This is a genomic window from Trinickia sp. Y13 (assembly GCF_029522115.1).
Classification (GTDB): domain Bacteria; phylum Pseudomonadota; class Gammaproteobacteria; order Burkholderiales; family Burkholderiaceae; genus Trinickia.
On sequence record NZ_JAKWFK010000004.1, the window covers coordinates 229910 to 287580 of the forward strand.

The following is a 57671-nucleotide window of genomic DNA, read 5'->3' on the forward strand; positions in this document are numbered from 1 at the left end:
CTGGAGGAAAGGCAAGCTTGATGTTGGCCGCGAGCCCCTTCCCGGTCACCCGGCCCAGGTTCGCGCACATCATTTGGACCGCCGCCATCAACGGCAACGCAAGCGGCATCGTCCACAGCATCGTGAGACCGAACTGCGCCCCGGCCTGAGAGTATGTTGCGATGCCGCTCGGGTCGTCGTCGGCGACGCCCGTGATCAACCCAGGGCCGACCCGCGCGAGCGGATGCTCTTTCAACCGAGCGAACAGCGCGCGAAAGACACTCGGGCGCGGGGTGTTGTCGATGTGCATCGATTCGCCTCGGTAGTCAGCATCGAATCATTCGGGGACGTTGACCAAGAAGAGACGAGGTGCGCGCGCGGCCGCCCGATCACGGGCGCACTCCGACGGCCATTACGGGCCGGCAGCGCAAGCATGAACTACGGCGTCGTTTTGCGCTTGACGCAAGTCAAGGCTCGAACTTGCAGGCGCTCCGGCGTTCAGGCGTCAAAGATAGCTACAGACGTAATCCAACGTTTCGGTCACCTCGATATCGAAGCGGCTTTTGCCGGGCACGGAGAACGATTCGCCCGCACCGTACGTGGACCACGCATCGCTGCCTTCGAGCCGAATCCGGCATTGCCCCGCCTGCACTTCCATCAGTTCCGGCGCGTCGGTGCCGAAGTTCAGCGTACCGGGCAAAATCACGCCTAGCGTCTTGCGCGAGCCGTCGGCAAACAAAACGGTGTGCGAAACGCACTTGCCATCGAAGTAAACGTTGGCGCGCTTGATCACGGAAACTTGGTCGAATTGCGTTGCAGCCGTCATGGCGGGGGTTCCTCCGGGTTGTCGTAAACGAATGTAGCATCGATGCATCGCCGCGGATGCAGCTCGCCGTGCAGGCAAGCCTCGCCGCGGCGCACGGCCGTCATGATACCGGCTGTCGCGGCCATCTCCGCCATTCGGATACACGGTGGGACTTGGGATCGACCGAGATCGTCCAACGGCACGAAATCCTCGAAGCGTGCGATACGCGCCGTGACGAACTCGAACCCATGCGCGATATCGACGCGTCAGCGCTGTTTCAGCGATTCGGCCTTTCCGGCAAAAGCCCGTGGCTCGCTAGCACCCCTTGCAAGCGCGGCTGTATACCGTGCAACGACAGCCCGTCCGCCAATTCGACCAAAGGCGCGATCCGGCGCTTCAGCTTCTCGACGTGATTCTGTGCGATGTCCGCGATCCGATGATCGAGATAAGGATTGCTGAAGCGCTCCCTCACGCTGGCCAAATAATGCTCGGCTCGATCGCCCAAGCCCATGGCGACGAAAACCGGCAGCACCTCTTCATGCCACACCGTCTCGAGACCCTCGCGCAAGTGGCAATCGTTCATCGCATCGAGCACCGTTTCGGACGACGGCCGCGCATTGTTGCGCCACTGCTCGGCAAGCCAGGTATGGCCCAGATTGAGAAAGAAAAGTTTTAGCCGCTCGTAGCTGCGCAGATCGTCCGTCAGCGCGATGCACTCATGCGCACACGGCAGTTGCATTCCCGCACGCCGCTCGATCGCCCAGAGCGCGTAGGGCTCCGCGACTGCGCCTACCGGAGCGATCGGCTCCGACACGATTCGATCGACCAGCGAATTGACCCACACGCATCGCTGCCTCACATAGTCGACGAACGTTTCGGGCAACGACCATTGCCGCGCGAGCGCGACGACGATATCGCGCAACGTGTCGCCGTTGTTCTCCACCAACTCGCAGGGGAAGATCGACACGCCATCGCTTGCGCGCTCGCGCCAGCGAGCATGCAGCAACGCGAGAAGCTTTGCCGGGTAGCTGCGCGGGACGCCGCCGTTCGTAAGAAGATCGGGCGTGTCGCGTTCATCGAGTCGATAACCCATGTCGCCCGTGTTCGACACGATCACGCGGACGTCTTCGATCGTCGCGTGGCGTACGGCATCCCAGTCTCGGTCGGCAATCCATGCGGCGCGAATGGCATGGCCCGTCACGACGCGATCCACCGCCACGCCATGTTCGCTCCCACGAATTCGCACCGGATATCCGCCCGGTTTCGACAGCGCGTCAATACGGGCTCGACTCACCGGGCTATCGGTCGTCTGCACGACGCTGATGCCGCCAATCGCATCGCCGCGCTCGAGCGCCTGCGAGACGAACAACGCGACATGCGCCAGCAGAAATCGGCTCGTGCCGAATTGAAGTATCGGTTCGCTCATGCTGCGCACCCCGGCCGCTGCTTCACTGCTTCTAGCATGGGCTCAGCACTCCACCAACGCTTTCACCACCGTCGGCCCCGGCTCCAGTAATCGCGGCAGGCCGTCCGGCACATCGGCAAGATGCATGCGGTGCGTATTGAGCGCTCGATCGGGAATGCGACCCGCGCGCATCGCTTCGAGCACGGTCTCGAAATCCGCGGTGGTGGCGTTGCGGCTGGCAAGCAACGTCGTCTCGCGCTTATGGAATTCGGGATCGGAGAAGCTCACCTGCCCCGGCACGATCGAGATCAGCGTATAGGTGCCGCCATGGGCGACGAATCCGAAGCCGCGATTCATCGCATCGATATTGCCCGTCGCATCGAAGACGACATCGAAAAATTCCCCGTTCGTGAGCGACGCCAGTTGCTCCGTATCGGTAGCGCCCACGGCCACGGCTGCATCGACGTTCAGTTCGGAACGGCAAAATGCCAAGCGATCCGCACGCGTGTCGAGGCAAGTCACGTTGGCCCCGCGCAACTTCGCGAAGATCATGGCGGCCATGCCGATCGGACCGGCCCCTACCACCAAGACGCGTTGCCCGGACGATACGTTCGCGCGTCGCACGGCGTGCGCCCCGATGGCGAGAAACTCGAGCATCGCTGCTTGATCGAGCGACACGCCTTCGGCCTTATGCACGAACTGCGCCGGCACGCTGACGTACTCGGTGAGCGCGCCGTCGCGATGCACGCCCAACACCTTGATATCGACGCAACAGTTGGTCTTGCCTTGACGGCATGCCACGCAGTGCCCGCATGACAAATAGGGCATGACGTAGACGCAATCGCCAGCGGCGAAGCCGGAGCCGGGTTCCGCCTCGGTCACCACCGCGGAGAACTCATGGCCCATGACACGCGGATACTGCAGATACGGCTGATTGCCAGTGAAGATGTGCAAGTCGGTGCCGCAAATTCCGACGCGCGCCACGCGCAGCATCACCTCGCCCGCCGCCCGCACGGGCGGCTCGGTTTGCCGTGCGCGCAACACCCCCGGTGATTCGCAAATCACGCTAAGCATAGAAATATCCTCTTCGAACGAATCAAGCGTGGCGGACGATTCCGCCTACGCGATAGAACTTGCATGCATTGCCGCCGAAAACGGCGGGTAGCGCTTCCGAGCCCAACAACCGTGCGCAATCGTCTTCGCATGCAGCCAACCACTCGCCATAGCCGCCAGGGCCGGAAGCCAGGCGCAACACGGGCCAGTCGCTGCCCCACATCAATCGTTGCGCTCCGAACAGATCGGCGAGCACGCGAACATATGGGCGCACGCGCGCTCCGATCGTTTCGTCACCGGTCGCTTCACCCGCCTCGGTCCACAGCCCGGAAAGTTTGCAATGCACGTTCGATAACCGCGCAAGCGAACTCATCAGCGATAGCCATGGCTCGACCTCTCCGCGCGCAATCGGCGGTTTCGCGCCGTGATCGATGACGATTCGCAAGTCCGGGTAGCGCCGTGCAAAAGCGTGTAGGGCTCCGAGATGGCGAGGCAGGACGAGCGCATCGAAGCGCAGATCGTGCTCGATCATGGCCGTGACGGCGCGCTCCAAGGCGCGATCGTCGATCCATGCGTCATCGGCCAGATCCTGCAGCATCGGCCGCAGCCCACGGGCCTTAGGGTGTGCGACGAATGCAGCTACCTTCTGCGCCGCGTCCGCCGCCTTCAAATCAAGCCAACCAACGACGGCGCATACCGTCGGCGTCTGCTCGGCGATCCCGAGCAGATAGTGCGTGTCGGCCTCCGTCGGCAGCGACTGAACCAACACCGTGCCGTCGATGCGCGCAGCGACCAATTGAGGTTCCAGGTCTTGCGGGCCAAAATCGCGATGAATCGCCTCCAACTCGCGGGGCGGCCAGCAACCGGAACGCGCGTCGATTTGCCAATAGTGCTGGTGTGCATCGATACGCATCGGGCGAACGTCGGAGGCATTCATCGTAGAGAGATCGAATCGTGAGCGTATGAATCGGTGAATCTCGTTTCGTCGAAAGCGGCCCGCGTCGATCGGTTTGAGCGTCGACGCGGACCTCCGTCATCAATAAAGCACGTTCTTCGCTTCAGGCGAATCGAGGTTTTGCTTGTCGACCATCACGACGCCGGTATCGATGTTTTTCGCAACCTTCTTATGTTCGATCACGTTCACGACGGTTTGAATGCCCTTGTATCCCATCTGATAAGAGCCTTGAACGGCGATCCCTTGGATCGTCCCGTCACGCACGAAATTTTGCAGATCCTGATTGCCGTCGAAGCCGATCGCCACCACCTTGCCCGCCTTCCCGGACTGCTTGAGCGCGCGCCCCACCCCAATCGCAGTTGGCTCGTTCGCACCGAAGACCCCCTTCAGATCGGGGTTCGCCGACAGCACGTCGGTGGTCTGATTCAATGCCGTCGCCATCTGGGACTGCGAGTAGTACGGACCGACGATCTTCAGCTTGGAATGTGCCGCAAGGTATTTCTTGAAGCCGCCGACACGCCCGATTTCCGACCCGGCGCCCGGCACGTAGGACATGAGCGCGATCTTTCCCGTCTGACCGACGTGGGCGATCAGCGCCTTCGCACAAAGCTCACCGGCCTTCTCGTTGTCAGTGGACAAAAACGACTGGTAGTACTGCTTGCCCGCATCGGAGAGCGCCGAGTCGATCAGGACGACAGGGATGTGCGCTTCCCACGCCTTCTTGATGGCCGGCACCAGCGCGTCGGGATCGGATGGCGCGAGCACGATGCCTGCGACGTGTCGATTGACGGCGTTCTCGACCATATTGACTTCGTCCGTGATGTCCGATTCCGCGGCCGGGCCTTGGAACGTCATCGTGTAGCCCTTGGCTTCGCCGAGTGCGGCTTTCGCCCCCTTCTGCACGTTCTGCCAGTAGTTCGAATTGACCGTCTTGACGATCACCGCAATCTCGCCGCCCGCCGCGTACGCGCCCGAGCTGAACGCCGTGCCCAGCAGCGCCGCTATCGCCAGCATGGAAAACTTTTGCATGTCTCGCTCCTCATTCTCGTGGTTGGAACTTCGTTTGATTACCGCTTCCTGCTTCGCAATTGATCGATCCACACCGTGCCCAAAATCACGACGCCGATGATGATCTGTTGGATGAAGCTCGATACGCCATTCATGTTCAAACCATTGCGCAGCACGCCGATGACGAACGCGCCGATGGCCGTGCCCGAGATCGTGCCCACGCCGCCCATGAGCGAAGTCCCGCCGATCACCGCGCTTGCGATCGCATCGAGTTCGTACATCACGCCCTCGTTCGGCTGTCCGGTCACGAGACGCGACATCAACACGCAACCGGTTACACCGGCCAACGCCCCGGACAGGACATACGTAAACATGGTCACGCCCCGGACGTCGACGCCCGAGAGCCGTGCCGCCTCGGCATTGGAGCCCACGGCATAGATGTGACGGCCGAGCGAGGTCTTCGACAACAGGACGGCGCCGGCAATGAACAGCACGATCATGATCACGACGGGGTACGGAATGCCTGGAAACGTCGTGTCGGGAAAGCCGTCCGCGCCGATGCGGGAGATGCGGAACAACGCGCCGTTGCCCAGCACGCCGAACGCATCGCTCAGCTCGGAGACCGGCCGCGCGCCGGTGATTTGCAGCGCAAGCCCGCGGGCGACCAACATCATGCCGAGCGTCGCGATGAAGGGCGGCAACCCCATGCGCGTCACGCAGACGCCGTTGACGAACCCGCACAGCGCGCCAACACAGACGCCGCACAACATCGCGGCAGGCACCGGCACGCCCGCCTTCGTGAGCAATGCGGCCGATACGCCCGCGAGCGCGAGAACCGAGCCGACCGACAAGTCGATGCCGCCCGTGATGATCACGCAGGTTGCCGCAACGCCGAGGTAAGCGATCGACGTGACCTGCAGGGACACGGTCATCATGTTGCCGACCGAAAAGAACGCGGAACTCGTTACCGAAAACGCGATCACGAGGGCGACCAAGCTGCCCAATGCGGCGAACTTCTGAATGAGATCGCGGCGGCGCTGACGCGCGGCGCGATCGGCCACCTGGCTTCGATCCGATGTCATTTCAAGCATGCGTGAACCCCGAAGCAAAGTGCATGATCTCCTCCTGATTGGTCTGTTTCGTATCGAGAACGGCCGTGATGCGGCCTTCGTGAAATACCGCGATTCGATCGGTCATGCCGAGCAGCTCGGGCAACTCCGAGCTGATCAGCACGACACCGACACCGTCCGCCGCTAATCGATCCATCAATCCATAGATCGCGAACTTCGCGCCCACGTCGATCCCTCGCGTAGGCTCGTCGAAGAACAAGATCTTCGAGCCGCGATACAGCCATTTTCCGATCACGACCTTCTGCTGGTTGCCGCCCGACAAATTGCGCACGATCTGGTCGACGGACGGCGTGCGAATCGCCAAGTCATTCACATAGCGGCGCGCGACCTCCGCCTCTTCATCGAAACGAAGGAAGCCCGCACGCGAGGAAACGGCGCCGACGTTTGCGAGCGTGAGGTTCGCCGCGACGGACATGCCGAGCGCCAAGCCATCTTGCTTGCGGTCTTCCGATAGATAGGCGATGCCATGGCGGATCGCTTCGCGCGGCGAGCGCACCGTCACGGGACGGCCATCGAGTTCGATCGATCCGTGGTCCAACCGGTCCGCACCGAAGACGGCGCGCGCCACCTCTGTCCGGCCCGCGCCCATGAGCCCCGCGAAGCCGAGGATTTCTCCCCTGCGCAGATCGAACGACACCGGCCCGAACACGCCCTCCCGACGAACGTTGCGCACTCGCAGCAAGACGTCGCTGGTGGGCACGGAGTGCCTTGGCGGGTAGGCGTCGTCGAGCGAGCGACCGACCATGCGCGCGACGATATCGTTCACGCTCACCGCGGAAAATTCGTCGGTGGAGATGTAGCGGCCGTCGCGCAATACCGTGACGCGATCGACGATCTGCGCCATTTCATCGAGACGATGCGAGATGTACAGAATCGCGACGCCGTCCGCGCGCAATTCCTCGATGATGCGGAAAAGCTGCACCGTTTCCGACTCGGTCAGCGACGACGTCGGTTCGTCCATGATGAGGACGCGCGCCTCGAACGACAGCGCCTTCGCAATTTCGACCAGTTGTTGCTGCGCGATCGACAAAGTGCGCACGAGCGTGGTGGGCGCGACTTCCAAGCCGATCCGAGCGAGGCACCGCACGGCATCCGCATTGAGCTTGCGCGTGTCGACAAACGGGCCGCGTTTGGGCTCGCGCGCGAGGAAAAGGTTTTCCGCCACGCTCAAGTGCGGCACGAGATTCAGTTCCTGGTGGATGATCGCGATGCCGGCCGCCTGCGCCTGCGAAGTCGAGGCGAATCGCACCTGCTCCCCGCGGTAGCGGATGACGCCCTCGTCCGGTTGATACTGGCCGCTGATGATCTTCATCAACGTCGATTTGCCCGCCCCGTTCTCGCCGCACACCGCGTGAACTTCACCCGCCCGAAGGTCCAAACGAATGCCGTCGAGGGCAACGACCCCGGGGAAACGCTTCACGATTCCTTCGAGACGCAACAGCTCTTCGCCTGCGGCGCGCCTCTCGGCGAGGGCAAGACTCGATGGGCCGCCCGGCATGGTCATGACGTCATGTCTCCTATGAGGACCACCAACGCGCCTAGCGTGGTCAGTCCAATTTTGCTCGAACGAGTCGAAAGCCGCGTTTTGGTCATGCCAATCTTGCTTTATTAACATCGACCTTACCAACGGTGAAAACCCCTAGAAGCGGATCAACCCCACGCCGGGCGGTGTGTCCGAGCGCCATGCTAGACTTTGACGCAACCTGCGGGGGTGCCCCGCAGCATCGCAATCACCACATCATGAAATCGACGGAACCCAAGCGGCTTTACCAATCGGTGGCCGCGCAGATCCTGGCGCTCATCCGCAACGGTGAGTTCCCGCCGGGCGAGCGCCTCCCTCCGGAGCGCGAACTGGCGCTCAAGCTCGGCGTATCGCGCCCATCGTTGCGGGAAGCGTTGATCGCGCTCGAAATAGGCGGTCAGGTGGAGATTCGAATGGGCTCCGGCGTCTATGCCTGCGAAACCGGCGCCGACGATGCCGGGGCCGTCAGCGCGCTCGGCGATAGCCCGTCCGAGTTGATGCAGGCGCGCGCGGCTATCGAGGGCAGCGTCGTCGTGCTGGCCACGGCGCGGATGAATGCGGCGATGCTCGATCGCTTGCGTCGCACGGTCGAGCGAATGCGCCGGCTTGCTGCGGCGGGCAAGTCGCCGGTCGAGGCCGATCGGCAGTTTCATATGCTGATTGCGGAAGCCGCCGGCAATTCGGTGCTGAGCCGCTACATGGGCGAACTGTTCGATAGCCGCCACGATCCGATTGCAGCGGCCATGCGCGGCCACGCGGAGAGCGCGCAAACCTGGACGGCCGCCGTGCAGGAACATGAGGCGGTGCTCAAAGCGTTGCAGGCCGGCGATCCGATCGCCGCGCAAACGGCCATGCGCGCGCATCTATTGGCGTCGGAAGAGCGGTGGGTCAGTGGAGCATTGAAGCGCGGGGAGGATTAGCGATGCGCTTGCTAGCGAAATAAACGGAAATGCGCGAAACGCGATCTTATTGAAAGCGCGAAGGAGGATGCGCAGGTTGAAACTGTCGATCGGACCGGCAGTGACGCAACCGCGTTCGATATCGGTCACGCAGATACACAAAGGGCCGGTCAAACCGGCCCTTGTTTCACGCTTGCTCTACTTCAGAGCGTTTAAAGCGGCGTGATGTTTGCAGCTTGCAAGCCCTTCGGGCCGCGCTTCGTCTCGTAGCTCACCTTTTGATTTTCCGCGAGCGTCTTGAAGCCCTCGCCGCGCACTTCGGAGAAGTGAGCGAAAAGATCGTCGCCGCCCGCATCGGGAGTGATGAAGCCAAAGCCCTTGCTATCGTTGAACCACTTAACGGTACCGGTATCCATGCGAATTCCTGACAAAAAAATAATAGCTCCATTCCGGAGCGACAAAAAACTTCAAGGAAGAAGAGAGGATAACGAGTACCGCGCAGAAGAGGCGGAAAATGGTGATCAGCAATCGAGCTTCTTGAATATTTCGAGGCTCACAGTAACCTAGCGGGCCTGGAGTGTCAACGTATATCGTTAGCGCGGTCGTTTGACGCCTTATCGCGGCCGATCCATCGTCTGCTGCAGCGTGTCGATGAACGCGCGCACTTTGGCGCTCAACAACCGGCGCGAGCTGTATAGCGCCCAGATCTCCACCGCGGAGCCCGCATCGACGCCAAGCTGAACGAGCCTTCCCGCAGCCACGTCCGGCGCGGCCAGCAGCCCGGGCAGCAAGGCCACGCCAGCGCCATCCAGCACGGCCTCCCGCACCATCAGTAACGACGACATGTGCAAGACCGGCGTAGGCGTAATCGTGCGCAGCCGGCCGTTCTTCATCTCGATCTGCCAACGCACGTCGGCAAGCGTGTTACTGGTCAACACGGCCGGCAATGCGAGCGGCGCCGCGGGGTCTTTCGGCGCGCGCGGAATCGAGAGCGAGCGCGGTGCAACGAGCACACGGCGATCGGTCGCAATGCAGCGACCCACGAGCAGCGCGTCCTGAGGTGGATTGATACGCAATACGAGGTCGAAGCCGTCCTGCACGGGATCGGAAATGCGATCTTCCGCGACGATCTCCAACTCCACTTGCGGGTAGGCCAGCGCGTATCGCGACGCGATGCGGCTCAATACGACGTGGCCGAACACCAGCGGCGCGCTGACGCGTAACCGCCCGCGCGGTACCGGCGCCCGGGCGGCAACGGCTTCGCCCGCTTCCGCGATTTCCGCCAACAAGCCGCGTGTGCGTTCATGAAGGGTGAGCCCTTCCTCGGTCAAGCGAAGCGTGCGCGCGCCACGTTCGAGCAAGCGCACGCCAAGATCCATTTCGAGTTCGGCAACGTGGCGCGAGAGCGTCGCCTTGGGGCGGCCGGTCACGCGACTGGCGGGGCCGAAGCCCTTGTGTTCGGCGACGGCGTTGAAGTCAGCCAGTGCAGCGAGATCCATGTTCGTTCCATTTTCGAGACAGACGGTCTCGATTATCGGTCTTTCACTACATCCATGGAACGAATATCGTTCATTCCGCCGGGCCGACAAACGACGGCCCTTCAATCACCGAATCAAGGAGAAACATCATGGCTATTCTCGTGACGGGCGCTACCGGCGTCGTGGGTTCGCAAGTTATCGCGCATTTGCAGAACGAGGGCGCGCACGTGCGTGCGCTGACGCGCTCGCCGGAAAAAGCGAAGTTCGAAGGCAACGTTACGCCGGTGAAAGGCGAGATCGCCGATATCGCCGCCATGCGCGCGGCGATGCGGGGCATCGACACGTTGTTTCTGCTCGTTCCAAACGCGGCCGACGAACTGACGCAAGCGTTGCAAGCAATGAGTATCGCGCGCGAAGCGGGCGTGAAAGGGATCGTGTATCTGTCGGTATTCAAAGGCGCCGAGTACGTCGACGTACCGCATTTCACGAGCAAACATACGGTTGAACGGATGGTCGAGGAGATGGATCTTCCTGCGACGGTGCTGCGTCCCGCGTATTTCATGCAGAACGATGTCCGGCAGAAAGAGGCGCTGCTCGGGCATGGCATTTATGGCATGCCGATCGGAAACAAGGGCATTTCGATGGTGGACGTGCGCGACATCGGCGACGCAGCCGCTCGCGAGTTGCTGCGTCGTGCGCGATCCGCCGCGCCGTTGCCGCGCGTGACGTTCGATCTGGTCGGGCCGGACGCGCTCACGTCGGATGCGATTCGCGCAATTTGGGCCGATGCGTTGCAGCGCCCGGTTCGTTATGCCGGCGACGATCTGGACGCGCTCGAAGCGCAACTCAAACCGTTCACCCCCGACTGGCTCGTGTACGACATCCGCTTGATGATGCAGCGCTACCAGCAGGACGGCGCCGTGGCTACCTCTCGCGAAATCGATTCGTTCAGCGCTTTATTGGGGCGCGCTCCGCGCTCGTATCGGGACTTCGCGCAAGCCACCGCAGCAACATGGTCGTCTAGTTGAAGCACCGGCGATGAAGGTCACGCGTCGACGCATCGAACGCGCGACCCTCGGCAGGGCAAAGCGGCGGCGAGGCGTCACGACCTCGTAGCCGCTGCGCGTTCCTCGGCGTGCTCGCGCATTTCCGCACCGGACTGACGAAGGATATGCACTGCGGACGTCGACGCGAGGATCGAGATCACTGCGGCAACGGCCAGATCCGGCCATGCCGATCCAGTCCCGAACACGCCGAGCGCGGCCAGCAACACCGCGATGTTGCCGAGGACGTCGTTGCGGGTGCACAGCCAAACGCTGCGCATGTTGCTATCGCCTTCCCGATAGCGAAACAGCAGCGCAGCCACCATGCCGTTCGCCAGAAGCGCGCAGGCGCCGACCACTCCCATGGTAGGCACGCTCGGCACGCGCCCTGTGAAGAAGTGCCAAGCCGCCAGCGCCAATACCCAGACGCCGAACGCGAGCATCGTTGCCGCTTTGAGCCGCGAGGCGCGCGCACGCACGCCCAGATTCATGCCCAGCACCGCCAAGCTGATGCCGTAGTTAGCGGCGTCGCCAAGAAAGTCGAGCGAATCGGCCAATAGCGACACCGACCCGCCACGAAGGCCCGACAACACTTCGACGACGAACATCGTGCAATTGATCACGAGCGCAATCCAAAGCAGCCGGCGATAGCCTTCGCGCCGCGGGTTCAGTTGGTCGTCGCAATGGTGACAGCAATCACCGGGCATAGCCCCTCTCCATAGATCCCGAAACGCGTATCCTGAACCCTGTAGTCACTACAGGGTCAAGCCATGACGGCAACGTATTCCATTGGCACATTGAGCGAATTGTCTGGCGTCAACGTCGAGACCATCCGCTACTACGAGAAGGTTGGTGTATTGCCCGCCGTCAGTCGGGCCAGCAATGGGTACCGCCAGTACGACGACACCTCCGTCGATCGCCTGGCGTTCATTCGACGCGGCCGCGAACTGGGCTTCACCATCGATGAGATTCGCGATCTGATCTCACTCGCGCATCATCCCGACCAGCTGTGCGCAGACGCCGATCGCATGACGCGTGCCCATCTCGCAGACATAGAAGGCAAAATCCGTGACCTCCAGCGGATGCGGCGCGCACTGCTGCGAGCGGCCGACTGCCACAGCCAGACGGCGGAGCACTGCGAACTACTGCAGGCACTCGGCGCTGCCGCTGCGAGGAGGCGAAAGACATCATTGGCGCCTGGTGGTCGAAAGGTACCCGGGTCGTCACCGAATTCGACGAAGCCACGTTGAACTTCGCTTCCGGATTGCCTACCCCTTGCCCACTTGCTTGCCCCGATTGCGCGCCGTACCGCCGCCAGTCGCAGGCGCACCCAAGGTAGCGAGAATCCGATCGCGGCAAACCGTCAGAATCTCATCTGCCAGCAGCGAATCGTCCGGGCAAGCGCGCGACATGACGAGGGCGCCTACCGCCTGCGCGAAGATGCCGATGAACTTGGCCCGCGCCTTGGCTGCGTCCTCGCCATCGAGCGACGAACCGTGGCCATTCAATGCGACCAGCAAGTCCTCGATGCCCTCGGCAAACGTCGCGCGGACCGCTTCCGACTGGCGCGCGGCATCGCCTCCCAACGCCGCCATCGTGCAGCCGGTCGCACGCGTGTCGCGGTGCTCGCGCGAGAGGTAAAGCCGCACGAACTCAGATGGGTCCAAGCCGGCGCTCAGCGCCGCAGTCTGCGCGATGCCGCAGGCAGCCGATTCCGCCATCAAGTCGGCCTTTGAGCCGAAGTGTTTATAAAAACCGCCGTGAGTGAAGCCGGCGGCCGCCATCAGATCGGCTACGCCAACCCCATCGTAGCCGCGCTCGCGAAACAGCGCGGACGCCGTCTCGACGACGTGCGCCCGATTGGCCTGCGCCTGTGCCTTGGTGACCTTCATTTCTAGACCGCCGTGAGCAGATGTCTGCGGAAAAACCTCACTATACATTGATGTCGACCATCATCAAAGTCTTGACTATTTTGATTATGATCATCATCATTGTGTCGTTGTCGTCGATCACCCTGCTGCGGCGGCCGCGTTTTTGCCGCCGCTTTCGCCCCTTCCGAACAATGCTTGAAAAGGAAATTTCTCATGACCACGCTTTCGACCGTCCTCGTCACCGGCGCCTCCAGCGGCATCGGCGCCACTTACGCCGAGCGCTTCGCCCGCCGCGGCCATGACCTCGTGCTCGTCGCCCGCGACAAGAGCCGCCTCGACGCGTTGGCGGCGCGCCTGCGTGAAGCTCACGGAGTCGGCGTCGACGTGCTGCAAGCCGATCTCACTAGCCCGGCCGATGTGTCCGCTGTCGAAACGCGCCTGCGCGACGACGCTCGCATCGGCATTCTCGTGAACAATGCCGGCATCGCTCAAACCGGCGGCTTCCAGCAGCAAAGCGCGCAGGACATCGAGCGCCTGATCGCGCTCAACGTCACCGCACTGACGCGGCTCGCGGGTGCGGTTGCGTCGCGCTTCGCGCAGTCGGGTGCCGGCGCGATCGTCAACATCGGCTCCGTCGTCGCTTTGGCGCCCGAGTTCGGCATGTCGATTTACGGCGCCTCGAAGGCCTTCGTGCTCTTTCTGTCGCAAGGCCTGCACTTGGAGCTCTCGCCCAAGGGCGTCTACGTGCAGGCGGTGTTGCCGGCAACGACGCGCACCGAAATTTGGGAGCGCGCCGGCATCGACGTCAACGCGCTTCCCGAGGTGATGGAAGTCGGTGAACTGGTCGATGCGGCGCTGGTGGGGTTCGATCGCCGTGAACTCGTGACCATCCCGCCGTTGCACGTCGCCGAACGCTGGGATGCGCTCGATGGCGCCCGCCAAGGATTGCTGGGGGACATTCGGCAATCGCAAGCGGCCGAACGCTATCGAACCGAAGCCTGACCAGCGCGGGGCTGTCGCGAATTAAGTCGTGTCATGCGTTGCTCGCGGCTGCAAGCCGGACTTGCCTGAACCTTCTCGCCACCTACAACGAGAACCTCGTCACACCGGAGTCGAAGCAACATGAAAGCGCTCACATTCAAACGCTATGGCAAGACACCCGAGATCGGCTTGACCGAAATCGCAAGACCACGCCCCGCACCACACGAGCTTCTGGTGGAAGTCCATGCGGCGGGATTGAACCCCATCGACACGATGATCCCGAAGGGGACGTTCAAACCGATCTTGAAGTTCGAGTTCCCCGCCACGCTGGGCAGCGATCTCGCGGGCGTCGTGATCGAAGTTGGTAGCGGCGTGACACGCTTCAAACCCGGCGATGCCGTCTTCGCCAGCGTGTTCGATCTCGGCACGGGGGCCATCGCCGAATTCGCCGTCGTGCCGGAAAGCGCGGCGGCGCCCAAGCCTATTAATCTGGACTTCGTACAAGCGGCTGCTGTCCCCATGGTCGGGCTCACTTCATGGCAAGCGCTGAAGGAACGGGCCGGCCTGCTGCCCGGCCAAAAGGTTTTCATTCCAGCTGGTTCGGGCGGTATCGGCACATTTGCGATCCAACTCGCAAAATACTTTGGCGCGCATGTGGGAACGAACACGAGCACGGCCAATGTCGAACTGGTGCGCAGCCTGGGCGCGGACGAAGTGATCGACTACAAGAAGCACGCATTCGAGCAAGCGTTGAGCGGCTATGACATCGTGCTCGGCACCCTTCGAGGCGACGCGATCGAAAAATCGCTTGGCATCCTCGCGAAGCGAGGCAAGATTGTTTCGCTCGTCGGTCCGCTCGACGCAGCATTCGCGCGCACCCGCCGGCTCGGCTTCGTCTTCCGGCTCATATTCGCACTCATGAGTCGCAAGATCATGCGCCTTGCGAGCAAGCGCGGCGTCAGCTATTCGTTTCTATTCTTGCGCCCCGATGGCGCTCAACTCGCGAAGATAGGCCAGTTGCTCGAAGCAGAACGGATTCGGCCGGTAATCGACCGGGTCTTCCCGTTCGAGCAAGCGAAGCAAGCGCTAGACTATCTAGCGCGGGGACGCGCCAAGGGGAAAGTCGTCGTCAGCCTAAAGTGAGGAGCAACGGCGCGGCACGGGAGCCGAAGCGGCTTGCGTGCTCATCTACGTCAACGCATGAGGACTGATCTAGGCGGCACCGGCAATGGCAACGTCGGTGTTCATCTGCTCGACATGCTACAAAGTGCGGCAAAAGGGGCGGGACGTCAGCCTCGGACCGCACCTGTCTTCGGCGGGTTCGTCAGCCCATCATCGAATACTCGATTCGCGCTGCTTCACGTGATCGATGAAGGCCCGCAGCTTCGGCATCATCTGCCGGCGGCTCGGGTAGTAGAGAAACACGCCCGGCGTCATCGGCGCGAACGGCTCGAGGACATGCACCAGCTTGTCCGCTGCCAGCGCTTCAGCGGCTATCGGCTCGGGCACTTGAGCCAGCCCGACGCCTTCGAGGGCCGCGCCCAGCATCGTGGAAAAATCGCTGGCGATGAGCGGTCCGGCTACCGCGATCTCGATCGGCTGTTCGTTGTCATTGAACGACCACAGCGCCAGAGCGCCGCTCGATCGCCGCCAGCGCACGCAGGCGTGCCCGCGTAAATCGTCGATCCGTTCGGGCCGCGGGCGCTCCGCGAAGTAGGCAGGGCTTCCCACGACGATGAGACGAAGCGGCGGCGTCAGCGGTATGGCCACCATGTCAGGTTCGACGAATTGCCCCAGCCGAATACCGGCATCGAATCCTTCCGCGGCAAGATCGGTCAACTCCTTGCTGACGGCGATCTCCACTTCGATCTCTGGATACGCCTGGCAGAAGGTCGCGATAAGCGGTTCGAGCAGAATCGGCACCGCCGCCCGCGGCACTGAAAGCCGCAACAATCCGCTAGGCCGCTGACCCAGCCCGCGCGCAAGCTCGCTGGCGGCGAGCAGTTCCTCGAAGGCGGGCTTCGCTTGCGAAAGGAACCGCTCACCCGCTTCGGTCAAGCCGACGCTGCGCGTGGTGCGGATGAAAAGCGCGGCGCCAATGCGCGCCTCCAGTACGCGCACCGCCTGGCTGACGGCCGAAGGCGTCATGCCCAGTTCCGCCGCCGCCCGGCGAAAACTGCGATGCCGAGCGACGCTGAGGAACACCTCCACGCCATCGAGCGCGCCCTGCCTGACTGTGAAATTGCGCTTCATAGCCCGTGCACATTGTGAGCAATAGTCGCTCGCGAGGGGCCATGTTACACCTATGCCTGCAAGCGAGGCGGCGCCCGAACGTAGGCTCGAGCGCCTCGATACACGGCTGAAGCCATGGAGGAATCCCGCAATGATCGATGCACTGAATGGCGTGCGCGAGCACTATCGCACGACCGGCTTGGCCGAGCGGCTCAAGGTTGCGCTGGCGGCCCTTGGGCCGGAGGAACAGCTGCTCATGCCACAACAACTGGGCGCCCTGGATCAGTTTCATACGCGAGGCCTTGCCGCCACCGCGGAACTTGCCAAATTGGCCGGTATCACCGCCGAGATGTCGGTGCTCGACGTGGGTTCGGGCGTCGGTGGCCCGGCCCGCTTCCTGGCCGCAACTTATGGCTGCCGGGTGACGGGCATCGACCTCAGCGAACCGTTCGTGGATGCCGCACGTTACCTGACGCAGCGCACCGGCCAGAGCGAACGCGTGTCGTTCCGCGCCGCCAGCGCGTTGGCCCTTCCGTTCGACGACGGCGAATTCGATGTCGTATTGCTGCAGCATGTGGCGATGAACATCGCCGATCGGGTCGAGCTTTACCGCGAGATCGAACGCGTGCTGAAGCCGTCCGGCAGGTTCGCAACGTTCGACGTAGTGGCGAAGGACGGCGAGCCGCACTACCCCGTTCCCTGGGCGCGTACGCCGGCCACGAGCTTTCTCTTGACGGCCGATGCAACGCGCGCGGCGATCGAGCAGGCGGGTTTTCGGACATTGGTAGCGCAAGACGACACCGAAGCGGCCAAAGCCTGGATCGCTCAGTTGCGCGAGTCGGGGCCGCCGCCCGCGCCGAATCTCGGCGTTGTGATGGGGCCGGATTTCGCGCAGCTTGCCAGCAATCTGGGGCGAAATCTCATGGAAGGCCGTGTGGGTGTATTCACTGCAGTTTTCGAGGCCGCATCGTCGAAGAATTTCGCAGAAGGGGGGCAGCGCTGAGGCCTCCTACGGCGCTAAGCGGCAGTGTTCCGCTGTGCGCCGCACAGCGCACTGGAGCGCAGAGAATCGTTCGTCGAAGATGCACCGCGCCTGCGCGTCGACCGGCACGCCTCATCCGAATCACGCCACAGTTGTCACTCTCCCCTGCCGCGGACGGGGTGGCACTCTATCCACGGTCACCAACCGATGCGCCAGAACCTACCGGCGCAAACATGACGCGACACGTGGAGAAACGAAATGCAAAACATCGCCGTATGGGGTTTCAAGTGGATACCGCCTTTCGCCCAGGGGCTCGTGCGCGACTTGCGCGTTCGCTGGGCGCTCGAAGAGGCTGGGCTAGCCTATGAAAGCCGATGGATCGGCATCGACGAGTTGAAGACCGATGCCTATCGGCACAAGCATCCTTTCGGCATGGTGCCGGTGCTCGAGTCCGACGACGGCCTCTCGATCGAATCGGGCGCGATCGTCCACGCCATTGCGCAGCAGAGCGAGACCCTCCTGCCCGCCGATCTGCGCAATGTCACGCTCGCCTGGATGTTCACCGCGCTCAATACCGTGGAGCCGGTGGTCTGGAATCTCTTCACCATGGACGTGCTGCACCGTGACGAAGCGTGGGTGCCGTTGCGGCGTCCCGGCGCCGTAGACGAGGTCAAGACGCGATTGGCCGCGCTTTCCGACTGCCTTGCCGGTCGCGACTATCTGCTAGAGCGCTTCACGGCGGCCGACATTCTGATGACGACCGTCCTGCGCTTCATCAGGCATACGGATCTCGTGGCCGAATTTGCGCCGCTCGATGCCTACGTCAAACGATGCGAAGCGCGGCCAGCCTTTCAGGCTGCCTTGCGTAATCAGATGGAAGGCTACGCGCGCAACGAGCCGGCAGCGGCCTGAGCATGCAACAGCGCGGCCAAACGCCCGAAGGCGTTAGGCCGCTCATGACGGAAACCGAGTCGGCGAACCGCCGCAAGATTTCGCGGCAGCTTTGCGGTCGTTAGCTAACCCACGCGCCGTGAAATCCCGCGGGGATCCGCCTCGGCAGCCGCACCGTCGCAACCGGCGCACGTTCTATATCGTTGCCGTCGAGGATAACCAGATCGCTCGTATCCGTTGCACGACGATAGACGCAGACGAGCACCCAACCATCGTCCTCCGCGGACGATGCGGAACGCGCGACGAATACGGGTTCACTGTTTTGGTCGCCTTCGGGAACGCCGTATCGCTGTATCGAACCGGAACCGAGATCGTAACGAAGGACGCCTCGGAACTCCGTGTTCGTGGGTTGCTCCACGGCATATAGGAACCGATAAGCGCGGCCGGTTCGTCGTTCGTCGATGCGGGGCAGTTCGATATGCACATCCGCCATCTGCTTTTCCGTCACGACGCCGCTATTTAGGTCAATGACATAGCGCCATAGAACGCCGAGCGGGGACGGCTCGAACGTCGAATCGTCGTCGGCGAGACGAAAGTAGCGGGGATATCGAACCGCGTCCAATACGATCGTCGCCGCATCGGCATCGTAAGCATTCACCACGTGTTGAATAAAGCACGGCGCTATTTCAAACCACTGCACTTCACCGCCATGTCGCCGGACGACGCCGAGCCTCGCCTGGTGATCATCGCGCCAACGCAACGGCATTCGGTGCCCCCGGGATAGCATCGAAAAGTCGTATCCGACATTGAGATCCATCAGGATGCTGTGCGTCGCGGTGATCGCCATGTCGTGCATCATCGACGGCGATGGCATGTCGATGTCGACGTCCACGGTGGGTGCCCCTTTTGCATCTGCCACCGTGTAGCGCAAAAACGGCTTCTTCCAATCGGCGCGAAAGCTCATCAGCTCGCCCGTGTGCGGGTCGACTTTCGGATGGGCCGTCGTGCCATTCGCCAGGCCCGGATGACGACAGGTTGCCCCGAGCGTCTCGAGGGCGGCGGTGATCGCAAGCGGCGCACCGCCTTCAGCCAGTGCCAATATTTCACCCCCGTGGGAAAGCACGTTCACGTTCGGGTTCGTATCCAGGAGATCGGGCGCCGCATGAGGTTCGCGTGCGCTGGCCCAGCGCTTCGTGCGGGCCCAGCGATTCCGATAGTTCGTTGCACGCCCGCCGCTCAGCGAGATGCCATGCAACATGGCGTCTTCGGGCCACCAGTCCAACACGTCGTTTCCGTTGAAATGCCCGCGCAAAGGGTTGGGCCCATTACGCACCAATACCCCATCGAGCTGCGGCGGTATTTCGCCGATAACGGGAAGCTCCGTAATGTCGACTTCGTCGAGGACGGCCGCCGTGGCGCCGGAATTCAAGTCGAGTGTGGCCATGGTTGTCTTGGCCCCATCAGCGCGTGGGCGCGTGCTCATATGGGTCGTCGCCATCGACGACAGAGAGCGCGATCACGTGCTCGCGCACGTCCGTCGGCCATGCTGCGATCTGTTCACGCAATCGCGACTGATCGTTCGCAAATAACGCACGCGTGGCCTCTTCGAAACCAGGCATGTCTCCGGCCATCGCGGACATGAAATGGTAGGCGCGCTCCTGGGCTTTGCGACGCCGGTCTTGCTCGCCGTTCGTGCGCCGCGCTTCGTCGACCAGCTTGCGTAGCGCCACCGAAGCGCCGCCGGGTTGTGCGCTGAGCCAGCTCCAATGCCGCGGCAAAAGAGTGACCTCGCGTGCAACCACGCCCAACTTGGGGCGCCCGCGCCCGCGCGGCGCATTCTCCGCGCTGTCGGCTTCGCTCGAATCGCCTGCCGCTAGCGACGCGTCTTGTGGGGTGGCTCCGCCATGATCTTTGGCGCTAGCCGGGTGCGCGGCGAGTCGAGCCAATACTTGGTCATCCGTGCCGCGGGTGTCGATGTCGAGCGAGCGTCCGGTGCCGTCATCGAACATCAGAACAGGGCCCGATGCGCCGTTTTCGACGGCATGCTTTACCGCCAAGGCGACAGCTTCCAATGCGCCTGATGCGATGCGCCGATGGCCGTCGAAGGCGGTATAGGTAACGAGAGAAGGAGAGGACATCGTTCGAATCTCGAGTTGGAATGGTCCGCAATTTATACCCGGATGAAATAGATGTCAATATTATCCGGGTATAAATATCGAGATTCGAGGTTCGCTTCAACGACGACACAGCGCTCTGTGTGGCGTGGCCCGAGCGCCTGCATTGATGCAGGCTCACCTTTGCGATCGGTTGCGCCGCGTTGTCACAAGGCAGCATCGCCCCCTAACGTGGTCACTTCCACGGTGAGTTCAGGATGATGCTGCAGACGTTGACCCGCTCGAAGGCGGCATCTTTATGTGCCAGAAAATCATCGTTGAAGGTGCCGAACGTACTGCTTGGACGATGCTTCATGCCGTCATAAAAGGCATCGATTATCTTGTTTGCGAAGTCGGCCTCACGCGGATAGCTACCGACCACCGCGGCGCGCTGTTCCTCCGTGAGCGCGCCGAAGCCGCGTCCCGCCACGTCCATCCCGGCCCCCGCTTGCAGTAAGGCGATTTCCCCGTGCATGTGCTCTGGGATGCCCGGCGTCGTATGGAGTGCGACAGCGGTCCATACCCTATCGATGTCTTGCTCCAAAATACGATGGCTTCGCAAAAAATCGCGCGCGGCGTTCGCGCCGTCGACCTCGAAGCGCAACTGGCTTTCGCTATAGGCTGACGTGAGCCCTAGATCGTGAAACATGGCCGCAACGTAGAGCAATTCGGGATCGAAGGCGATACCCTTGCTCTTTCCGAGCAACGCGCCCCATAGGTAGACGCGGGCGGAATGATTGAACAGCAACTCGCTTTCGGTGTCGAGAATGAGCTGCGTGACTTCACGCATCAGGTTACTGTCGGGGATCACGACGCCGAGCATGTCGGCGCTCGACACAGCTTTGCCTTGAATCATCTGATTACTCGATCTATTAGGACGACGGACCCGCGGGCCAGCACCGATTGGCCCCGATACACGCACGAAGCTACGCTTTGATCGAGCCATAAAACAGCACCAAGATCGAGAACTTCCAATGCATCATGGCGAATACATCTCCCTCCCGATCGGCGTCGATCGCAACGGCCCCGCCTCGTTGTCCGCGCAGATCTACGCTTCGATCCGAAACGCGATCGAGACGGGGCAGCTCGCCGCCGGCGCGCGGTTGCCTTCGTGGTCGGATCTGGCGGCGCAACTCGGCGTGTCGCGGGGGACCGTGCGCACGGCGTACGAGCGCCTAATCGACGAGCAATTCGTAATCGGTCTAGGGGCAGCAGGTACGCGCGTAGCAGAACGCCCGTCTCTGCCGGCGATACCCAATTGGTCGCCGGACGCGCCGCCCCTTCCCGATCTCTTCAGCGATTTCGGTACCACGCCTTTGGTATTTCAAATGGGCGTGCCGGCCCAAGACGCCTTTCCGTTCAAGCTGTGGTCGCGTATCCAAGCGCATGCGGCGCGGCGCGCGGCGGCCGCTCCCGTCGGATACCCCGATCCTCGCGGCGATCCGGATTTGCGAAGGGAAATTGCCGCCTATCTCGGCGTGGCGCGCGGCCTGCGATGCAATCCCTCTCAGGTGTTCGTCACGACCGGGTTCTCGGGAGCGCTGAACCTGGCGATTCGCGGGCTTCAGGTCGAAAGGCGGGACGCCTGGATGGAGGACCCTGGCTTTCCGCTCACGCGCACCGCCCTCGGCTTGGCGGGAATGACCGTGACGGCAGTGCCGGTGGATGCCCACGGCCTCGACGTCGATGCCGGCATCCGGCAGACGCCTCAGGCCGCACTCGCCATCGTGACGCCGGGCCAGCAGGCGCCGCTCGGGATGACGATGTCGCTGCCCCGACGGCTTTCGCTGCTCGCTTGGGCCAAGCGAAACGACGCCTGGATCGTTGAAGATGATTATCTGGGCGAGCTTCAACTGAAAGGACGGGCGGCGCCCGCGCTCGCTTCGCTCGACCAAGCGGGACGCGTCCTGCACATCGGCAGTTTCAGCAAAACCATCACCCCAGCGCTGCGTCTGGGCTTTTTGGTGGTGCCATTGGCAATGGCACATCGATTCGGCGATATCTCCGCGTGCCTCGCACCCGCCCCGGCCGCATCGGTGCAGCACGCGGTGACGGAATTCATGCGCGACGGGCACTATCTGCGCCATCTGCGCCGCATGAAGCGCCTCTACGCCGCGCGGCAAGAAGCCCTCGTCGGTTGTCTCGCGCAAATGGGCTCCGACTCGCTGAAAGTGCTGGCCACGGCCGGCACGGCAATCGTGACCGCGCTGCCCGAATCGGTATCGGATATCGACATTGCATCGAAAGCTCGCCGCTCAGGCTTGGCCCCCGTGCCGCTCTCTTCCTGGTACATGCATGACCCGAGGCAACAGGGGCTGTTGCTGAGCGTGACCAATCTGAACGAGCGCACACTGGCTGCCGATTGCCGCCGGCTGCTCGAACGAATCGACGCGCGCAATTGAGCGTGCAGCAAGCGGGCCGCTGCATCGCGTCATGGTGCATGAAATATGTTCATTCTTGGTTCTTTCTCGTGCGCTATTTCGAAATCACAATAGGCGCATCTCAAGGAGCCACACGGTGATGAACATTCGATCTTTCGTTTCGGCTGCCTGCATAGGCATGGTCTTCAGCATTGCAATGCCCGCGGGGGCGCATGGCACGGGTGATACCGTCACGCCGAACTTCCAGCACGCCATTCCCAACATTCCGGGCAAGTCGTTGACTGCCGTCGTAGTGGACTATGCCCCCGGCAGCGTTTCACCCGCGCACGAGCACGCGAAGTCCGCGTTCATCTACGCGTACGTCGTGTCCGGCGCCATCGAATCTCAAGTCGACGACGGCCCGAAGCACATCTACCACGCCGGCGAAAGCTTCTTCGAAGCGCCCGGCGCCATCCACCGCGTCAGCCGCAATGCGAGCGACACCCAGCCTGCGAAGCTCTTGGCGGTGTTCGTTGTGGATAGCGACGACAAGATCCTGACCACCCCGGTCAAATAAATCGAGTGCATAAGGTAAAGGAGTGACTCATGAGCAAGCGTCTCGACTATAGCCAGATCGCGCCGGCCGGCGTAAAAGCCCTTGGCGGCGTCTACAGCTACGTCATGCAAAGCGACCTCTCGCCCGTTCTCGTCGATCTAGCCTACCTGCGCGTGTCGCAGATCAACAACTGCGCCTACTGTCTCGACATGCACACGCGCGACCTGCTGAGCAAAGACGTGAAAATCGAAAAACTCGCGCTGGTGCAGGCATGGAGGGAAGCGGGAAATCTATTCGACGAGCGCGAGCGCGCCGCGCTTGCGTGGGCCGAATCGGTGACGCTTGTCGCGCAGACGGGCGTCACCGACGAGGCGTACGAAGCCGCCCGCGCCGTGTTCGACGAACGCGAGCTCGTCGATCTGACGATCGCCATCAGCTTGATGAACACCTATAACCGCATGGCGATCAGCTTCCGCAATACCCCACAAGCCGTGTTGAAGCAGTGATAGAGTGGTGCCGGTCTTAGCGCGGTGTGAATCGAACGGCGTTTGCAGCGGACGGCGCGGCTCGACGTCGACGTTCGCCACCGCAGCGCTCGCACCGCCCAACTCAGAACCGGACATGAAACGATCGATCCTCGCTGCGCTCGCCTCCTCCTCTTTTGCCACCTTGTATTTCGCCACCGCCGTCCACGCCCAAAGCGACGCGCCTGGCCCATTTGCCACGCCTTCCGGCCAAGTGCAGTTCGTGCGCACCGGCCACGCATTCGTCGGCATGCTCGATAAGGACGTTTTCGACCGGTTCGGCGCAACTACGCTCGTGCATTTCGACGAAGTCGGTAGCGCAAACGATAGCGTCACGCGCTCGCTCGTCCAGACCGATTCGGGTCCCGTGCTATACGACTTCCGGCAACGTCCCCCCCTCGTGCAGCGCACGCATGCACGCATGGCGGTCAAGCGCGTGTTCTGGCAAGGAGACGACGTGGTGATGCAAGGCTCGCAAGGCTGGTTCAGCTTGAAGGGCGGTGTCTTGACGAAGCTGCGCGCTTCCAAGAAAACCTACCATTGATCGTAGGCTTCATCGCATCGCCTGCTCGCCGGTTGCCGACAATGGGTGCAGTACGTGTAATCCGCGAATAGACATACCAATCCATATCGCAGACAATCTTCGCGTCCGTTCACACCTATCGCAGGAGCCGCGATGTTCGACATTTCCGCGCTAAGCACGTTCGTTGCCGTCGTTCTGGGCCTTTTTCTGATTCCAGGCCCGGCCGTGCTACTCGTACTCAGTCGTACCGTCCAAGGCGGCCGCAAGACTGGCGTCATGACCGGGCTGGGAATAGCGGCCGGAGATTTCGTGCATACCGTGTTTGCGGCGGCTGGCTTATCGGCCGTGCTGATGACTTCCGCGCTCGCATTCAATGCGGTCAAGCTGATCGGCGCGGCCTACCTCATCTATCTGGGCATTCGTGCGATCCTCGAAAAGCAGAGCGATCCCTCGCTGCCGAAAATGCCGGCCGTCTCCCCTGCGAAAGCCTTTTTGCAGGCCGTTCCGGCTGAAGTGCTGAACCCCAAGACGGCGCTGTTCTTCCTCGCTTTCATGCCGCAGTTCGTGCATCCCGAACACGGTTCGGTCTTTTTTCAGTTTGCCATTCTCGGGCTCATCTTCGTCGTATTGAGTTCGGTCTATACCACCCTGCTCGTCCTTTCGATCCGCCCGCTTGGGCGTATCGTGAAGCATCTGACGTGGATCGGCCGGTGGCAAGGGAAAATCGTGGGCTCCATCTTCATCGCGCTGGGCTTGAAGGTCGCGACGCAACATCGCTGAGCGAGAGCCCCTCGTCCACCGTTGCCGCGAGCCGTAGCGCCGGGTAGGCGCTATCGACCGCTTCGAGATCCGCGCGCATCTCGGCAATCAACCAATCGCGCACCTGCGCGACGATCGGGCGGAGCGGCCGTCCCGGCGCCCACGACAGGCAGCACATTCGATCGGTGACGAGCAACTCCTCTTCGGCAGGTACGAGCGCGCCCTGGGCGAGCCAGTGCATCACCACGTTCACCCAGCCAAGCGCGATCCCTTGGCCGAGCAGCGCGGCCTGCACGACGATCGCGTAATCGTTGAAATTCAACACCCCCGCCGCCCGCCGCCTCTCCTCCTTGAATGCCGTGAAACGCGCGTGCCAGCCGCGCTCCTCGTCGTCCATCACGATGACCGTGTCGCCGTGCGCGCGCCAATCGTCGGTGCGCGCGAGCTCCTGGTAGCGGGGATTGCAAACGGGTAACAGCACCTCGGGCATGACCGGCACGCAGTTCTCGTGCATTTCGCCGTTCTGCGCGAAACGCATCCCGAGATCGACATCGCCGAGCGGCCCGCCGATGCGACCCGATATCAATTGAAAACGCAGATCGACCGACGGAAACGCTTGATTGAGCCGGCTCATGCGCGGCATGAGCCAGTGCGTCGTGAACGCCGTGGAAACGGACAGCGTAACGGGCTCCACGCCCGTTGCGCGCGCTTCGATCTCGCGAATGGCGTCTTCGATTCCGGTCAGCCCCTCGGAAATCTTGCGATAGAGAATCCTTCCGCTCTCGGTCAGCTCGATACCGCCATGCACGCGCACGAACAGACGCACGCCGATATGGTCTTCCATGCGCGCCAGCATTCGGCTCACGGCAGGCTGGCTCACATAGAGCTCCTGCGCTGCGCGCGTGAAGTTGCCGCAACGCGCGGCCGCTTCGAAGACGAACAGCGCATTCGCACTGGGGAGTTTTCTGCGTAGGCTAGGCATGACTTCATGTTATGCCCAATCCAACAATTAGGGAATTGCCGTCAAAAAACCCGCAGCCTATATTTTTGACATCAACAGGCCGACACGGGCGGGAGCCAACGATGGATGCACGAGCGAAGGCGGGCGTTTCGATTCGATCCGCAGCAAAGCGTTATGGCGCGATGGTAGCGCTCGACGACGTATCGCTCGATGTCGCGCAGGGAGAATTCGTCTCCCTGCTCGGCCCTTCGGGCTCGGGCAAGACGACGCTGCTCGGCATCCTGGGCGGGTTCGTTCAGCCCAGCGCCGGCAGCGTTTGGGTGGGCGAGCGCGACATTACATTCGCGCCGCCGCATAAACGCAATATCGGCATGGTGTTTCAGAGCTACGCGCTCTTTCCTCATATGACAGTGGGCGAGAACGTGGCGTTTCCGCTGCGCGCCCGCGGCGAACCGAAGGCGGGCCGGGCAGGCAAAGTGACCGAAGCGCTCGGGATGGTCGAGCTGCGCGGCTACGAACATCGGCGCATCAGCGAGCTCTCGGGCGGCCAGCGCCAGCGTGTCGCGCTGGCGCGCGCCATCGTATTCGAACCGCAATTGATTCTCATGGACGAGCCGCTGTCGGCGCTCGACAAGCAATTGCGCGAAACGATGCAGATCGAGTTGCGCCGGCTGCATCGTCGGCTGGGCGCGACCATCGTCTACGTCACGCACGATCAGCGCGAAGCATTGACGATGAGCGATCGCGTCGCCGTGTTGAAAGACGGCAAGCTCGTGCAGGTCGATACCCCCGAACGGCTTTACGACCGGCCCTGCAACGCCTTCGTCGCCAGCTTCATCGGCGAGGCCACCCTGCTGCCGGTCGAGCGCGCCGGCGACGATGCGGTGCGACTCGGCGATGCCGTGCTGCGCACAGCCTACCCGCTCCCGCGCGCGGACAAGCTGCTGCTGGCCGTGCAAACCGAAAAACTCGTCATCGACGCGGACGACGCACCGCCCGATGCGAACCGCTTGAGCGCGCGCGTGACCGAGGTGCTGTATCAGGGCGAGAGCCTGCGCGTGTTCGCGGCGCTCGGCGACGGCACGATCCTCAGCTTGCGCCAGCCGGGCAATCACGCCTCCCGGCAACGCGTCCCGCCGCCGGGGACCCCGCTGCGCGTCGCGCTATCCCCGCGCGACACCATCGTCGTACCGGCGTAAGCGCGTCGCACCGCCGCTTATCCATCCGTCTTTCTGGTTTCCGTCAACTGCAACGCAATCAAGGATGAACTCATGAAGCTCACCGATTTCAAGGTGCTGACGTTCGACGTCGTCGGCACGCTCATCGACTTCGAACGGGGCGTGCTCGCTTCGGTGCGCCGCCTCGGCGGTCCGGCCGCGAACGACCTGACGGACGACCAAATCTTCGAGCCTTACATGCGCGGACGCGCGGCGTTTCCCGGGCGCTCGAGCCACGCGATGGCGCATGTCTATCTGTCGCTCGCCAAGGAACTGGGTCTACCCGACGATCCTCAGTCGGCCGCCGCGTTCCAGCGCGACGTGCTCGAATGGCCGGCGTTCCCCGATTCGGTCGAAGCGCTCAAGCGGCTGCGCAAGCATTTTCGCTTGGTGGCGATGACGAACGCGGACCGTGTCGCCCTATCCGCGTATGCACATACGCTGGGCGATCCATTCGACGACACGGTGTGTTGCGACGAAACCGGCGTCGCCAAGCCCGACCCGCAGTTCTTTGCCTACAACCGCGGCCGTCAAGCGGCGTTCGGCTACAAGTTCGGCGAAATCCTGCATACCGCACAAAGCCAGTATCACGACATCGGCATCGCGACGGCGCTCGGCTATGCCACGTGCTGGATCGAACGCCGCCGCGGTCAGAACGGTTTCGGTGCGACCCCGGTACCGACGAAAGTGACGATGCCGACCTTCTGCTTCCCGACGCTCGCGGCCTTGGCCGATGCCGTCGAGGCAGAGCTCGCCCCGGCCTAGCCATGCTCGCGCCACTCGTGTCCACTTCGCCGCAGCCCGATTCGCTGTGGCGCCACCTCGCCGCACGCGCTGGCACGCTCGATTTGCCGGTAGGCGCGGGGCCGCTCACGCGCGACGTGCAGACCGACGTAGCCATCGTCGGCGCTGGCTATTCTGGGCTTGCGGCCGCGTATGCGCTCAGCAAGCGCGGCGTGCCGTGCGTGGTGCTGGACGCCAACCCGGTCGGATGGGGAGCGAGCGGGCGCAACGGCGGCGTCGTGTCGTCGAAGTTCCGCGTCTCGTTCCCGGCCATCGCGGCGCGCTACGGCTTGGATGTCGCCAAGCGCATGCACCGGCTCGCACACGATGGCGTGCGCGTCGTGCAATCGCTCGTCGATGAATTCGCCATCTCAGGCGCCGAGTTTCAGCGTACGGGGAGCCTGCGCTGCGCACACTCCGAGCGCGCGCTCGCTACGTGCGTCGCGGAAGCGGACTGGGTGCGCGCATCATTGGGCGACCGGTCGATGAAGGCGCTTTCGCGCGCGCAGACGCAGCACGAGACGGGATCGACGGGCTTCGTCGGAGGCGTGCTCAGCGAAGACGCGGGCACGATCCTGCCGCTGGAATATGTGCTGGGAATCGCGCGCGGCCTTGCGGCACGCGGCGTGCCGATCCACGAATCGACGCGCGTCGAGGCCATCGAGCCGGCGCGCGGCGGGCCAGGTGTCGTGCTCCGCACAGCGGCGGCAACGGTGCGCGCACGACAGTTGATCGTCGCGACCAACGCATATTCAGGCCTCAATCCGGCGACAGCTGCGTATCAACGCGAGCTCGTCCCGTTTCGCAGCGCGATGATCGCGACCGAGCGCCTTCCCGCGGATGTCGATGCAAAGCTGATGACGATGCAGCGCAGCTATACCGAAACGCGCCGGATGATGAAGTGGTTTCGCCGCGCCGACGGCCGCATGCTGTTCGGCGGCCGCGATGCCTTCGGCAAGGAAGGACAAGACACCGGCTTCGAGGCGCTGCGCCGCGCGATGATCGCGCTCTTTCCCGAGCTTGCCGACGTGCGCGTCGCATTCCGCTGGTCCGGCTACGTCGCAATGACGTTCAATGCGCTGCCGCACGTCGGCCGCAGCGACGATGCAACCGTGTTCTGCGTCGGCTATAACGGCGCGGGAGTCGCCATGGCGAGCCTCGTCGGCCAACATGCGGCCGCGCTCGCCCTGGGCGAGAGGCCCGATCTCGCGCTGCTGGCGCAGGACGGCTTGCGGCCGGTCCCATTTCATTCGTTGCGCGCGCCGGGCGTCAGGCTCGTTGCCGCGTGGTACCAGTTGCTAGATGCCGTGGGGGTATGATGACGACTGCCAGGGGAATCGCTTCGGAGCGCGAACTGATGCGATCGTCCGATACCGATCACGATGCCGCGCTGCGCTACCGGCGGCGCGAGGATCGCGCGATGCTGCTTCTGATGACGCCCGCCTTGGCCGTCGTCCTCGTCTTGCTGGTGGTGCCCCTCGCCTGGTTGTCATGGCAGTCCATCCGTCAAGACGGCGGCTTCACGCTCGCGAACTACCGGCGCATTTTCAGCGGCACCTACCTCGATACGTTTTTGCTCACGTTCAAGCTGAGCGTGATCGTGACGGTCGTGACGCTGCTGCTCGGCTACCCCGTGGCCTATCTGGCCGCATCGGTGCGCCCCAAGCTGGCGGCGTTGATTCTCGGCATGGTCATCTTGCCGTTCTGGACGAGCGTGCTCGTGCGCACCTACGCTTGGCTCGTGCTGCTGCAACGCACGGGCATCATTAGCAAGGCGCTGCTCGCCTCGGGCCTCGTCGATCATCCCGTGCAGCTCGCCTATAACCAATTCGGCACGATCATCGCCATGGTGCACATCTTGTTGCCGTTCATGGTGCTACCGCTCTATTCGGCCATGCAGAAGATTCCCGCCGCACTGTCACAGGCGGCGGCGGGCCTTGGCGCTTCGCCCGTCCATGCGTTCCTGCGTGTGTTCCTGCCGCTGTCGATGGGCGGCGTCGTCGCGGGCGTGACGCTCGTATTCGTGCTGTGCCTCGGCTTTTACATCACGCCCGAGCTGATGGGCGGCGGCAAGTCGATCATGGTGTCGATGGTCGTGAGCCGCAACGTCGAAATCTACAACAGCTGGGGAGCAGCAAGCTCGGTGAGCGTCATCCTGCTCCTGTGCGTGTTTGCAATCTTCTATGCCGCGAGCCGCGTCATCCCGCTCGACAAAACCTTGGGGGCAAAATGAGACCCATTCCGATCGCGCGCGGCCTGCTGATCGCATCGGTGGTGCTGATCCTCGCGTTCCTGATGATTCCGGTCGTGATCGTCGTGCCGCTGTCGTTCTCCGATACGCGCTTCATGACGTTCCCGCCGCCGGCCCTGTCGCTTCGCTGGTACACGGCGTTCTTCGGCAGTCCCGATTGGCTGGCCGCCGCGCGCACGACGCTCACGGCATCGTTCTTCGCCACGGCGATCGCCACCCCTGTGGGCGTGGCGGCCGCATACGCGATCGAGCACGGCACACACGCCTGGATTCGCCGCCTGAGGACCTTGCTGATGTTGCCGCTGATGGTGCCTATCATCATCGTCGCGGTCGGCGTATTCTTCGTCTATTCGAAATTGGACTATGTGAACACGCTCGGCGGTCTGATCCTCGCCGATGCCATGCTCGGCCTGCCCTATGTGGTGATCTCGGTCGGAGCGGACTTGCGCTCCTTCGATCACGCACAGGAGATGGCGGCGCGCAGCCTCGGGATGAATCGGCTGCGCAGCTTCCTAGCCGTGACGCTGCCGCAAATACGCTCGAGCGTGATCTCGGGGGCGGTGTTCGTATTCATCCAAGCGCTCGACGAAACCGTCGTCGCACTGTTCGTATCGGGCGGGCCGAATCAAACGTTGACGCGCCGCATGTTCGTCACCTTGCGCGACGAGATCGATCCGACGATCGCCGCGATCAGCACGATGCTCACGGCGCTTACGCTGGCTTTGGTGCTGATCGTCGTCATCAGCCGCCGCGGCGGAGCCGCGCAAGCAGCACGCGCCTGAGCGGCTCCGATGCGCCGAATGTTCCCAATGTTTCCGCAGTGCCGACTTCCCTGACATGCGAACCGGATTCCCCATGACCAATGCTCTGAAGTTCTACATCGACGGCGCGTGGGTTGCGCCTGCCGGCGACGCGCGGCTTGCCGTGATCGATCCGTGCACCGAAGCGCCCTTCGCAGAGATTGCGCTGGGCGATGCGCGCGACGTGGACCGCGCCGTCGCCGCGGCCCGGCGAGCCTTCGAAACGTTCTCGTTGACGGATCCCGCCGAACGCATCGCGCTGGTTAGGCGGATTCTCGATGCCTATCTCGCGCGCTACGACGACATCGCCGAAGCCATCTCCCGCGAGATCGGTGCGCCGCGCCCCTTCGCGCACGAATGGCAGGCGGGGCTCGGGCGCCGCCATTTGGAAGAGCTGCTGCGCACGTGCGAAACGTTCGCATGGCAGCGCAACAAGGGCACGTCGCTCGTGCGCCACGAACCCGTCGGCGTCGTGGCGCTGATCACGCCGTGGAACTGGCCGATGAATCAAATCGTTTGCAAGGTCGCCCCTGCCCTCGCGGCCGGCTGCACGATGGTGCTCAAGCCAAGCGAGGTATCGCCGCTGAACGCGGTGATCTTCGCGGAAGTGCTCGATGCGGCAGGCGCGCCGCCCGGCGTGTTCAACCTCGTGCAGGGCGATGGTCCGACGGTTGGCGCAGCGTTGTGCTCGCATCCCGGCATCGACATGGTGTCGTTCACCGGCTCAACGCGCGCAGGCGTGCAGATTGCGACGATGGCCGCGCCGAGCGTCAAGCGCGTGCATCAGGAACTCGGCGGCAAATCGGCAAATCTGCTGCTCGACGATGTCGATTTTGGCCTGGCCGTGACCAAAGGCGTGAACAGCTGCTTCAGCAACAGCGGGCAATCGTGCAACGCGCCAACCCGCATGCTCGTGCCGGCCTCGCGCCGCGAGGAGGCGATCGAAATCGCACGACGCGCGGCGGCCGCGCATCGGGTCGGGCCTGCCGATGCCGCCGGCACGACGATGGGTCCCGTCGTCAGTCAGGTGCAATTCGAGCGTGTCCAGCGGCTGATCGCGATGGGAATCGAAGAAGGGGCCACGCTCGTCGCGGGGGGCCTCGGCCGCCCTGAAGGGCTCGAGCGCGGTTATTACGTGCGGCCCACCGTGTTCGCCGACGTACGGCCCGAGATGACGATCGCGCGAGAAGAGATTTTCGGGCCGGTGCTCGCGATCCTGCCGTATCGCGACGAAGAGGACGCCATCGCGATTGCAAACGATAGTCCGTATGGACTCGCCGCTTACGTGCAATCGAGCGACTTGGAGCGTGCGCGTCGCGTCGCCTTCCGTCTGCGCGCAGGCAGCGTCTATTTGAATTACCCTGCGTGGGACCCGGGTTCGCCGTTCGGCGGCTACAAGCAGTCGGGCAATGGCCGCGAGTATGGCGAGTGGGGCCTCGAAGCGTTTCTCGAAGTGAAGGGGATCGTCGGGTACGGGCACTGAGCGAGAACCCTACGCCGTGGGCTGCGGCTCATCGCCGTCAGGCAAGCCGTGATGTGGGGCCGAACGGCCCCGCAGCCTATCTGCAATCCGCTCGGCGAGCATGATGGTCGGCACGTTCGTGTTCGCACAGGGAATCGATGGCATCAACGACGCATCGCATACATACAACCCGCCCACTCCGTGCACGGAGCCGTCAGCACCCGTCACAGCGAGCGAATCGTGCGCCGCGCCCATTCGACACGTACCGGACGGATGCCACGTTCCGCCAACGTACTGCCTGACGAACTGCGTCAACGCATCATCGTCGGCCAACAGCGCGTCGAGCCCGATCCCTTGCGTCACGACTCGCTCGATCAGCCGCGCGCGCATCGGACCGGCGACATCGAGCAGTGCGCTGAGCGCGCCGCGCTGCATCGCATTCCATGTCCCCGGCCGCGCAATCGACGCGACGCGCGGCGAGTAGCTAGTCACGAAACGCGGACCAAGACGCGCCGCCAGTTGCGAGTCCGCAAGCGTTGCCGCACCGAAGCGCACGGCGCCCTTGAGCCGTTCGAGATCGCGTGCATCCGACAACATCGCGAATTCGACTTTCGGTTCATCTTCGGTTCGCGACGAGACGAGCGTCACGCGGCCGCGCGAATACGACTTGTTGACCCAGAAGAACATCGAGCCGAGCCGGTAGCCCACCGAATGCCAACCGGAGCGTGACAGGATCGCGCCGTGCATATCGCCCGCGGGCGTATCGGGCAAGCCCGACGAGTAGCGAACGATAGCTTGCTCGTGATGCTCGTCGATGAAAGGCGTGCGCGCCTCGCGCGGCAGGAACGCCGACACGGCGATCGACGGATGCTCCATTAAATTGCGGCCCACCCCTTCGCTCGCCGCCACGATGCGAATGCCGAGCGAGGCGAGCTGTCGGGCGGGACCGATACCGCTGCGCATCAGCAATGCCGGGCTGTGGATGGCGCCGGCACAGATGATGACGCGACGCGCGCTCAGTGTCGCGCATGCACTGTCAGCTAAGCGCACATCGGCGCCGATAGCTCGACGCCCATCGAACCGAACGCGTTCGACGAGGGCATCGGTGCGCACCGTCAAGTTCGACCGCGCGCGAGCCGCTTCATCGAGATAGCAGATCGATGTGGGAATCCGTTGACCCGATTCGCTCACGGCAATTACGCCGACGAACGCGCCGTCCTCCCATGGCCCATTCTGATCGCTGCGCAACGGAAAGCCGCTCCGCTCGAGCGCGCCGATGACACCGCGCACGAACGGCGAGAGCCGAGCGGGGCTCGCGCGCTGCACGCGCAGTGGGCCGGTCGAGCCGTGCAGCGGGCCGGTGACGTCGCAGTCGGTTTCCAACCGAAGGAAATACGGCAAGCAGTTCGCCCAATTCCAACCGGATGCGCCGAGCGTTTCCCATTCGTCGTAGTCGGCGGGCGCGCCGCGATTGGCCATGAGCGCATTGATCGCAGAGCCACCGCCGAGCAACCGTGCTTGCTCATAGCGGCGTTCAGCGGCGGGCTCGCTCATGCGTGCGCGCAGATGCCGCCAGATATTGCGCGTGTCGAGATAGGCGCGGCCCGGATAGCGGCTGCGAATATCGTCGGGCATCGACGTGGGTGTGAGATCGCGGCCCGCTTCGACGAGGCATACGGTTTGGGCGGCGTCCTCGCTGAGCCGCGCGGCAAGCACGCAGCCGGCCGAGCCGCCGCCGAGTATCAAGTAGTCGTACACCGTCGAGGGGCCGCAGAAAGCGCGATGCACAAGCGATAGCGATAGAAGCGGCTTTGGCTGGCTACTGCTGCATGAACTTGAGCCAACGCGCCTTCGCCTGAATGCCCGCGTCGGAGGCCCACCACTCCTCCGACATCAAGGCTTGCTTGCTCGCATTCTCCGGCGAACTCGGCAACTCGCTTGCGCGCTTTGCGGAAATCTTGCCCGTCTTGTAGGCAGCGGGATTGCCGGGCCCATAGTCGATATAAGTAGGCAAATTCGCCTGCAACTCCGGCGAAACGGCGGTGTCGACGAAGCGCATCGCGTTGGCCAGATTCGGCGCGTTCTTGAGCACGCACAACTGCGTGTTCTGCAAGATGCCGTCGTTGTAGGTGAAGGCGATATCGGGATTGCCTTTCGCGACCGTGCTCGCGCGGCCGTTCCAAATCATTTCCATATCGACCTCGCCGTCGTGCAGCAACTGCGCGGATTGGCCGCCGGAGGTCCACCAGACTGCGATATCGGGCTTGATCTGGGCGAGCTTCTTGAATGCGCGATCGACGTCTAGCGGATAGAGCTTGTCGCGCGGCACGCCGTCCGCGAGCAGCGCGGCCTCGAGCACTGTTTGCGGATCGTTGCGCAAGGCTCGCGTGCCCGGGAAGCCCTTGACGTTCCAGAAATCCGCCCAGCTTTGCGGCACCTTCTTCACCGTCTTTTTGTTGTAGCCGATCACCGTCGAATAGAACTCGTAAGCGACCGAATACGGCGTGCGGTATTTTTCCGGCACCGACGCCGCATTGGGCATCTTGGAAAAATCGAGCTTTTCCAGGAGGCCCTCGCGGCCGCCGCGCAGACAGTTCGACATGGGCGTATCGACGACGTCCCAGATCGGCTTGCCCGTCGCGCCCTGGGCCTTGATTTGCGGCCAGGCGTCGGGAATGCTGTCCTGCTTGATGGTGATGCCGAGTTGCTTCGCGGCCGGATCGAGGATCGCCTTCGTCTGCGCCTCTTGGTAGGCGCCCCCTTGCGATACGAACGTTATCTGTCCGGCGGCGAACGCGGGCGCGGCGCACGCACACCCGAGCGAGAGTGTTATGGCAACCGGGCACAAGCTATTCAGTTTGATCACGGCCTTTCCTCGACGCGGTTAAAAGAAAACATCGCCCGGAAGGGCCGACCGACCGATCGGCGCAGCCGCCCGCGCGTACCCCGGGGCATCCGGTTGCTTCGAATATAGTGAGCCAATTTTTCGGCTACAACGTCGAAATTGTTGGAGCGGCTATGACTTGATGTAATGTCTCGCCGTTTGCGACGGCGGCCTCGGACCGGCGAGCCAATGCGCGAGCCGGTCGAGGCTTGGACGATTGTCGCCGTCGGGTCCTCCGACCGTGCAGAGGCCTTATGTGCGGTTGCTCACACTTTGTTTCACTTTGTTTCAAACCCTCCGGAGGCCCGCCGGAAAAGGCGTTGCGGGATATTTTGAAATTCGGGCGCGATCGCGCACCCCGCAGCGCGGTTTAGATTTCAAACCCTCGACCGTTAAAGCATTCAACACGGAGGGAATGGACCTTATGAAGATCGAACCCGGCAGTAGAACGCGCCCGATTCCGCAGGACAACGCGCAACGCACGACGAGCAATGGTGATGCGAAAGACACCGTCGGCACCGTGCAGGAGCATAACGACACAGATGGGCAGCGCTCGACAGTGATTCTTTCGTCGATGTCAACGCTGCGCGCGTCGAGCGCCTCCGACATCGATACGGCCAAGGTCGAATCCATCAAGGCCGCGCTGCGCGACGGCAGTTACACGATCGACCCCGGCCGGATTGCAGACGGCATGCTCAGCACTGCCCGAGATCTGCTGCAAACGAGAAAGGGCTGAGCGCCCGACGGAATCTCAAAGGCCCGGGCCGGTCTTTGTCGATTGCACGGTCGCGCTAAGGTGCGAGATCGCCGATCAGTTTGGCGCCCTTGCCGATGACCAATGCATGGATCGCGACGATGCGTCAGGCAGCGAGACGCAGCGCAGCGATGCGAGTTCCATCGCTTAGGGGTCAGCCTTGGGTCGACCGAAATCCTTTGCGCGCCGCCCTCTTCAGTATGTGAACCCTTGCCTCGTGTACGAGACGTCGCGCCGGCGTCCCCACCAAGGAAGGTATGCATCGCCCTCCCCGCGCGCCCTGAACCAATTTCGCTCTGCATCGATCGGGATCAACTGAGCCGGCGGTGTGACGATCACCGCGCTCAGTTGGGTGGGGTCCGTTGTGCCGGCAACCAAGACATGTCCCCCGAGATGATTCGCTCGGCCAATTGCCAATGCTATATCAGTGAGTGCAGTGCCCGCACCTGTTTCGCCGAGCAAGGCCGGCATGTTGAAGGTCTGGTTCTGGAAGTCGAAGTCGGGCAACGTTTCAGTCAATGTTTGGGCTAGCGCCCCAATGCGCTCGGATACGACATCGCTGCCCTGGCCGACGTCGTGGATGACATAACTAATGTCGGATGATTTGATGTTTGCGTTGAGGGCGGCAGCATCGATCGCGGCCTTCCAGGCTTGCACTTTGCGGGATGTACCTACTTTCGGCTCGAAGTCGTCAACGTTCGCGGTTGCCACTCGGCTGATCCAAGCTAAGGGGTCGCGCTCGGTCTTCATCTGCGGTCCTGCAAGGATGAGCAATGTCATGTTTTCGTTCATCTGCGCGTGCTCCGGTGGAAAACTGGGTGCGTCCCAGTTCATCACCCAGACGCTTTCCTTAGGATGCGATTTCAGATAATCGAGAGCGGCGTTTAACGACACGAAACCTGCGTTGGCGCCGCCGAGGGTGACGTTGACACTGGGCGGAGTGTCCTTTGACCATAGGTCGGGGAAGTGCGGATTGCCGATCGCGAAATCGGAGATGATCTGCTGCTGTAAGTACTTCGCTTCCGCTACGGCATCGAGCCGACCGGCAGGAAGCGCATACTCAATATGGATGCCGGCGAGTTCGCGCCAATTGTGCTTCCACGTCGATGCGACTGTGTAGAAGTACTTTTGGTTCATCGCATAGCGATCGCCGAAGACCTGCAGTAATTCCCTTACGTACTTGTGATGGAACTCCTCGAATGTAGCCCTACCACGACGGCCGTCCGCGATACCTGCGACGGGCTTGATTGACGTAAACCCTTCCGGATCAGTCCGCACCATGTCGTCGTTTGCATTAGGCTTGACGAGACCTAAGGTCCACAGCAGTTGCCACTCCGTCGGGTAGTCTCGACGCTGCAGCGGATTGAGCCATTCGACGCCGACCACTTGCGCAGCGAATGGTTGAGAGGTCGCTGGCGATGGCGATTCCGATTCGGCTGCTTTGGCGGCATCCATCCGAGTTGGCGTAGCTGCAGCAGTGGAAAAGCATAGAACGGCGGTGGCCAGCAAAGCAGGAAACACAAAGAGTTGGAAAATCACTTCCTTCACGCTCCATGAACGATGCGCCGATTCACCTGAAAACATCAACACCGCAACACCAAACGACGCGATAAGCATCACAAGCGCAGCAAGCCCGAAGCGGCGGCGCCAAGTAGAAATGAGTTTCATAGGACACCGTCTCGCTGATCAACGATCTTCGGCGGAATGATCGCCTCCTGGTCAGATTTGACCCAGTCCGCAAGCGAATCCCCGTTCATCCAGCCGGTTCGAAAGTACTCCGCATACGGGTAGCTGGGATCGTCCTGATCCAATTTTTTCCCGAATCGCCAATCTGCAGCGACGCGAAGGTCTGCGAGATCCCCCTCCGACAAGTAGCAAAGCCCAATCGCCACGTCATACGCCAGCGCCTTCTCCGCATGCTCGGCATTGGTCAAGATCGTCGAGTGATTCGTCGCGTTGTTGTCGACGCCCTGCCTGAGGATCGCGTTGATCTGGTCTTTGCGCCAATATTCGTACTCGACGCTTGCTCGGCTCGGGTCGTCTTCACCTACGACGTTACCGTCCTTATCCACCCAGTCAGAGCGATTCTCGCGACGAGCCAGCATCCTCAGCGCCGCATGATCCTCGTACCGCTGCGCCGCCTCGGTTTGCACCGTGCCCAGTCGTTCTCCTTGCCACGCATCGTAGGGATCGTTCGGATTCAACGGCGTGCCGTCGCTGCCCTTATCTTTGTTGAGCGCTTGAGACGGAGGATCGAAGCCCTCGTTGAAATCGCTCCGGTGCTCCCCATCCTGGACGATGGACACCGCGCCGAACCGGACCGCTTTCGGCTTGAACGGCGTCTTCAATGCAGGCGCATTGATATAGATCCGCCAATCGGGATCGGGGCTAGCATTCACCGGGATCCGCGTGAATACGTTGACCAAATACAGCACCGGCGCAGTGGCCAAAGTCATGATCTGCGGCAGCGGATTCATGCCCGCCCTCAGACCGCGATCCAACGAGAAGCGAACGGCGGGCGAAGCCGGAAACCAGAACCCTTCCTTTTTATTCTTGCCACTGCGCCAGTCGTCGTCCCAGTAGTGGTAATACACACCGGTATTGCCCACTTCGAACCCCGACGAAAACACTCGCTGGGTAAACACACCATCGGCATTCGTATCGGCACGCTCCTTGTCGCTCAACCCACGCCAGCCGATGCCTTGGACGGTCTCAGCCGATATGACTTGATCATGCGGGCAGCAATAGAGCGTGACGCGTCCGTAAGTATGTCCGTTCAACCCGTGCGCGGTGCGATCGTCGCCCGCGTTGTACGCCGCGCCACCACTTGCTGACGTCCGCGAGTTCGCCATCTCCTCATCGAGTTCCGCCGCATTCGGCTCGTGGGCCGCGCGTTCACGCAAGATCTCGAAGTAAGCTTTCAGCGTCTCGGCGCGCGCCATGTAGCTTTCTCGTCCTCTGCGGCCACCCCGATCCTTGATGCCGCGCTGCGCCCATGAATCGGTCCCGATACTCGGCACAAGGCTATACGGCGGATTGCAGAGCACATACGTATCGGCGACGCACCTGCCGCTCGCGCCAAACACGTCGGTCACCTCGGCAAGCCGGTCGCCCAGGAACGCGGCGGCCATCCCAACCATGTTTCCCTGACTATGACAAACCACTGTGATCGGCGTATCCGCCTGCTTTCGACGAATCGCTTCGATCAGCTTAGCGAGGCGCAACGCGGCGAGGACCATGTACCCGCGCGGCGGGCATTGATACACCTTCCGAGCAGGCACGGAGTTCAAATGCTGCACGGTGATCCATAGAAACAACGTGTCGTTCAGGCCTTCGTGCCAGAGATCCGGCAGACTGGAGGTGCCATTTGCGAACGGGCCGCCGCCCCAGTAGTTTTGCTCGTTCAGAAAGATGTTCGACCCGTAGCGCTTCAATTCTTCTTTATTGGCCTTGTACCCCCAACGGAAGTGGATCACTGGCGAAAACGACGCTTGCGGCTGGATGTAAGTCCCCGACCACATCTTCGGGTTGATATACCCATCCGCCGTTAAGCTCTCGATGTATTGCACCGGCGAGATTTGCCCGGCCGCAATGCCCGTATATTTAAGTTGGTCGTCTTTCCGGCCGAGCCGCGCATTCAAGCCGCGACACAGTCCCTCTTCCGACGCGGCGTACCATTCGCCGTCCGAATTCACACCATGCACGAAGATGACGATGCCGGGCAACGGCATTTGCTTCACGCAAATGAGCGGCGCATCCCGGTCGAACAACATTATTCCGCGCGTGCTGCTTACGAGTACGCGCGGTATAGTCGAAGAATCGGTCATAGATCGGTCCTCGCTTTCTTACTTCTTGTTCTTGAAGAAATTGACGACCAGCGGTTCGAAGCGCTCGCCGCGGATGCCCGCCAACTTGCCTTGCGGATCCGATTGCCCTTCGAGCAGGTCACCACTCGCCTTGAGGACCTCGCCCTCGTATCCACCAACAGGCAGACCATCCGAAGCTCGGATCAACTGAGGCACCCGTCCCGTCCAGCCCGCGTCGAACTTCGGCAGATCCGCGCTCATGCTTGCCGGACCGTCCCAGTGATGGACGGCGGACTTCACCGTGAAGCTGCCGGGGCAACCCAATTCGATGTTTTCGCCGCGCAGCTTTAGATAGGCGCCGCCAGACGTGACGAACACCACCTCGTCACTCGCCGTACCCGCGAGCTTGCCGCCTGCCGCCGTGATTTTTATGTTCTTCGCGGAATCGATTTGGGTATCGTCAGCTTGGCTTTGGAGCACGACTTTGCCGTGATTGGCAATCGCCGAGACGCCATCGGCTTGCGCAAATATGGCGAGCCCTTGACCGGCCTGCAGACTGATCTTCTGCCCGCTGGCAACCTGCACGTGTTGGCGCGCCACCTGATCGATGTTCTGCCCCGCGTAGGTAAGATGAGTCTTCGGTGTCACGTGGAGCGCGCCCGCCTGTGCGCCGAACACCATCAACGCGTGAGGACTGTCCCTGGACGAGCTGCGCTCATCCGAGCTTCCCGCTTGCCAGCCTTTGAATGCTTCCGCCAGTGCATGCTGCCCCGCTGTGTCCGTAGCCTCCCCTCCATGGCCCCCCGCATACTCCCCTAGTGACTTGAACAGTTCCACGCATTCGCCGAGCAATCGGTTCAACTCGTCGCGATCGAGCTGATGCCCTTGTGCTTTGTTGCGCGCGTACGTCGTCAGCAAGATTCCCTTGGCCGCCCGCAGCGCCGCCGCCGCGTCCGTGCGCAGTTCCGCCCCCTCGCCACGCGCCTCACCCACCCCATTCGTTCGCGGATGCGTCAAATACCCGAGATTGACTTCGCTAGCCGCATGCTCCGTCGCCAGTTGAACGCTGATCTGCCCGGGCGTATCGTCGAGCCGCAGTTGGTTGTACCTTCTGCCCTTCACCTCGCGGGTCTTCACCCCCGACACATAGCGATTGCCCGGCAGCGCGCCCGTATTGCTGAAGGTCGCCGGCATATGCGGCCCGTTGTGGAACACGCCGGCCACATACATCTTGTCGGGGTCGCCACCTAGGAAGTCGAGCAGCACCTCCATCCCTTTGCGCGGCAGCCAGTTTTCACCGAAATCCTCCCCGGCCAAGCCCGTGAGCACCCGCACCCAAGCACTGTCGTTGTGGGTGCCGCTCGCGCCCACGCAGTTCGCGTGCTCGTGGTCTTTCTCGTCCAGCCCCTGCAGTTGAACTTTGATTTGCCCCCGCTCGTTGCAATAAATCTCTTCACCCTCGGTGGTCACGACAATCCCGGGAATCGGATACACGCGCGGCAAGTCGACATGCGGATCGTAGGAAGGGATAAGCGGCATATCCCGCGGCACACCGCTGAACGTGTTTTCGTATCGGCTTTGCGCCGAATCGCCAAAGACCGTGGGCCGATCGGGCGTGTCCACCGACACCGGCGGCGCGTCGAACGACCACCGGCTCGCCGTGAACAGCGCCTGCGCCCGCTCGTTCAACGCCTTCGGCAGATTGTTCTCGGCGCGATGATGTAAGCTCGTGATCGTGATTCGAAGGGGATTTTTCGACAAACGATCGAAGGGCCCCTGCCCCGTAACTTCGATCCATTCACCCACCGCAAGGTTGCGCACGCCGCTCGCACCATCGATTCGAACCGCACGCGTGCCGTGCGACTTCACGCGCGCCGTGCCGATGCGATCGTAGTCGGCCCACGAGTCGGCGATATGCGGCGCGTCGATGCGCGAATCCATCAGCAATTGGCCGAGGTCGTTGCCCGCCTTGCCCTGGTCGACTCGCGTCACGCCGTGGATGCGGTCCATCCGACCTGGCGTGTAATCCCAACTAAAGCGTCGTATCGACCCCGGCACCAATTGCCGAGACGTACAGAGCAACGTGATCGCATCGCGCTCGCCGATGGTCGCATCGGGCCGGTACACAACCGGGCCCAGCGCCGACTGACGCAGCTTGATCGCGCTGTCATAAAGCACCAGCGTATGGGCCGTGTCGCCGGCTGCGCCCGGCTGCTTTTGCCCGCGCTCGCCCGCGCGCACGAACCAGCCGATGCCCTCTCGCCGACAGAGCCGCCGAATGAACGCAGCGTCCGACTCGTCGAACTGGACCGCCTGCTCCCGTGCGGGAAACCTCGCCGCATCGACCTTCGAGCTATCGAGAAAGAACGCGCCAGCGAGCACGGTGCTGGTTTGCCGCCACTCCGAGACAAGCGTGTGGATGACGTCCAGCGCGCTCATTTGGCGAAAGACCCGGGTATTAGTACGGCGTTCCAGGAGAGACAGCGCATCTTGAATCAGGAGTTGGTATGCCGCGAAGGACCCATCGCACTCGCCCTCGCGTGCATCGACGACGATTCCGTTGATCGCATGCACGGCGCCTTGGTCCGTTAGCAACCGAACCGATACGGGTAGGCCAATCACCGCGTTCAACGGTATGCCGGCGCTGGTCGAGAGGCACGACACGCAGCCGTTGATGCCGCCGAACAGGCTCTCGTGAATATCGACGCGCTGCGGCAGCAGCAGATCCTCGAGTTGCTCGGCGTGCTCGCGTTGCTCGCCGAACTTCAAACGGATGGCGCGCTTTCTTTGGGACCGCAGTGGGCCGAATGACGCGCGTGGGAGGCTGGGGTAGTTCACGACGTGTTCGCTCGCTCAAAGTGCTGGCGGGTGATTGAACACGTACTCGCCATGAACCGGGAGAAAGCGAAAGATTTTCAGACGAACTCACGCGTCGACGGCACGAATCGCATAGCCGAGCTTGCCGCCAACGGCATAGGTAACTGCTGACCGGAAACCCGGCGTGACCAGCGACATCACATTCGTTGAGCAACGCGAGCTCATCAAGCCGCCACACGCTCCTTGAAGGCGAACCCGCCCAATGGGAAGCGTTAACGAACCATGACCAGCAACGGCGTATAGTGCTTTCACTCCACCGCGAGCGAGGGTGCCTGCATGAACTTTCGTGAAACGATCGGGGCGCGTCGCTATTGCTTCGACGGCCTTGCCACGCTGCTTGCCAAGGCGAGCCCTCGCCGCTCCGGCGACGAACTCGCCGGCCTCGCCGCCGCCTCCGAGGAGGAGCGCGCGGCGGCTAAGATGGCGCTTGCCGCCGTGCCGCTCAAAGCATTTCTCGACGAGGCCGTCATCCCCTATGAAGAGGACGAGGTCACTCGCCTCATCGTCGACGACCACAGCGCCGACGCCTTTGCACCCGTCGCCCATCAGACCGTGGGCGAGTTCCGCGAATGGCTGTTGGCGGACACGACCGATAGCGCGACGCTCGAACGCGTCGCCGCCGGGATCACGCCCGAGATGATCGCCGCGGTGTCGAAACTAATGCGCAACCAAGATCTGATCCTCGCCGCCCGCAAGCGGCCCGTGGTCACGCGCTTCAGAAACACGGTGGGGCTGCCCGGCCATCTATCGGTGCGTCTTCAGCCGAACCACCCAACCGACGACATCAAAGGCATCGCTGCGTCGATGATCGACGGTCTGTTGTACGGCTGCGGCGATGCGGTGATCGGGATCAATCCGGCCTCCGATTCGCTCGCCGCCATTACGGCGCTGCTCAAGATGACGGATGATTTCCGCCAAGCGTACGCGGTCCCCACGCAAACCTGCGTGCTGACGCACGTAACCAATACACTCGCTGCGATCGAAGCCGGCGCGCCCGTCGACTTGATTTTTCAATCGATCGCGGGCACGGAAAGAGCGAATGCAAGCTTCGGCATCACGTTGTCGCTATTGGCCGAGGCCTATGACGCGGGCCTATCGTTGAACCGCGGCACGATCGGGAACAACGTGATGTACTTCGAGACCGGTCAAGGCAGCGCGCTATCTGCGAACGCGCATCACGGTGTCGACCAGCAGACCTGCGAGGCCAGGGCCTATGCGGTCGCCCGCAAATTCAATCCGCTCCTGACGAATACCGTCGTCGGTTTCATCGGCCCGGAGTATCTATACGATGGCAAGCAGATTATCCGCGCGGGGCTTGAAGATCACTTCTGCGGGAAGCTGCTCGGCGTGCCGATGGGCTGCGATATCTGCTACACGAATCACGCCGAAGCAGATCAGGACGACATGGACACGCTGTTGACCTTGCTCGGGACCGCCAACGTCAACTTCATCATGGGCGTGCCCGGCGCCGACGACATCATGCTCAACTACCAAAGCACTTCATTCCACGATGCACTTTATGTGCGGCGCCTGCTCGATTTGAAGCGCGCGCCGGAGTTCGAAGGCTGGCTCGAGGCAATGCAGATTACCGACGCGTTCGGCCGAATTCAGCATCAATCAGGCAATCCCTTGCGTCTCAATTGGATCGAATCATGACGGGAAAGAGCCGGGGCGCTATGAATAGGCCAATCCAAGCAGTCGAGGAAAACGCTTGGACCGCCTTGCGTCGATTCACCGACGCGCGCATCGCCCTCGGGCGCGCCGGCGCGAGCCTGCCCACCGCGCCGCTGCTTGCGTTCACGCTAGCGCACGCGCAAGCGCGAGACGCCGTGCATGCGCCACTCGAGACGCAAGCGCTGACACGCGAAATCGAAAGCCGAGCGCTCGCTTCGATCGAAGTGCACAGCGCGGCGCAATGCCGCGAACAATATTTGCGTCGCCCGGATCTCGGGCGCATGCTCGATGCGCCGAGCGCCGCACATCTCGCGCAGCACGCGGCGTCGGATCGAGGCCGGCCCGATCTGGTCTTCGTCATTGCCGACGGGCTGTCAGCCAAAGCGGCCGCATCGCACGCGCTGCCGCTGATCGACCGGACCGTCCTGCGGCTGGCGGGTTGGCACATTGGACCGATCGTGGTGGCCACGCAGGCGCGTGTAGCGATCGGCGACGCCATCGGCGAATTGATGAACGCCAATATTGTGGCCGTGCTGATCGGCGAACGGCCGGGTCTCAGCTCACCCGCTAGCCTCGGCGTTTATTTGACCTATCAGCCGCGCGTCGGACGCACCGATGCTCAGCGCAACTGCATATCGAATGTGCGACCGGAGGGGTTGGGCTATGACGCCGCAGCTTTCAAGCTCGCGCATTTGGCCGAGGCCGCGCGCGTGCGTCAACTCACAGGGATTGCGCTGAAGGACGAAAGCGTTTGGGACGGTAGCCTGCTGTCGGGGGATGGGGCCGGGGGGCCGCCTTAAATCCACTGGTCGTTCTCGACAGTACGCTCGCCCGCCGCGCCGTCGCCGGTGTTCACCACACCTCGCGGCTCGATCAGCAGCAGCTTCACTTCTGCGTTTGCAAAGGGCTTGTGCTCGACACCCTTCGGGACCACCGCCATTTGGCCGGCACGCAGCACGATCGATCCATCGCCCGAAGGCCCCCCGCGAAAATCGATACGCAACTCGCCCTCGAGCACGATGAATGTTTCGTCGGTGCCGGCATGTCGGTGCCACTGGAACTCGCCTTCTAACTTTACGACCTTAAACTGATAATCGTTCATTTCAGCGACAACGCGCGGTTGCCAGTATCCGTCGATTTGCGCGATCTTGCCGACCAGGTCGAGGGCCTGGCACTGCCCGCGCTCGGCCGGCATGGTGGTGGGGTTCGAGGATTGGGACATCGTTCTCTCCATTAAAGGGCCAATGCGTCGAGGGTACACGCGCTCTCTGCGGCCGTATTGAACGATCGTGGGCGTTTTAGCCGCGCTGGGTGCGGCCCGCGACCTGGAGCCAGCGCCCCGGCGTCAGCCCGAATGTCCTCGAGAAGTGGCGCGTCATGTGACTCTGATCGGCGAAACCGGCGGCGGCAGCGGCGTGGGCCAGCGAAGCGCCGGTAAGCAGCATGTGGCGTGCCGCATCGAGACGCCGCATCGTCAGATAACGGTATGGGCTCGTGCCGTAGAACGTACGAAAGTCGTGCGACAGGCTCCAGCGATCGCGACCTGTCGCCGCTTCCAGTTCGTCGAGCGTGACCACGCGAGCGCAGTTCGCGTGCAGATAATCGCGTGCGCGCCGCGCCGCGATGAAGTCGCCTTTCGCGCGTCGTGCGGGCGTGCCGGCAACGGCGGCAAGCGCGTGGGCCAGTTCGGCGAGCGCATCGCTCTGTTCGATCGGCTCGAGCGTATGGCCGACGTGTTGCAGCAACGTGGCGGTTGCCGCTGCAAGGCGGGAATCGGTAGTCACGCCGCCTTCTAAGAACGGCAGCGCGCGTCCGCCGAGTACGTCCTGAAAGAGCGCGGGTTCAATGTAAATCATCCTGTACCGGAACCCCTCGTCCGTACCCGCCTGGCCATCGTGAGCCTCGTCGGGATGCAGGACGATTGTGTTGCCGGGCAGGCTGTTTCGCTGACTGCGCCGATAGCTGAAACTTTGTACGCCGGCGAGCGTGCGGCCAATCGCATAGGTGTCGTGGCGGTGCATGGCATAGGCCTTGCCGTGAAACCACGCTTCGATACGCTCGACGCCTTCTATCGGCTCGGCACGCTTCACCCAGTCGGGACATAAGAGCGTTGCTTTCCGGTTCATGACGTGTGGCCTTGGATGTCCCGAGATGTCGCGCCGCGGATCGCGGCGCTTAGGTGGCGGCACGGTGCGTAGCCGCTGTCAAATTGTCGCACGGAGAGCCACGTGTGCGACGATGATGTTCCCATCAAGCAGGCAATCGCGCGGAGGTTGGCTATTCCGAAACGGCATTCGCGGCGCCGCTGTGGAGGCTCGTGATCCATGAATATGACCTTTCGGTAATCCTGCCGCGCCTCACCGGGCCAATACCGAGCGGCTCAACGGTTTATCCAAACAACCTGAGGAGCAAACGTGTTTTCCCACATCTTTGTCGGTGTTAGCGATTTCGAGCGCGCCTTGCGCTTTTACGATGCCGTGATGGGCAGTCTAGGGATCGAGCTGAGATTCTGTGACCGCGAGAGACCCTGGGCCGGTTGGCACAGTGCAGGCGAGACGCGCCCCTTCTTCGTCATATGCAAGCCGTTCAACGGGCAACCACATCATCAAGGCAATGGGCAAATGGTGGCCTTCGCCGCGGCTTCTAGGGCGGCCGTGCGCGCGTCCTACCGGGTCGCGTTGGAAAGCGGCGGAACGTGTGAAGGGCCTCCGGGGCTGCGTCCCCACTATCACGAGAACTACTACGGCGCGTATTTTCGCGACCCCGACGGAAATAAACTCTGTGTTGCCTGCCATGTCCCGACGCTTGATGACGCATGAGCGCTTTCGAACTCGCTGACGGTCCGCTTCGCGTCAGCTAGGGACAAACGAACTACCGAACCCATACCCGCGACAGGTCGCCGCTTTGCCGCATCGCTCGGCGACCCTTCTTCGCTCAACTTCAACGATGGCTCTGCCCGCTCGGGTGGCCTCTGCAGGATGGGTTTCAACAGCCCGTGAGAGGGAGCTTGTTCGTTATCTTCACTTCCCGCAGAACGGGTCCGGCGAAATTCTACGAGCAACGATGAAAAAGTGAATGATTTTTTCCGCTCGCTCCCGATAGACTGAGGCATTCATTCGCGAAACCGACGTAAGTGCAAAGAGGAGAAATATCCGTCATGAAAGCAGTCGTATTTGAGTCTTTTTGCGCACCGCCAGAACTGAAAACCGTTGCCGATCCGACTCCCCAATCGCATGGCGCCGTCATCGAGGTCAGGGCTACGGGCGTTTGCAGAAGCGACTGGCATGGCTGGGTGGGCCATGATCCGGATATCCGCCTGCCGCATGTTCCAGGGCACGAATTCGCCGGCGTCGTGCAAGCGGTTGGCAAAGATGTGAAGAAATGGAGGGTGGGAGATCGCGTCACGGTTCCGTTCGTTGCAGGCTGCGGTCTTTGCCCGCAGTGTCACTCGGGAAATCAGCAGGTATGCGATCAGCAATCCCAACCCGGCTTCACCCATTGGGGGTCATTTGCCGAATACGTTTCGATCGATCAGGCTGACCTGAACGCGGTGGAACTGCCGGAGACGCTCGATTTTGCTACGGCGGCAAGCTTGGGGTGCCGTTTCGTCACCTCGTTCCGTGCCGTTGTGGACCAAGGAAAGACGTCCGCTGGTCAATGGGTGGCTGTGCATGGTTGCGGCGGAGTGGGCCTGTCGGCCATCATGATCGCCAATGCGATCGGCGCCAATGTCATCGCCATCGATATTTCGGACGACAAGCTCGATATGGCACGTGCTTTGGGCGCCGTCGCGACCGTAAACGCTACCCAGGTTGATAACGTGGTGCAGGCGGTCCAAGAAATCACCAAGGGTGGGGCTCACGTTTCGCTGGATGCCTTGGGGCATCCAACAACCTGCTTCAATTCGATCGGCAACCTGCGCAAACGTGGCAAGCATGTCCAAGTGGGTCTCATGCTGGGAGAGCACAGCACGCCCGCGATTCCGATGAGTAAAGTCATTGCGAATGAGCTCGAGATCCTTGGTAGCCACGGCATGCAGGCTCACCGTTATGACGCCATGTTCGCAATGATGGCGTCGGGAAAGTTGCAGCCCGAGAAACTGATTGGCCGAACAATCAATCTCGCGCAATCGATCGACGCGCTCATGAACATGGACAAATTCGAGATTGCAGGCGTGACCGTTGTCACGGAGTTTTGAAGGGCCGATTGACGGAAGGTTGAAGGACGATTGCGGCTGGCCGCGTCGGACGGCGGTCGGCCAGTTTTGGTCATTCGACGTAGGCTCGTAAATCGCCGAGAATAGGCGCTCGCATCCCTCATCTTGGCAAGCGAGCAATGGAACCCACTCGAATCACCGACGCCCGGCTTCTTTCGGTTCAAGATGAACTGTCGTCCCGAGAACCGATTTTCCATCGGCCAGAGCACGGAACCGACCGTGCGGCTTTCGAGTTAATGACGGACGTCAACTTCTGGGAGGTGGGAGCGTCGGGACGTATCTACAGCCGGCCATATGTGCTGGACACCCTGGAAAAGCGATACGCTGACCCGGTCGAAGACAACTGGGAAACGCGAGACTTTTTTTGTCAGGAAATCGCGCCCGATACGTACCTGCTGACCTATACATTGTTGCAGGGCTCCCGAACGACACGGCGCGCCACGCTTTGGCGACGTTCTGTTGAAGGCTGGAAGATTCTTTTCCATCAGGGAACGATCGTTGAATCTCCGTGATGGAATCCAATGCGCCTTTCGGTCGAGATGAATGGTCGCTATCGGCAACCACGGCGGCCCGCTTCCGGGCCATGAAGGGACATTCCACGGCTGCACCCAAATCGTCGACAGTCCAGCAATTGACCAAAAGGCGGGAAGTATATGATCCGATTAGGGGACGTTTTTGGCAGAAAACGGCGGAAAGCGCCGATCGATGAAAAGCGCGTGGCGTTCTACATGGGATATGCATTTAGCCACGCGATTCATGTGCAGCATCTTCTGGCGCCCGGCGAGTTGACCGTCCCGTACGTAGTCTACTGGGATAACGAAACTCCCACACCGGTTCCATATCCCGCTGCGACGCAACACGAAGCAGTTGCAAACGCGCAGTCAGCCCGAGATCAGGCTACCTCCGGCTCGGGATGGTCGTTTGGACGAGAGGGAACCGTCACTCAGAGTAACGGTGCAAAGATGGATGTTCTCGTGATCGAGGGATGGGTGCCAGGACTGGACGTGCCGCTCGAAGTGTTCGTGTACTACAGAACCGAACCGTTCAGGCTGATTCGAGGATTCTTGTGGAAAGCCCATGCGCAGGCACGCAAAGACGGCCCATCCTTCATGGGGGAATTCAAGCGCGGTATTCTGGCGCAGCCGTTTGGCCAGCAATGCATGGAATGCATTGACAACGCGGAGCACGTCCAACTCGTGAATTGATAGTCGAACATACCGTAGCGTGACGCAGGAGGCCGAATCGCGCATAGACACAGTCCGGCCAACAAGCGCCGTTCGCCTGCGCTATCTTGTCAACAATTGGATGTCGATTCCACCGAAACAGCGGACCTTCGTGACAGAGGGATATCGAACTTTCCTCTGAGCCTATGCCGACGCTCGTCACCGACGCTGGCCGCTTAGCGTACGGAGGCCAGCTCGCATCTAAGGATGGACATTTGATCAGAAGTGCGCTCGGCGACAGGTATGCCGTCGTTCTATCATTTGGGCCAGCCCAGATCGCGAGCTGGGTTACCAGATCGACTACGCGAGGCTATCTGCGGCAAGTCGTAAAACCTGCGCGGGTGTCGCTCGGAAGCTCGGACTGTGCGCATCGGCGGCAATCATGTGAGGCGTCACGTCGTGTGCTGCCAATGCTTCAATTGATGCCCAGCGCTCGATCAAGACAAATCTATCGTCATCACCGACGACAGGATGAAGATCGTACTGAAGACAACCTTGTTCGCCACGCACAATCGGCGCTAGCTTTTCGTAAGCCGCAATTTGCTCGTGGCTTTTCCCAGGAATGGTTTGAATGGAGATAACAAGCATTACTTCGCGCTCACTATTTCGGCGGTGATGATCTGCCTTGCTCATGACGACTCCGTGCTGATGTGAAACCGACGAAAGACGAAGAGCCGCAAACGCGAAAGGCCCCGTCTTTTGCCGGCGGGGCCCTTGAAGATATGCAACGGCGAAGATTACTGCGTGCGCATCTAGGACGACCCACCATTGCCGATGGTCGTCGTTGTAATGCCGGTCACGAAAGGAATCAGTTTGCGTTGCATTTAGTTAAGGTAACTCACGCGCCGGAGACTCGTCAACTCTCAACTGAAGCCCTTCCCTGTCCTTATCTCTCCGGCGTTCTTCGAGCGGCGGTTACACCTTTGAAAGCAGCCACGGACTTTGAACGGATTCGACAGGCAGATGTGGGTCGGCCCCGGAAGTTCGGGCCAACTCGGCGACGCGCGATGGTCCGCGGGCTCCGCATTTCCGGGATCGGCCACGAACGGACGGCCAGCGTAGATGCCTGAATTGCCGACAATCTACGCTTCCGGCATCGTATAGTGCTGCTGCGTTCAAGAACAACCGCCGGCAGTCCGGCGAGGTGAAGGAGCTATGGAAGTGAGTTTTCGCCTGATAGCGCTACAGGCCGAGGCGGACCTGCGAGCACTCTCTCGCCAACATGTGAATGATTGCATCGTAACGGCACTTGAACCAACCCAGACATGGTTCCTGATTCGAACAAAGACAGATGCGGAGCGTGACTTGCTGACCGGAAACCAAACACTTTTGACGGAGTTCAAGGAAGTGTTTCGCGTCCGCGGATGCTCTGATGCTCTCGTCGCCACGCTCATGTTCACTTTCGAATCGCAGGAAACGGTTGACCGGCAACATGCTGGCAACTGGTATTGGGCGTTAAAGTAACCGCCGGGATCGACGCATGCCGTCAGCGCATTGTGGAGCGGCTAGACGGCATTGTCGGTCGGGAGGCGGCCATCTGCGGTCGTTTGCCGTTGCGTTCGGGCGGACATCCGGACGGCAGGTTTGAACCTGGTATCTCACCTAGCACTGCTCATCGATCCGCCAACGGATGACGTGGGGTCACGTAGCGAACGGCACTCTTGCCGACGGTACGCGCTAGGGCTCGCCTTCAGGCCGGATTCTCAACCGCATACGACGTCTCATCGAATTGCGGGCGCATCTCACTATGACTGTTGTACATTCCCCAAAATCCCTAAGCCCCCCGCCTTCCGCTATGACAGAGCAGCGACCTCACGAAGCCTAAGCAGTGTCCGCAGGAGACCGCTTAGCCCGAATACGCAAAGTCCTTCACAAAGTTCCCGCGTGATCAACAGGATCGAAGACTCTTGAGGACACCTTCTACTGCCGCAGTCCATGTCATGTGACGGAGCCCCTCTCGGAGTTTCAGCGAACGTTGGAATGCCGTTGCTCGGTCAGTCATCACGCGAAGAATTCGATCGGACCACACGTCGGCATCGGCTTCGAGGTCACCAGTGCTTTCAACGATTACTTCGTCGGCGAGAGATTGCGCGATTAGCCCCGCATCTGACAACGTTCTGAGCAGTAGCGCAACGCCGCTTTCCTGACTCACCAAAACGGGAACGCCGGCTGAAATTGCTTCAAACGCTACCAGCCCAAAACCTTCTGCACGCGATGGCATGAGCAGCAAAGAAGCGGCTCGCAGGTCCTCCCAAACCTCATCTCTGTTTGCACTGAATCCATGAAATCGTAACCGGTGACCACTTCCGAAATGCTCCTCGATGCTTGCTTCATCCGCGTATCCGCGAAACGTGATGATAGGTGGCTGGGTGCGCGAACCCTTAACCTTTGCGCGCATCAACCGAACCGCCTCGGCCAGCCTGTCGATACCCTTGACGAGCAAGTCATCGCCGCGACCCATGAACAAGCAAGACGCCTCCAGGAGAACTGCCGAGTCAGGCACATCGGCAAGTAGGTCCTCCGTCAGACCGGGATCCAACCTGCTGACTCGAACGGCATTGCGTACATGCGTCGTTATGTAATTGGTAAGCAAAGGACCAACTGCGACGACAAGTTTCGCCTTTCTGCTCAATTCGAGCTGCAGATTCCGCTTATCGTCTGCCCGCTCGAAGATGCGCGGATCGCCGCCCCCAAGCTTCGCACTTGCTATTTCGTCCGGATGTGTATGGACGACATGAACGTAGCCCGCCTCAATTCTCTGCGCCCAAACGCAAGCCGCGGGCCCGGTGATATGGTCATGGCCAATTACAAAGTCGATGTTTAGGCCGTTGGGCAAGTCGGGACCTAACGCCAATTGCTCGGCGACAGACATGAAATCCGGCCCCGTTCCTGGCAACAGGCGTACTCCTACGGCCTCAGCTTCACGGTCTTCTTCAGCCTTTGGGCGCGGCACGAAGCAAAAAACAGCCTGCCCGGCCAATGCTAGCCCCTTGGCAAGTTCCCGGTTGATTGTGGAGAGACCACCGTGGCCAGAGCTCCATTCTGTCGCAAAAAGCAGGAACGTGAATCGAACGTTTTCCTCTTGACTATCCTCCCGATCTATTCGCTCAAAAAAGATATCTTCAGTCGCGCCTTCGATGACAGTGGTCGCCTCGGCAATGGGCACCGCCGGCAATTCAGTGACAATGCTGGATGCGACAAGCACCACTATCCGAATCACGTCGACAGGCGCCATCCAATCAGTGCTCCGATCACGCGCGATCTTGAGGCCTTCGTCCACATAGTATTGCAGCCACGGCTGGTCTCGGTATCTGTCTCGCAGGGTGAGCAACGCGGTAATGGATGAATCAGTGCCGCGATCTGCCAACTCCTTCAGTAATCGCTGCCGCAACTGGTCTACGCTATGCAGAGGCGTAACAGTGTATGCGCCATGCTGTTCTGGCGGAGCAGGGATGTTCTCCTTCGCAAACGAATAGACTTCGACAGATTCGGCATCGCTAAGACTCTTCAAAAATGCATGAACCGAAGAAGTCCAGTAACCAATCACCGTTTGGAAGATGTCGGCGGCCAGCTTCCGATGCTCGCGGAGTAACGGCAGCATCCACGACTTAGCCGTAGCTGCCTGTCCGTCGAACATCGCATCGGCAATGCCGAGCGTCCATTCATCGGCTTCCCCCGTTTCTGTCGCCGCCTCAAGCGCTTCATCAAAAACGCGGCGAAGCGGTTCATATCCACGTTTCGCGAATAGCCTTAGCGCAGCGCTATATCGGAGCGTACCCTCGCTAGGGTGTGAAGACCACTGCGACCACATCTTATCGAGCAGTACCTCGCCTGCCCAGGGGCCCACCAAACTGGCTAGGTCGTCGACAAATTGTCCTCCTAACGCGGCAACTGCGTGGTCAATCGCTTCGACAAAATGCCCCGGCTGCCTATCAAATGCGGTCTTCAGCAGAGCCGTTCGCGCAACCACTTCCTCTTGGGTGTCGTTGGCACGAAATGCGATGGCCGGAAGAATCCACGAAACAACGCCATCGTCGATCAATCGTTCGACAGTTTCGGGTTCGTACTTGAACAGTAGCCGTACCGCGCGATACGCCGCCACCGCGGGACGATGATGCTGGTTCGGCTTAAGCCAGTTGTTGGCTAGCCGCAAGTGCTTGACGTACTGCGTAGCCATTCGCAGAGCTGCAGTGCGTTGCGATTCGTTCATCGCGTGCCATAGTACGCCTTCGTCGAGCGGTGACTTTAGCTCATTTGGCGTGCCGCTTTCGTCGACCAATAGGGCGATGTTGGCGAGCCACCAGGCGTTCTGATCTCCCGCATCAAAAGACTTGCATAGCGAATCGAACTGCTCCACCACAGTTCCGACCTTGGGTGCGTTCTTCTCTTGCCTGCGCCTTTCGTGCTCGAGTGACTGACGCATCAGTCGCGCCGTTTCAGAATCAAGCGAAATCGTGAACGCATTTGCGAGAGCCTCTGCAAGCTCGGGGATATTCTCACTTGCATCCCAGACATGCTCGACGTCGCGGATATCGTTGCACCCTCGCAACAACCAGATCACGGCCTGAAGCAACATGTCGCCAATCTGCGCTCGGACGGCGTCATCCCGCAGGTCGGAAATCAACCACTCAAGATCTTCGAGGGCAAGAATTCGGAGAGGCAGAAATCGCGAAGCCGATCCTGTCGCCCCCGTCATCTCCCGCACGATTGCATGGAAGAGCGAACGACGGCGCTCCTTCGATCCCTCACGAATCTCGACATCGAGATCGGCTGTATCGAGGTTACCTAGCGCCGGCGACCGGTCCTCGGCGTGACTGAACAATAATTTGGCGAACGCATTGAGAACCACCGGGTCATCGCAAGCGTGCCACGCACGAACGAGCGCCCGTTGAGCAGGCCCGCCGAGGGTTCCCTGAAAATAATCTGCGGGGGACCTCGAAAGCCACGAAATCGCAGCGAGCGCACCATCCCTGTCCAGTTCGGGGAAATTGAGCCGATAGAGAAAATATCTTAAGGCTCCGGTACGTTCCGGATCCCTCGGCAACGCAAGTCTTCCGAACAGTTCTCCTGCCGTCAGTACGCGAGGCCACGTCACGCTTAATGCGGCACCGCGTACCTCGTCGTCGACATCGCTTCGTCCCGCATTCAGCGTCAGCGGTAAGAGCATTCTCCGATCGTCGTCTGAACCGAGTTCGTCGACTGCATGTACCGCTAGCGCGCGTGCCTCGACGGATTCGCCTTGATTCAAGGCAATATTGGCAAACGTGCTCACTAGCTCACGGACTCGGCATGCGCGGCCAATCTCAATCGCCAGTAGAGAACTGTCTTTAGTGGCTGCTCCTCCCAGCAGATGGTCTCGTAGTTGGTCGGCGAGGTCAGGATGAAAGAGGCGAGCGAACTTTGGACCCATGTCTACGAAGCCGTACCACGCTCGTGCGGACGCGCTGGCCAACAGCGAGGCGACGATCGCCTTTCGTGCTCCATGATCGATAATCGAGACGTCGCTGCTCAAAAAGACGTCGGCATCGGCTTCAATTAGAACGTCTAGGAAATCGTGTCGCGAGGCCGCAAGCCAAGCGGCAATATCTTTCAATTGCGTCCTCAATGCAGGTTTTCCGAGAATTCGCGTCTGCAAAATCTTCAGAGCTTCATCTGGCGGCATCCCGGAAGCGTCAATCTGAAGAGCTGTGAGATATTCAGCGATCGAATGATGGAACCATCGGAGTTCATTGGGACTTGTCTGCTCCAGAAGGCCACTGCGAACCAGTGCGGAAATCAGCCATGCAGGAGCGGTCTCAGTTCCTGTATTGAGGTCTTGCATCAGCAGCGAAGTCGGCCGATGCCCCGCTGGATCGTCGCCGGTCCACAAAGTCAGCCGGTTCGAAAGCGTCATGACCGCCGCTAGTTTTGCCGCGCTGAGTATCGTGGCTTCCGGTTCTACGCCGGCGCTCCGCAGGAGAGCCGAGATCGCCGTGCGGTAAAGCTCTCGATGACTATCCGGTAGACGACCGTGCGCACGGTAGAGCTCGATCAGCAGCGTCAACGTTAAGGGTCTCCGTGCTAACGGCTCCAGAACGGTGTCGCGCTTGATTGACTCAACGAACTTGTGAGCATCAGACACCGCCGCACCGACATAACGGTCGATCTCCTCGTCGTTTAAGTCCTGCAGCACGACAACGCATGTTCCGCCCGGTGTAAAGATCGGGCTTATAACTTCGGAGATGCGTTGAGCCAGTTCTAGATTTCGCGTACTAACCTTTATTGAGAGCCAATCGAGCGGTGTATCTATCTCCGCGATTCGCCGGATGCACAGAGAGATTCTGCGGACGAGCGTTTGTGGCTGGTCCCCGCTCTCGTCGAAGCCATCGAAGTACAGATTCCACCGATTCTCCATTGACAAACTGCGTCGCTCGTTCGGCATAGGCAGTACAGCTTCGATCAAGTCTTGGTCCGTCGGGAACTGATCCAGTCGCACAAATCGCCCCAGCCCACCATCATTAAGTACGGAGGCGAACTCCCTCCGCATTAGGGTCGATTTTCCTAATCCTGCGGCGCCAACCAATATCACACAAGATATATGCCGGAGCTGGCGAATCGTCGTTACTTGCTCACTGCCGTCGAAACGAAGTCGTCGCTCAACAAGAAGATGGTGTTCCATTGAATGGATTAAGTGAGTGGATCGGTTGCCGCAGAACGTATCCGCACGCGGTATAAGCCTTTGTTACCTCGGAGATGCGTTGTCGTATCGCGCCGGCCGACGGCGGTCAAGTCACCAATGAGGTATCCGCGGAAATCATGGTCGGGGAGCCCGGGCGCTGCGCTGCATCGCATTTCGAACGGCGGGACAGGCTGGACCGCCCTCACCGCAGGGTTGTCATTGCCTCCACGTCTTTCGCCCCGGGAGACGACGCAGCGTCGGCCATAGTATGGCATGGGCGATGCTTCCTCATCGACTTGCAAATCCGGAAAGGATAGTTGGTCAGAGACGCCGGAAGCTACGCTCTTTCGCTTTGGCCGAATGACGGTTGTACCGCAGCAAGCTGACGCTACGAAATCACGAACCTGAACGTCAACAACGGGTCGCCTGCAGCCCCTCTCGGGCTGCAGGCTCTGAACGGCCATGGCGCAAACACGGGTCACCGTCGAGGGGCGTAGGTGCGGGCTGCTGTCCCCAACTGCGCTCCGCTCTCGCAGGACTGCCGGCAATCCGCAACCTGGTTCGTGGTGCTACTGGCTCGGGACGACGGCCCCGCGCCGCGCTCCTTGGTAGTAGCCCTTACGCTCCTGGAGCAATTGGATGGTCGGAAGACGGATCGGTCCCTTCGCCCATCCGATCCTCCGTGCAATCTTGCTGATCGGATCCTGCTCGGCCACCGGGTAGACGACGTTGGGGCGCACGATCAACCTTTCCTGCACACCCTTCCAATGAGGGAAGTACGGCGCATCGTTCCGCCAGTACGCCGGTGTTGGCCACTCCAGCTGCCGTTCGGCGCGTTCAATTGGGTTCGGCATCGCCGGTTCGCTTACATAACGCGTCTCCTCAACCGTCGTGAGAACGTGGGTTTCATTGCACCCCCACGAACTTGGCCCGGTCAGGCGACTGACCAGTCCCTTTGAGGTCCACTCCCGCCACTGTTCCATCTTTTCCATGTAG

At 61.5% G+C, this 57671-nt stretch carries 53 protein-coding genes (2 of these 53 running past the window's edge); 26 read left to right on the top strand and 27 right to left on the bottom strand.

The genetic code is table 11. From position 1 onward, the window contains the following. The 8 genes from MMB74_RS09595 to MMB74_RS09630 all read right to left on the bottom strand — a co-directional run. Positions 1-289, bottom strand: partial view of a divalent metal cation transporter gene (locus tag MMB74_RS09595; protein WP_277428392.1) — the beginning only. 1016 nt of this gene lie to the left of the window's left edge; only the first 289 of its 1305 coding nucleotides appear in the window; it begins with the start codon at positions 287-289; its stop codon lies off the left edge, out of view. A gap of 195 nt (positions 290-484) precedes the next feature. Further along, complete coding sequence (locus MMB74_RS09600) at positions 485-805, bottom strand: pyrimidine/purine nucleoside phosphorylase (protein ID WP_277428393.1); 321 nt, start codon at positions 803-805, stop codon at positions 485-487. Between the two features lie 256 nt (positions 806-1061). Continuing rightward, positions 1062-2210, bottom strand: coding sequence for a mannitol dehydrogenase family protein (locus MMB74_RS09605; RefSeq protein ID WP_277428394.1), 1149 nt, complete (start codon positions 2208-2210; stop codon positions 1062-1064). 42 nt (positions 2211-2252) lie between these two features. Further along, a complete protein-coding gene (locus MMB74_RS09610; RefSeq protein ID WP_277428395.1) occupies positions 2253-3263 on the bottom strand; it encodes a zinc-binding alcohol dehydrogenase family protein in 1011 nt (336 codons plus the stop codon). Between the two features lie 22 nt (positions 3264-3285). Beyond that, the gene (locus MMB74_RS09615; protein WP_277428396.1) at positions 3286-4179 is read right to left on the bottom strand and encodes an amidohydrolase family protein; all 894 of its coding nucleotides are present in this window, start codon (positions 4177-4179) and stop codon (positions 3286-3288) included. Positions 4180-4278: 99 nt separating this feature from the next. Beyond that, complete coding sequence (locus MMB74_RS09620) at positions 4279-5226, bottom strand: ABC transporter substrate-binding protein (RefSeq protein ID WP_277428397.1); 948 nt, start codon at positions 5224-5226, stop codon at positions 4279-4281. Positions 5227-5264: 38 nt separating this feature from the next. After that, on the bottom strand, positions 5265-6296 hold the full coding sequence (locus MMB74_RS09625) for an ABC transporter permease (protein WP_277428398.1): 1032 nt from the start codon (positions 6294-6296) through the stop codon (positions 5265-5267). Continuing rightward, complete coding sequence (locus MMB74_RS09630; RefSeq protein WP_277428624.1) at positions 6289-7833, bottom strand: sugar ABC transporter ATP-binding protein; 1545 nt, start codon at positions 7831-7833, stop codon at positions 6289-6291. Before MMB74_RS09630 ends, MMB74_RS09625 begins: the two co-directional genes overlap by 8 nt. A 242-nt stretch (positions 7834-8075) precedes the next feature. Here MMB74_RS09630 and MMB74_RS09635 point away from each other — a divergent pair, with 242 nt between their 5' ends. Continuing rightward, positions 8076-8777 carry a FadR/GntR family transcriptional regulator gene (locus MMB74_RS09635; RefSeq protein ID WP_277428399.1) on the top strand — a complete coding sequence of 234 codons (702 nt, stop codon included), beginning with the start codon at positions 8076-8078 and terminating at the stop codon, positions 8775-8777. A 191-nt stretch (positions 8778-8968) separates the two neighbouring features. Here MMB74_RS09635 and MMB74_RS09640 read toward each other — a convergent pair whose 3' ends face one another. Both MMB74_RS09640 and MMB74_RS09645 read right to left on the bottom strand, forming a co-directional pair. After that, complete coding sequence (locus MMB74_RS09640) at positions 8969-9172, bottom strand: cold-shock protein (protein WP_277428400.1); 204 nt, start codon at positions 9170-9172, stop codon at positions 8969-8971. A 198-nt stretch (positions 9173-9370) separates the two neighbouring features. Continuing rightward, positions 9371-10255: a LysR family transcriptional regulator gene (locus MMB74_RS09645; protein WP_277428401.1), complete on the bottom strand. Its 885-nt coding sequence runs from the start codon at positions 10253-10255 to the stop codon at positions 9371-9373. Between the two features lie 128 nt (positions 10256-10383). Here MMB74_RS09645 and MMB74_RS09650 point away from each other — a divergent pair, with 128 nt between their 5' ends. Continuing rightward, positions 10384-11262 carry an NmrA/HSCARG family protein gene (locus MMB74_RS09650; RefSeq protein WP_277428402.1) on the top strand — a complete coding sequence of 293 codons (879 nt, stop codon included), beginning with the start codon at positions 10384-10386 and terminating at the stop codon, positions 11260-11262. Between the two features lie 74 nt (positions 11263-11336). Here MMB74_RS09650 and MMB74_RS09655 read toward each other — a convergent pair whose 3' ends face one another. Then, positions 11337-11984 (bottom strand): cation transporter, encoded by a 648-nt coding sequence (locus tag MMB74_RS09655; protein WP_277428403.1) that lies wholly within the window; start codon positions 11982-11984, stop codon positions 11337-11339. Between the two features lie 63 nt (positions 11985-12047). Between MMB74_RS09655 and MMB74_RS09660 the strand changes: the two genes are divergently transcribed. Next, the gene (locus MMB74_RS09660) at positions 12048-12527 is read left to right on the top strand and encodes a helix-turn-helix domain-containing protein (RefSeq protein WP_277428404.1); all 480 of its coding nucleotides are present in this window, start codon (positions 12048-12050) and stop codon (positions 12525-12527) included. Positions 12528-12545: 18 nt separating this feature from the next. Here the strand turns inward: MMB74_RS09660 and MMB74_RS09665 are convergent, their stop codons facing one another. Continuing rightward, positions 12546-13169: a TetR family transcriptional regulator gene (locus tag MMB74_RS09665; RefSeq protein WP_277428405.1), complete on the bottom strand. Its 624-nt coding sequence runs from the start codon at positions 13167-13169 to the stop codon at positions 12546-12548. Positions 13170-13361: 192 nt separating this feature from the next. Between MMB74_RS09665 and MMB74_RS09670 the strand changes: the two genes are divergently transcribed. Together MMB74_RS09670 and MMB74_RS09675 are read left to right on the top strand one after the other, a co-directional pair. Further along, positions 13362-14150 carry an SDR family oxidoreductase gene (locus tag MMB74_RS09670; RefSeq protein WP_277428406.1) on the top strand — a complete coding sequence of 263 codons (789 nt, stop codon included), beginning with the start codon at positions 13362-13364 and terminating at the stop codon, positions 14148-14150. Positions 14151-14270: 120 nt separating this feature from the next. After that, positions 14271-15272: an NADP-dependent oxidoreductase gene (locus MMB74_RS09675; RefSeq protein ID WP_277428407.1), complete on the top strand. Its 1002-nt coding sequence runs from the start codon at positions 14271-14273 to the stop codon at positions 15270-15272. 189 nt (positions 15273-15461) lie between these two features. On the opposite strand, the gene MMB74_RS09680 is transcribed toward MMB74_RS09675, so the two are convergent. Further along, the gene (locus MMB74_RS09680) at positions 15462-16382 is read right to left on the bottom strand and encodes a LysR family transcriptional regulator (protein WP_277428408.1); all 921 of its coding nucleotides are present in this window, start codon (positions 16380-16382) and stop codon (positions 15462-15464) included. 130 nt (positions 16383-16512) lie between these two features. Between MMB74_RS09680 and MMB74_RS09685 the strand changes: the two genes are divergently transcribed. Both MMB74_RS09685 and MMB74_RS09690 read left to right on the top strand, forming a co-directional pair. After that, complete coding sequence (locus MMB74_RS09685; protein WP_277428409.1) at positions 16513-17364, top strand: class I SAM-dependent methyltransferase; 852 nt, start codon at positions 16513-16515, stop codon at positions 17362-17364. A gap of 237 nt (positions 17365-17601) precedes the next feature. Continuing rightward, positions 17602-18255 (top strand): glutathione S-transferase family protein, encoded by a 654-nt coding sequence (locus MMB74_RS09690; protein WP_277428410.1) that lies wholly within the window; start codon positions 17602-17604, stop codon positions 18253-18255. Positions 18256-18355: 100 nt separating this feature from the next. Here MMB74_RS09690 and MMB74_RS09695 read toward each other — a convergent pair whose 3' ends face one another. From MMB74_RS09695 to MMB74_RS09705, 3 genes are all read right to left on the bottom strand, one after another. Beyond that, a complete protein-coding gene (locus MMB74_RS09695; RefSeq protein ID WP_277428411.1) occupies positions 18356-19678 on the bottom strand; it encodes a carotenoid oxygenase family protein in 1323 nt (440 codons plus the stop codon). A 16-nt stretch (positions 19679-19694) separates the two neighbouring features. Further along, complete coding sequence (locus MMB74_RS09700) at positions 19695-20372, bottom strand: DUF2239 family protein (RefSeq protein WP_277428412.1); 678 nt, start codon at positions 20370-20372, stop codon at positions 19695-19697. 211 nt (positions 20373-20583) lie between these two features. Further along, positions 20584-21243, bottom strand: coding sequence for an HD domain-containing protein (locus MMB74_RS09705; protein ID WP_277428413.1), 660 nt, complete (start codon positions 21241-21243; stop codon positions 20584-20586). A 118-nt stretch (positions 21244-21361) separates the two neighbouring features. Here MMB74_RS09705 and MMB74_RS09710 point away from each other — a divergent pair, with 118 nt between their 5' ends. From MMB74_RS09710 to MMB74_RS09730, 5 genes are all read left to right on the top strand, one after another. Continuing rightward, a complete protein-coding gene (locus MMB74_RS09710; RefSeq protein ID WP_277428414.1) occupies positions 21362-22789 on the top strand; it encodes a PLP-dependent aminotransferase family protein in 1428 nt (475 codons plus the stop codon). A 118-nt stretch (positions 22790-22907) separates the two neighbouring features. Next, positions 22908-23324 (top strand): cupin domain-containing protein, encoded by a 417-nt coding sequence (locus MMB74_RS09715; protein WP_277428415.1) that lies wholly within the window; start codon positions 22908-22910, stop codon positions 23322-23324. A gap of 29 nt (positions 23325-23353) precedes the next feature. Then, complete coding sequence (locus MMB74_RS09720) at positions 23354-23809, top strand: carboxymuconolactone decarboxylase family protein (protein ID WP_277428416.1); 456 nt, start codon at positions 23354-23356, stop codon at positions 23807-23809. A 115-nt stretch (positions 23810-23924) separates the two neighbouring features. After that, positions 23925-24371: a hypothetical protein gene (locus tag MMB74_RS09725; RefSeq protein WP_277428417.1), complete on the top strand. Its 447-nt coding sequence runs from the start codon at positions 23925-23927 to the stop codon at positions 24369-24371. A 132-nt stretch (positions 24372-24503) separates the two neighbouring features. Continuing rightward, positions 24504-25130 (top strand): LysE family translocator, encoded by a 627-nt coding sequence (locus MMB74_RS09730; RefSeq protein ID WP_277428418.1) that lies wholly within the window; start codon positions 24504-24506, stop codon positions 25128-25130. On the opposite strand, the gene MMB74_RS09735 is transcribed toward MMB74_RS09730, so the two are convergent. Then, positions 25090-26091 (bottom strand): LysR family transcriptional regulator, encoded by a 1002-nt coding sequence (locus MMB74_RS09735; RefSeq protein ID WP_277428419.1) that lies wholly within the window; start codon positions 26089-26091, stop codon positions 25090-25092. The genes MMB74_RS09730 and MMB74_RS09735 overlap by 41 nt on opposite strands. Before the next feature lie 101 nt (positions 26092-26192). Here MMB74_RS09735 and MMB74_RS09740 point away from each other — a divergent pair, with 101 nt between their 5' ends. From MMB74_RS09740 to MMB74_RS09765, 6 genes are all read left to right on the top strand, one after another. Next, entirely contained in the window at positions 26193-27269 is a 1077-nt protein-coding gene (locus tag MMB74_RS09740) for an ABC transporter ATP-binding protein (protein WP_277428420.1), read from the top strand. A gap of 72 nt (positions 27270-27341) precedes the next feature. Continuing rightward, positions 27342-28052, top strand: a complete 711-nt coding sequence (locus MMB74_RS09745; RefSeq protein ID WP_277428421.1) for an HAD-IA family hydrolase — start codon at positions 27342-27344, stop codon at positions 28050-28052. Positions 28053-28054: 2 nt separating this feature from the next. After that, positions 28055-29389, top strand: coding sequence for an FAD-binding oxidoreductase (locus MMB74_RS09750; RefSeq protein WP_277428422.1), 1335 nt, complete (start codon positions 28055-28057; stop codon positions 29387-29389). Continuing rightward, positions 29386-30303 (top strand): ABC transporter permease, encoded by a 918-nt coding sequence (locus MMB74_RS09755; protein WP_277428423.1) that lies wholly within the window; start codon positions 29386-29388, stop codon positions 30301-30303. Before MMB74_RS09750 ends, MMB74_RS09755 begins: the two co-directional genes overlap by 4 nt. Then, positions 30300-31103, top strand: coding sequence for an ABC transporter permease (locus tag MMB74_RS09760; RefSeq protein WP_277428424.1), 804 nt, complete (start codon positions 30300-30302; stop codon positions 31101-31103). Before MMB74_RS09755 ends, MMB74_RS09760 begins: the two co-directional genes overlap by 4 nt. Positions 31104-31176: 73 nt before the next feature. After that, entirely contained in the window at positions 31177-32604 is a 1428-nt protein-coding gene (locus MMB74_RS09765; protein ID WP_277428425.1) for an aldehyde dehydrogenase family protein, read from the top strand. A gap of 9 nt (positions 32605-32613) precedes the next feature. Here MMB74_RS09765 and MMB74_RS09770 read toward each other — a convergent pair whose 3' ends face one another. Then, complete coding sequence (locus MMB74_RS09770; protein ID WP_277428625.1) at positions 32614-34341, bottom strand: GMC family oxidoreductase N-terminal domain-containing protein; 1728 nt, start codon at positions 34339-34341, stop codon at positions 32614-32616. A 61-nt stretch (positions 34342-34402) separates the two neighbouring features. Then, positions 34403-35449 (bottom strand): ABC transporter substrate-binding protein, encoded by a 1047-nt coding sequence (locus tag MMB74_RS09775; protein WP_277428426.1) that lies wholly within the window; start codon positions 35447-35449, stop codon positions 34403-34405. A gap of 442 nt (positions 35450-35891) precedes the next feature. Here MMB74_RS09775 and flgM point away from each other — a divergent pair, with 442 nt between their 5' ends. Continuing rightward, entirely contained in the window at positions 35892-36203 is a 312-nt protein-coding gene (gene flgM / locus MMB74_RS09780) for a flagellar biosynthesis anti-sigma factor FlgM (protein ID WP_277428427.1), read from the top strand. Between the two features lie 213 nt (positions 36204-36416). Here flgM and MMB74_RS09785 read toward each other — a convergent pair whose 3' ends face one another. Genes MMB74_RS09785 through MMB74_RS09795 form a run of 3 tightly spaced genes read right to left on the bottom strand, consistent with a single transcriptional unit; the run spans position 36417 to position 42796 of the window. After that, positions 36417-37889, bottom strand: coding sequence for a virulence factor (locus MMB74_RS09785; RefSeq protein WP_277428428.1), 1473 nt, complete (start codon positions 37887-37889; stop codon positions 36417-36419). Next, positions 37886-40048 carry a DUF3274 domain-containing protein gene (locus MMB74_RS09790; protein ID WP_277428429.1) on the bottom strand — a complete coding sequence of 721 codons (2163 nt, stop codon included), beginning with the start codon at positions 40046-40048 and terminating at the stop codon, positions 37886-37888. The genes MMB74_RS09785 and MMB74_RS09790 overlap by 4 nt, the downstream gene beginning before the upstream one ends. 18 nt (positions 40049-40066) lie before the next feature. Beyond that, a complete protein-coding gene (locus MMB74_RS09795) occupies positions 40067-42796 on the bottom strand; it encodes a type VI secretion system Vgr family protein (RefSeq protein WP_277428430.1) in 2730 nt (909 codons plus the stop codon). A gap of 384 nt (positions 42797-43180) precedes the next feature. Here MMB74_RS09795 and MMB74_RS09800 point away from each other — a divergent pair, with 384 nt between their 5' ends. Together MMB74_RS09800 and eutC are read left to right on the top strand one after the other, a co-directional pair. Continuing rightward, positions 43181-44560 carry an ethanolamine ammonia-lyase subunit EutB gene (locus tag MMB74_RS09800; RefSeq protein WP_277428431.1) on the top strand — a complete coding sequence of 460 codons (1380 nt, stop codon included), beginning with the start codon at positions 43181-43183 and terminating at the stop codon, positions 44558-44560. 20 nt (positions 44561-44580) lie between these two features. Next, complete coding sequence (gene eutC / locus MMB74_RS09805; protein ID WP_277428432.1) at positions 44581-45378, top strand: ethanolamine ammonia-lyase subunit EutC; 798 nt, start codon at positions 44581-44583, stop codon at positions 45376-45378. Here eutC and MMB74_RS09810 read toward each other — a convergent pair. After that, a complete protein-coding gene (locus MMB74_RS09810; protein ID WP_277428433.1) occupies positions 45375-45800 on the bottom strand; it encodes a cupin domain-containing protein in 426 nt (141 codons plus the stop codon). The genes eutC and MMB74_RS09810 overlap by 4 nt on opposite strands. Positions 45801-45876: 76 nt before the next feature. Then, positions 45877-46704, bottom strand: coding sequence for an AraC family transcriptional regulator (locus MMB74_RS09815; RefSeq protein WP_277428434.1), 828 nt, complete (start codon positions 46702-46704; stop codon positions 45877-45879). Between the two features lie 288 nt (positions 46705-46992). On the opposite strand from MMB74_RS09815, the gene MMB74_RS09820 reads away from it, so the two are divergent. From MMB74_RS09820 to MMB74_RS09835, 4 genes are all read left to right on the top strand, one after another. After that, entirely contained in the window at positions 46993-47397 is a 405-nt protein-coding gene (locus MMB74_RS09820; RefSeq protein WP_277428435.1) for a VOC family protein, read from the top strand. Between the two features lie 338 nt (positions 47398-47735). Further along, positions 47736-48776 carry a zinc-dependent alcohol dehydrogenase family protein gene (locus tag MMB74_RS09825; RefSeq protein WP_277428436.1) on the top strand — a complete coding sequence of 347 codons (1041 nt, stop codon included), beginning with the start codon at positions 47736-47738 and terminating at the stop codon, positions 48774-48776. Positions 48777-48913: 137 nt separating this feature from the next. Then, positions 48914-49306 (top strand): DUF4440 domain-containing protein, encoded by a 393-nt coding sequence (locus MMB74_RS09830; RefSeq protein WP_277428437.1) that lies wholly within the window; start codon positions 48914-48916, stop codon positions 49304-49306. Between the two features lie 141 nt (positions 49307-49447). Beyond that, positions 49448-49999 (top strand): hypothetical protein, encoded by a 552-nt coding sequence (locus tag MMB74_RS09835; RefSeq protein WP_277428438.1) that lies wholly within the window; start codon positions 49448-49450, stop codon positions 49997-49999. A gap of 318 nt (positions 50000-50317) precedes the next feature. Here MMB74_RS09835 and MMB74_RS09840 read toward each other — a convergent pair whose 3' ends face one another. Then, positions 50318-50650: a putative quinol monooxygenase gene (locus MMB74_RS09840; protein ID WP_277428439.1), complete on the bottom strand. Its 333-nt coding sequence runs from the start codon at positions 50648-50650 to the stop codon at positions 50318-50320. A 522-nt stretch (positions 50651-51172) separates the two neighbouring features. On the opposite strand from MMB74_RS09840, the gene MMB74_RS09845 reads away from it, so the two are divergent. Continuing rightward, positions 51173-51481 (top strand): hypothetical protein, encoded by a 309-nt coding sequence (locus MMB74_RS09845; protein ID WP_277428440.1) that lies wholly within the window; start codon positions 51173-51175, stop codon positions 51479-51481. 424 nt (positions 51482-51905) lie between these two features. On the opposite strand, the gene MMB74_RS09850 is transcribed toward MMB74_RS09845, so the two are convergent. Further along, positions 51906-56459 carry a glycosyltransferase gene (locus MMB74_RS09850; RefSeq protein ID WP_277428441.1) on the bottom strand — a complete coding sequence of 1518 codons (4554 nt, stop codon included), beginning with the start codon at positions 56457-56459 and terminating at the stop codon, positions 51906-51908. Between the two features lie 785 nt (positions 56460-57244). Then, a protein-coding gene (locus tag MMB74_RS09855; protein ID WP_277428442.1) for a hypothetical protein crosses the window boundary here: on the bottom strand, positions 57245-57671 show its final stretch. It continues 998 nt past the right edge of the window; 427 of the gene's 1425 nt are visible here — the last part of the coding sequence; its start codon lies off the right edge, out of view — the gene reads right to left on this strand; the stop codon is at positions 57245-57247.

Bases quoted from the DNA above. Each gene is read 5' to 3' on its own strand.
- MMB74_RS09705 (WP_277428413.1), bottom strand. From the start codon at position 21,243: ATGATTCAAGGCAAAGCTGTGTCGAGCGCCGACATGCTCGGCGTCGTG.
- MMB74_RS09680 (WP_277428408.1), bottom strand. From the start codon at position 16,382: ATGAAGCGCAATTTCACAGTCAGGCAGGGCGCGCTCGATGGCGTGGAG.
- MMB74_RS09605 (WP_277428394.1), bottom strand. From the start codon at position 2,210: ATGAGCGAACCGATACTTCAATTCGGCACGAGCCGATTTCTGCTGGCG.
- MMB74_RS09720 (WP_277428416.1), top strand. From the start codon at position 23,354: ATGAGCAAGCGTCTCGACTATAGCCAGATCGCGCCGGCCGGCGTAAAA.
- MMB74_RS09695 (WP_277428411.1), bottom strand. From the start codon at position 19,678: ATGGCCACACTCGACTTGAATTCCGGCGCCACGGCGGCCGTCCTCGAC.
- MMB74_RS09750 (WP_277428422.1), top strand. From the start codon at position 28,055: ATGCTCGCGCCACTCGTGTCCACTTCGCCGCAGCCCGATTCGCTGTGG.
- MMB74_RS09740 (WP_277428420.1), top strand. From the start codon at position 26,193: ATGGATGCACGAGCGAAGGCGGGCGTTTCGATTCGATCCGCAGCAAAG.
- MMB74_RS09735 (WP_277428419.1), bottom strand. From the start codon at position 26,091: ATGCCTAGCCTACGCAGAAAACTCCCCAGTGCGAATGCGCTGTTCGTC.
- MMB74_RS09645 (WP_277428401.1), bottom strand. From the start codon at position 10,255: ATGGATCTCGCTGCACTGGCTGACTTCAACGCCGTCGCCGAACACAAG.
- MMB74_RS09660 (WP_277428404.1), top strand. From the start codon at position 12,048: ATGACGGCAACGTATTCCATTGGCACATTGAGCGAATTGTCTGGCGTC.
- MMB74_RS09765 (WP_277428425.1), top strand. From the start codon at position 31,177: ATGACCAATGCTCTGAAGTTCTACATCGACGGCGCGTGGGTTGCGCCT.
- MMB74_RS09760 (WP_277428424.1), top strand. From the start codon at position 30,300: ATGAGACCCATTCCGATCGCGCGCGGCCTGCTGATCGCATCGGTGGTG.
- MMB74_RS09785 (WP_277428428.1), bottom strand. From the start codon at position 37,889: ATGAAACTCATTTCTACTTGGCGCCGCCGCTTCGGGCTTGCTGCGCTT.
- MMB74_RS09700 (WP_277428412.1), bottom strand. From the start codon at position 20,372: ATGTCCTCTCCTTCTCTCGTTACCTATACCGCCTTCGACGGCCATCGG.
- MMB74_RS09715 (WP_277428415.1), top strand. From the start codon at position 22,908: ATGAACATTCGATCTTTCGTTTCGGCTGCCTGCATAGGCATGGTCTTC.
- flgM (WP_277428427.1), top strand. From the start codon at position 35,892: ATGAAGATCGAACCCGGCAGTAGAACGCGCCCGATTCCGCAGGACAAC.
- MMB74_RS09725 (WP_277428417.1), top strand. From the start codon at position 23,925: ATGAAACGATCGATCCTCGCTGCGCTCGCCTCCTCCTCTTTTGCCACC.
- MMB74_RS09730 (WP_277428418.1), top strand. From the start codon at position 24,504: ATGTTCGACATTTCCGCGCTAAGCACGTTCGTTGCCGTCGTTCTGGGC.
- MMB74_RS09840 (WP_277428439.1), bottom strand. From the start codon at position 50,650: ATGAGCAAGGCAGATCATCACCGCCGAAATAGTGAGCGCGAAGTAATG.
- MMB74_RS09690 (WP_277428410.1), top strand. From the start codon at position 17,602: ATGCAAAACATCGCCGTATGGGGTTTCAAGTGGATACCGCCTTTCGCC.
- MMB74_RS09630 (WP_277428624.1), bottom strand. From the start codon at position 7,833: ATGCCGGGCGGCCCATCGAGTCTTGCCCTCGCCGAGAGGCGCGCCGCA.
- eutC (WP_277428432.1), top strand. From the start codon at position 44,581: ATGAATAGGCCAATCCAAGCAGTCGAGGAAAACGCTTGGACCGCCTTG.
- MMB74_RS09615 (WP_277428396.1), bottom strand. From the start codon at position 4,179: ATGAATGCCTCCGACGTTCGCCCGATGCGTATCGATGCACACCAGCAC.
- MMB74_RS09800 (WP_277428431.1), top strand. From the start codon at position 43,181: ATGAACTTTCGTGAAACGATCGGGGCGCGTCGCTATTGCTTCGACGGC.
- MMB74_RS09685 (WP_277428409.1), top strand. From the start codon at position 16,513: ATGATCGATGCACTGAATGGCGTGCGCGAGCACTATCGCACGACCGGC.
- MMB74_RS09675 (WP_277428407.1), top strand. From the start codon at position 14,271: ATGAAAGCGCTCACATTCAAACGCTATGGCAAGACACCCGAGATCGGC.
- MMB74_RS09665 (WP_277428405.1), bottom strand. From the start codon at position 13,169: ATGAAGGTCACCAAGGCACAGGCGCAGGCCAATCGGGCGCACGTCGTC.
- MMB74_RS09655 (WP_277428403.1), bottom strand. From the start codon at position 11,984: ATGCCCGGTGATTGCTGTCACCATTGCGACGACCAACTGAACCCGCGG.
- MMB74_RS09825 (WP_277428436.1), top strand. From the start codon at position 47,736: ATGAAAGCAGTCGTATTTGAGTCTTTTTGCGCACCGCCAGAACTGAAA.
- MMB74_RS09640 (WP_277428400.1), bottom strand. From the start codon at position 9,172: ATGGATACCGGTACCGTTAAGTGGTTCAACGATAGCAAGGGCTTTGGC.
- MMB74_RS09610 (WP_277428395.1), bottom strand. From the start codon at position 3,263: ATGCTTAGCGTGATTTGCGAATCACCGGGGGTGTTGCGCGCACGGCAA.
- MMB74_RS09835 (WP_277428438.1), top strand. From the start codon at position 49,448: ATGATCCGATTAGGGGACGTTTTTGGCAGAAAACGGCGGAAAGCGCCG.
- MMB74_RS09815 (WP_277428434.1), bottom strand. From the start codon at position 46,704: ATGAACCGGAAAGCAACGCTCTTATGTCCCGACTGGGTGAAGCGTGCC.
- MMB74_RS09620 (WP_277428397.1), bottom strand. From the start codon at position 5,226: ATGCAAAAGTTTTCCATGCTGGCGATAGCGGCGCTGCTGGGCACGGCG.
- MMB74_RS09670 (WP_277428406.1), top strand. From the start codon at position 13,362: ATGACCACGCTTTCGACCGTCCTCGTCACCGGCGCCTCCAGCGGCATC.
- MMB74_RS09845 (WP_277428440.1), top strand. From the start codon at position 51,173: ATGGAAGTGAGTTTTCGCCTGATAGCGCTACAGGCCGAGGCGGACCTG.
- MMB74_RS09635 (WP_277428399.1), top strand. From the start codon at position 8,076: ATGAAATCGACGGAACCCAAGCGGCTTTACCAATCGGTGGCCGCGCAG.
- MMB74_RS09790 (WP_277428429.1), bottom strand. From the start codon at position 40,048: ATGACCGATTCTTCGACTATACCGCGCGTACTCGTAAGCAGCACGCGC.
- MMB74_RS09745 (WP_277428421.1), top strand. From the start codon at position 27,342: ATGAAGCTCACCGATTTCAAGGTGCTGACGTTCGACGTCGTCGGCACG.
- MMB74_RS09810 (WP_277428433.1), bottom strand. From the start codon at position 45,800: ATGTCCCAATCCTCGAACCCCACCACCATGCCGGCCGAGCGCGGGCAG.
- MMB74_RS09600 (WP_277428393.1), bottom strand. From the start codon at position 805: ATGACGGCTGCAACGCAATTCGACCAAGTTTCCGTGATCAAGCGCGCC.
- MMB74_RS09650 (WP_277428402.1), top strand. From the start codon at position 10,384: ATGGCTATTCTCGTGACGGGCGCTACCGGCGTCGTGGGTTCGCAAGTT.
- MMB74_RS09710 (WP_277428414.1), top strand. From the start codon at position 21,362: ATGCATCATGGCGAATACATCTCCCTCCCGATCGGCGTCGATCGCAAC.
- MMB74_RS09755 (WP_277428423.1), top strand. From the start codon at position 29,386: ATGATGACGACTGCCAGGGGAATCGCTTCGGAGCGCGAACTGATGCGA.
- MMB74_RS09830 (WP_277428437.1), top strand. From the start codon at position 48,914: ATGGAACCCACTCGAATCACCGACGCCCGGCTTCTTTCGGTTCAAGAT.
- MMB74_RS09625 (WP_277428398.1), bottom strand. From the start codon at position 6,296: ATGCTTGAAATGACATCGGATCGAAGCCAGGTGGCCGATCGCGCCGCG.